We start from the raw sequence: 57,671 nt of genomic DNA on the forward strand, positions 1-57,671 counted from the left end.
TCAGACTGCCCTGCCTCGCGCACGGGCAACCCTGGGAAGACCACGCGCTACAGCCGGTATACGCAGCACCATCAGCACAGCACCAATAAGCGCGTAGATCGACCACTCCCTCAGATCCGAGCGCACAATCCACAGAAAATGCAGCAACCCCAACCCAAGCACCGCATACACCAACCTGTGCAGCTTCTTCCACCGCGCCCCCAACCGCCGCTGGCTATAGCGGTTCGAGGTAATCGCCAGCACCAGTAACCCAAGGAAGCCCAACGCGCCCACAATGATGTAGGGCCGCTTGCGCAGCTCCACCGCCAACTGCCCCCAATCCAGCCCCAGGATAAAGAACAGGTAGGCCAGGATGTGCAGCACTATATAAGCAAACACCCATAACCCCAGCTGCCGACGCACTACGATCCACCCCGACCACCCCGTCAGCTTCTGCAACGGGGTCATGCACAAGGTCACCAGCAGGAAGGTGAGCGCCCCAAGCCCAAGGCGGTCCATCATGATCTTCCCGGGATCAGGCCCCAGCAGGCTCATCGCTGCCTCATATAACCACCATGCCGGGAACAGGCACCCCACAACGAAGATGGCCAGGCGGAACCAGGGATAGCGCATCAATAGTTCTTCCGCAGATCGAGCCCGGTATACAGCGACGCAACCTCATCAGCGTAGCCATTGAACATTTGCGTCTCCCGCACATTGGGGCTGAACAACCCGCTGGGCAACCGTCGTTCGCGCGCCTGGCTCCAGCGCGGGTGATCGACAGTCGGATTCACATTGGCATAGAAACCATATTCATCCGGCGCCAACCCTTCCCAGGTAGTGCCAGGCTGCTCGGCCACCAGGCTGATACGCACGATCGACTTGATGCTCTTGAAACCATATTTCCATGGCACCACCAACCGCAGCGGCGCGCCGTTCTGGTTGGGCAACTCCCGTCCATACATGCCCACCGCCAGGATAGCCAATGGGTGCATTGCTTCATCCAGACGCAAACCTTCTCTATAGGGCCAGTCGATCAGGGCAAACCCTGAACGCTGCCCCGGCATGTGTTCGGGATCCTTCAAGGTCTCAAAGCGCACATAACGCGCCTTGGAAGTCGGCTCGACCTGCTTGAGCACCTGCGCGAGCGGAAACCCCAGCCAGGGAATGACCATCGACCACGCCTCTACGCAACGCAGACGGTAAATCCGCTCTTCAAGCTGGTAAGGTTTGACGAAGTCTTCCAGTGCATAGCGCCCGGGCTTGCCCACCTCACCATCCACCACAATCGACCACGGCTCGGTCTTAAGGCTGTCGCCATTGGCAGCCGGGTCACCCTTGTCGGGACCGAACTCGTAAAAGTTGTTGTAGTGGGTGGCGTCTTTGAATGGCGTGATCACCTCATTGTTCACCGTCACCGCCTGCCAGCGCGTGGCGGCAAGCTTGTCAGTGAACCAGGCCGGCCCGGTGCCGGCCTGCACATCGGCATAACGCGAAACTTCCGCAGCCCCCACCCCGCCCGGCAGCGCGCCCAGCGCCAAGCCGGCCAATGAGCCACCCAGCAGGGTACGACGGGAAAGATAGAGGCCTTCGGGGGTAATCTCCGACGCCTTGCACTCGGAAGACCTGGGAAGCTTGATGAGCATGGGCGGCTCCATAGCACTGAGTAACGGATGTACCCGTAAGACTATGGAGCCGGAAGGTTATTCCAGCGTTAAGCGATTTTCACGCTTTGCGCCGGCGCGCCTTCAGCAGGAACTGGATCGGCCCCGATGCCGCGTAGGCGAGGAAGATCAGCAGCAGGATGCGTGGCGGGTCGCTGAATACCACGGCAAATACCAGCACCACGGCCAGAATCGCCACGAACGGCACACGCCCTTTGAGGTCCAGCTCCTTGAAGCTGTTGTACTTGATATTACTGACCATCAGCATACCGGCAGCAGCCACCAGCAGCGCCACCAGGAAAGACAGCTTGGACCCCTGGATTCCGTAGTCGCTGAACGCCCATACGGTACCCGCCACCACACCCGCGGCAGCCGGGCTGGCCAAACCGATGAAGTAGCGTTTGTCGGCAGTACCGACCTGGGTGTTGAAGCGCGCCAGGCGCAACGCGGCACCGGCTACATAGATGAAGGCGACCATCCAGCCAACCTTGCCCATGTCACCGAGCGCCCAACCAAAGGCCAGCAAGGCCGGGGCCACACCGAAGGCGACCATGTCAGACAGCGAGTCATACTCGGCACCGAAGGCACTCTGAGTATTGGTCATGCGCGCAACACGGCCGTCCAGGCCATCGAGCACCATGGCCACGAAAATGGCGATGGCGGCAAAGGCGAAGTACTTGCTCGCCTCGCGCGGGTCACCGGCACTCAGGGCACTCTGTGCGCTCATCGAGCTGATGATGGAATAGAAGCCGGCAAACAGGTTGGCGGTGGTGAACAGGTTGGGCAACAGGTAGATGCCGCGGTGGCGCACCTTGCGGCCTTCGGCGTCATGCCCTTCTTCAACGTGCTCATCGACAGGTAGCAGGCTTTCGGCGTCGGAGGGCTTGTTCGGCTCTTCGGGACGTTCGCTCATGGAGGGTACCTTGCAACAGGATGGAAAATGTTCGACACGGGCCCGCGAAACAGGTTCTGACAGCAGGCCACTGGTCTGCTTTATACCAGAAGCGGGCTGCCAGAACGAAAAAACGCGGCCGAAGCCGCGTTTTTCATCTTTCGATAAGACTTAGTTCTTGGTCTTGTCGACGATTTTGTTAGCCGAGATCCAAGGCATCATCGAGCGCAGCTGCTCGCCGATGATTTCGATGCCGTGAGCGGCGTTGTTGCGACGCTTGGCGGTCATCGATGGGTAGTTGGTAGCACCTTCGGAGATGAACATCTTCGCGTACTCGCCGTCCTGGATGCGCTTCAGAGCGTTGCGCATGGCCTTGCGGGATTCTTCGTTGATGACTTCCGGGCCAGTGACGTACTCACCGTATTCGGCGTTGTTGGAGATCGAGTAGTTCATGTTGGCGATGCCGCCTTCGTACATGAGGTCTACGATCAGTTTCAGCTCGTGCAGGCACTCGAAGTAGGCCATTTCTGGCGCGTAGCCAGCTTCGACCAGGGTTTCGAAACCGGCTTTGACCAGTTCGACGGTACCGCCGCACAGAACAGCCTGCTCACCGAACAGGTCGGTTTCGGTCTCGTCCTTGAAGGTGGTTTCGATGATGCCGGTGCGGCCGCCGCCCACGCCCGAAGCGTAGGAGAGTGCGACGTTCTTGGCGTTGCCCGAAGCGTCCTGGTAGATAGCGATCAGGTCAGGGATGCCGCCGCCTTTGACGAACTCGGAGCGAACGGTGTGGCCCGGGGCTTTCGGCGCGATCATGATCACGTCGAGGTCGGCACGCGGAACAACCTGGTTGTAGTGGATCGAGAAGCCGTGGGAGAAGGCCAGGGTAGCGCCCTTCTTGATGTTCGGCTCGATCTCGTTCTTGTACAGAGCGCCCTGGAACTCGTCTGGGGTCAGGATCATGACCAGGTCAGCCGCAGCGACAGCGGTAGCAACGTCAGCAACTTTCAGGCCGTGGGCTTCAGCCTTGGCAACGGTAGCCGAACCTTTACGCAGACCGACGGTAACGTCTACACCGGAGTCCTTCAGGTTGCACGCCTGAGCGTGGCCCTGGGAGCCATAACCGATGATGGCGACTTTCTTGCCCTGGATGATGGAAAGGTCGCAGTCTTTATCGTAGAAAACTTTCATGAAAATACCCCTGGTTATATCTCGGCCCCTGCGGAGCCATCGCTAATTTTTGAATTTAGATGCTGAGCACTTTGTCGCCACGGGCAATGCCGGTAACGCCGCTGCGCACGGTTTCGAGAATCGATGCAGTGCCGATCGCCTGGATGAAGCTGTCCAGTTTGTCGCTGGTACCGCTCAGTTGTACGGTGTACACGCTGGCGGTCACGTCGACGATCTGGCCACGGAAGATATCCGTGGTGCGCTTGATCTCGGCACGCTGGGCACCGGTGGCCTTGACCTTGACCAGCATCAGTTCGCGCTCGATGTGGGCGCTTTCCGACAGGTCGACAAGCTTGACCACTTCGACCAGCTTGTTCAGGTTCTTGGTGATCTGTTCGATCACTTCGTCATGGCCAACGGTGGTCAGCGTCAGACGCGACAGGGTCGGGTCTTCGGTCGGCGCCACGGTCAGGCTTTCAATGTTGTAGTTGCGCTGGGAGAACAGGCCGACCACACGGGACAACGCACCTGGTTCGTTTTCCAGCAGCAGGGAAATGATGTGCCGCATATCAGGTACGCTCCGTCTTGCTCAGCCACATGTCACGCATCGAGCCGTCCTTGATCTGCATCGGATAGACGTGCTCACTGCGGTCAACCGCGATGTCGATGAACACCAGGCGGTCCTTCATCGCAAACGCTTCTTCCAGCTTCGGCTTGAGGTCCTTCAGGCTGGTGATGCGGATGCCCACATGGCCATAGGCCTCGGCCAGCTTGATGAAGTCAGGCAACGACTCGACGTACGAGTGCGAGTGACGACCGTTGTAAGCCATGTCCTGCCACTGGCGGACCATGCCCAACACACCGTTGTTCAGGTTGACGATCTTCACCGGCAGGCCGTACTGCATGCAGGTGGACAGCTCCTGGATGTTCATCTGGATGCTGCCTTCGCCAGTCACGCAGGCCACGTCCTGGTCCGGGAAGTTGAGCTTGACGCCCATCGCCGCCGGGAAGCCGAAGCCCATGGTGCCCAGGCCGCCGGAGTTGATCCAACGGTTTGGCTTGTTGAAGCGGTAGTACTGCGCCGCGAACATCTGGTGCTGGCCCACGTCGGAGGTGACGAAGGCGTCGCCATGGGTCACTTCGCACAGGGTCTCGATGACTTTCTGCGGCTTGATGACATTACCGTCGCCCTTGTCATAGGGGAACATCTCACCATTGCCACGCCATTCGTCGATCTGCTTCCACCAGGCATCCAGCGCCGCCTTGTCGGGCTGCTCGCCGATTTCCTTGAGGATGCCGAGCATTTCGCTGAGCACGCTGTCGACCGGGCCGACGATTGGCACGTCGGCCTTGATCATCTTCGAAATCGACGCTGGGTCGATATCGACATGGATGATCTTGGCATTCGGGCAGAACTTGGCCGGGCCGTTTACCACGCGGTCGTCGAAACGAGCACCCACCGCGAAGATCACGTCGGCATTGTGCATGGCCATGTTGGCGGTGTAGCTACCGTGCATGCCGAGCATGCCGAGGAACTGGCGGTCAGTACCCGGGAAGCCACCCAACCCCATGAGGGTGTTGGTGACCGGCAGGTTCAGCGACTTGGCGATTTCGGTCAGGGCTTCAGAGCCACCACCGAGGATCACGCCGCCGCCGGAGTAGACGATCGGGCGCTTGGCAGCCAGGAGCATCTCGGCAGCCTTGCGGATCTGGCCGGAGTGGCCGCGGACCGCTGGGCTGTAGGAGCGCAGTTTGACCTTTTTCGGGTAGACGTATTCAAACTTCTCAGCCGGGTTGGTCATATCTTTTGGAATGTCGACCACGACTGGACCTGGGCGACCGGATTGCGCCAGGTAGAAAGCCTTTTTCAGAACTTCCGGGATCTCGGTCGGGTTCTTGATCATGAAGCTGTGCTTCACGATCGGCCGCGAGATACCGATCATGTCGGTTTCCTGGAAGGCATCGGTGCCCACCATGGTGCTAGGCACCTGGCCGGACAGGATGACCATCGGAATCGAGTCCATGTAGGCGGTGGCAATGCCGGTGATGGCATTGGTCGCGCCTGGGCCGGAGGTTACCAGCACCACACCGGCCTTGCCGGTGGCGCGGGCGTAGCCGTCCGCCATATGGGTTGCCGCCTGCTCGTGACGAACCAGGATGTGTTCCACTTCCGGTTCTTTGAACAGTGCGTCGTAAACATGCAGGAGAGCACCACCAGGGTACCCGTAGATGTGCTTAACGCCTTCGTCACGCAAGAAGCGGACGACCATCTCAGCGCCAGATAAAAGCTCCACGTTGTTCACCTCTAAAACGCCAGAATACCGTCCCTAGTGGACGGGTCTTAATAGGTTTACTGCCAAGCAGAGCATGAGCGAAAACGTCAGCACTGACTGAGCAAGTATTGGGAGCCCCCCAGAGTGTTGCGGGGATTTCCCACCCAGCGCGAGGTAACGCGTTGCGGGGTGTAACAGGTCGGCGCGGGTGTGCACCTCATGATCTGCTTAGCGGGTCTGCTTCTGGCAGTCCCTCTACAGCGGAAGTTGGATTCTTGTGATTCGGCGCCAACAAGTCAAGAAAAATTATTGCCAATTTTTCCCCAAGATGAATTCCTGCCACCACTAAAAATCGCTTCAGCAGCAGATTTAATAAGATTTCCAAAAAAAAGGGCCACAATCTGCGGCCCTTGACGAAAAAACTGAAGAAATCAGGCGGAAGGAGCGATCAATTGGTCAAAAGCTGCCAACAGACGGCGTAGCTCGCGACTTTGCTCCGGCCGGTCGGTAAACACGGTTTCGGCCATGACCAGGATGCTCGAGGCATTGGGCAGCGGGTGGCCCAACTCGATAATGATCTTCATGCGTGGCAGGAAGATCCATTGCAGCCACTGCTCGAAACTGAGGGTATCGACGGCGAACGGTACTGTGCTGGCCAGTGCCTCGTCGCTTGGTGGCTCGTCGTCCCACCAGCCTTGCACCTGCAGTTCACGCTCGATCAGCAGCAGGTGGTCGGCAATATCCAGAATGCGCTGCTCGATCATCACGAATTGACCCGCGCCTTTTGCCGGGCCAGCGCAGCGCCAGCGCTGTCACCCTGCTTTTCACGGGCCTGGGCGATGGTGTTCCATAGCTCCGCCTGCAGGCTTGGGCGGCCGTTGGCGTAAGTCAGGGCGCGGCGCGCCAGTTGCTCGGCCTGCGCGGCATCACCTTGCGAAAGGCGCACCTGGGCCAGGCGGTACAGCACTTGCGGCTCACGCGGCGCAATGCGCTGGGCACGCTCCAGGCTCGAGGCGGCACCGTTGAAGTCTCCACTGCGCTGCTGGGTCTTGGCGGTGGTCAGCAGTGCCAGCACCGGCCCGTCCAACTGCTCGTCGGCCGACAGGCCACCGGCAGCAGCGGTGCTACGCGGAATACCGGTTGGCGCGCTGGTGCTTTGCGGGGCGTTGTTCATCGCCGCGATGTCGAACGGCTCGTCGGCAATCGGGTTGGGGTTGGTGGTCATCGGCGCCGAACTGACAGGGCCAGTGCTGATCGGCCCCGGGGTGATCGGCGAGGTGCTGATCGGCGCTGCGCCATTGGCCGCCGGGAACGTCTGGATACCCGAAGCGCCTGCGCCCTGCGGAATCATCACGGTAACGCCGGAATCCTCCGCAAGCGTCTGCGCCTGGGCGGTGCCGGTGCTATAGCCGCCCGCCGAGCGGTTGGCCGTCACGCGTTCGCTGTTGGACACGCGGGTGCTCGAATCGACCACCGGAATATTGCCGCGCGGGACGCTGGAGCACCCCTGGAGCACAGCCAACGCCGTCACGGCAGGAAACAGCCACTTGTTCACGTCACACCTCATCAATGCAGCCTGTGCTTAATTCATCCAGCCCTTGACCCAGTCCATGACCGACTCGGCAGGATTCTCCTCGCCGCCACAGGTCGCGCCGGCGGGCGGTTCACTGCCGCGAATATACGGCATCTGCACTGCTCCCGGACAGCTGCCATCAGACCCACGGCCCGTGTAGGGGTCGATCCAGGCCTGCACCACGTTGTCCGGTTGCGGCATGTCCAGCGGCAGCGGGTCGGCTTTCTTCATGAAGCTGGTCCACACCTGCAGGGCACCGGTGGCGCCGGTAAATGGCGTTTTGCCGTTATCGTCACGCCCCATCCACACCACGGCCAGCAGGTCTTGGCTGAAGCCGGAGAACCAGCTGTCACGCGAATCGTTACTGGTGCCGGTCTTGCCCGCCAGGGTCAGCGAACGTGGCAAGGTGTTGTACACCGAGCGCCCGGTACCTTCGCGCATTACCCGTTGCATGGCGTTCTGCACCAGGTAGATGGCACCCGGGTCGAAGGTTTGCTGGATCTGGAACGGGTAGCGCTTGAGCGGCTCGCCCTCAGCGGTAAGCACACTGCGGATGCCGCGCATCGGGGTGTTGAAGCCGCCGTTGGCGATGGTCTGGTACATGGTCGCGACCTGCATCGGCGACATGCCGCCGGCCCCCAGCAGCATGGCCGGGAACGCTGGCCAGTCGACATTCACCCCCAACCGGCCAATGGTCTTGATCACATTGGGCACACCCACTTCCAGCCCGAGCTTGGCGGTAGACAGGTTGTACGAGTTGGCCAGCCCCTGGTACAGGTAGATGGTGCCATGCGGGCGACGGTCGTAGTTTTGTGGGCGCCAGACCTGGCCGTCGGCGCCCTTGACCGAGAATGGCTCGTCCTGCACCCAGCTGGTGAGGGTGTATTTGCTTGGCTGCTCCAGCGCTGTCAGGTACACGGACGGCTTGACCAGCGAGCCGATCGGCCGCACGGCGTCGATCGCCCGGTTGAAGCCGGCAAAACCTGCCTGACGGCTGCCGATGAGTGCCTGCACTTCACCCGTCTCAGGGTTGGTCACCACCATTGCCGACTCCACTTCGTCGGCACCCTTGCGGCCCGCCAGGCGCTTGAAGGTCTCGCTCATCGAGGTTTCGGCCTTCATCTGCAGGATCGGGTCGAAACTGGTGAAAATGCGCAGGCCTTCTTCGGTCAAGTCTTCGTCGCGGTAGTCCTGGCGCAATTGACGCTTGACCAGGTCGAGGAAGGCCGGGAACGAGCTGTCGGCCAGGCTGCCGCGCTTGGTCACACCCAGCGGCATCTTCTTCGCTGCATCGACTTCCGCCTGGCTGGCCACGCCCTGCTCGGCCACCAGGTCGAGCACCAGGTTGCGCCGAGCCAGGGCGCGATCAGGGTAACGCCGCGGGTTGTAGTAGGACGGGCCTTTGACCATGCCCACCAGCAGGGCGATCTGGTGCAGTTTCAGCTCCGACAGTGGTTGGCTGAAGAAGAACTGACTGGCCAGGCCAAAGCCGTGCACGGCACGCTGACCGTCCTGGCCAACGAACACCTCGTTGAGGTACGCCTCGAGGATTTCACGCTTGTCGTAGTGCAGTTCGAGCAGCATCGCCATCATCGCCTCGGTCAGCTTGCGGCTGAGGCTGCGCTCGCTGCTGAGGTAGAAGTTCTTCACCAACTGCTGGGTCAGGGTACTGCCGCCCTGGCGCATCGAGCCGGACGACGTGTTGACCCACATGGCCCGGGCGATGGACTTGGGCGACACACCGTAGTGGCTGTAGAAGTCGCGGTCCTCCGTCGCCACCAGGGTTTCGAGCAGGTATTTGGGGACCTGGTCGATCTTGATCAGGATGCGGTCTTCAAGGTTCTTCGGGTAGATGCCGCCGATCATCAGCGGCTCCAGGCGCACAACGTCAAGCGCCTTGCCATTGGCAGCAGAAAGGCCCGCCACGTAATCCCCTGAGAAACGCACGCGAACGAACTGCGCCGGCTCCATGCCCTCGTAGAACTGGAAGCCACGGGTATTGAGATCGACGGTATTGCCGTTGACCGCCGCCGCCCCTGGGCCGTTGGCCGCGCTTTCGCGTCGGTAGCCGAGTGCATCGAGCTCGGTGAGGAAGTCGTTCTTGCTCAGTTTCTGGCCGGTGAACAACTCCAGCGGCCGGGCATACACCTTGGCCGGGATGGTCCAGCGCTTGCCGGAGAACTTCTCCTGGACGACGGCATCGAGGTAAACCGCGAAGCCGGCAACGATCACCAGGCCTACCAGGCTGAGCTTCAAAGCCCAGCCCAGCCAGGCGCGGGAGCGGCCGGTCGGGCGTTTCTGAGGGGTGCGGGGATTTCGAGTTCGGGTCATGGCGGCGGATTATACGCACTTTATAAAGGCTGGGCAGACGGCCCAGCGGTAGGCAGGGACGGCACCATTGACCATAATGGCGCATTCGAATTCCCTTGCCCCGGAAGGATTTGCCGTGAGCCAAGCTCTTATCACTGCGTTGCAGAACCCAGCCCTGTACCCTCACCCCGTGGATGGGTTCCAGCTCATCGAGACGCATATCTCCTGGGTACTGCTCACCGGCGAGTACGCCTACAAGATCAAGAAACCGATGAACTTTGGCTTCCTTGACTTTACCGGCTTGGACCAGCGCCAGCATTTTTGCAACGAAGAGTTGCGCCTGAACCAGCGCCTGACCGAAGGCTTGTACCTGGAAGTGCTGCCGATCACCGGCAGTGTTGATGCACCGCAGATCGGTGGTAACGGCGAAGCTATCGAATACGCACTGAAGATGCGCCAGTTCCCCCAGGGGCAAATGCTCAGCACCCTGCAGGCCAATGGCGAGCTGAACGCCATGCACATTGACCAAATGGCCCGGCAGATCGCTGAATTCCACCTGCAGACGCCCAAGGTAGCTGCCGAACAGCCCTACGGCTCGCCTGAAAGCGTCATGGCCCCGGTCGAGCAGAACTTCGAGCAGATCCGTCCATTCCTGAGCGACAAGGCCGACCTGCTGCAACTGGACAACCTGCAAGCTTGGGCGCGGAGCAGTTTCGAGCGGCTGCAAGGCCTGTTCGCCTCGCGCAAGGCCAATGGCTTCACCCGCGAGTGCCATGGCGACATCCACCTGGGCAACGCCACCCTGATCAACGGCCAGGTGGTGATCTTCGACTGCATCGAGTTCAACGAACCGTTCCGCATGACCGATGTGTGGGCCGACACCGGCTTCCTCGCCATGGACTTGGAAGATCGCGGCCTCAAGTGCCTGGCACGACGCTTCATCAGCCAATACCTGGAGTTGACCGGCGATTATGAAGGCCTGGAAGTGCTGAACTTCTATAAAGCCTATCGCGCCCTGGTGCGGGCCAAGGTCGCACTGTTCAGCATGCCGGCCAATGCCGATGGCGTGCAACGGGCCACGACTTTGCGCACCTACCGCAACTACGCCAACCTGGCGGAAAGCTACAGCGCCATCCCTTCGCGGCTGCTGGCTATCACCCATGGCGTCTCGGCAGTGGGCAAGAGCCACGTGGCAATGCGCCTGGTCGAAGCCTTGGGCGCCATTCGCGTGCGCTCCGATGTCGAGCGCAAGCGCCTGTTCGGCGAACAGCCACAAGAGAACGCCGGTCAGCTGGCCTCCGGCATTTATGACCAGGGTGCCAGTGCCGCCACTTACCAACGCCTGCATCAAGTCGCAGCAACCATTCTGCGAGCCGGCTTCCCGGTGGTGTTGGATGCCACCTACCTCAAGCATGAACAGCGCCAGGCTGCGGCAGACGTCGCCAGCCAGACCGGCGTACCGTTCCTGATCCTCGACTGCCATGCACCAGAGGCGGTCATCGCCAGCTGGCTGGAGCAGCGTCAGGCCGAAAACAGCGACCCGTCGGATGCCACCCTGGACGTGGTCAAGGCCCAACAGGCCAGCCGTGAAGCACTGGATGCGCAGGAGCTGGTGCAGAGCACCCGGGTCGACACCCAGGACGCTGGCAGCATGGACCAGGTGATCGAACAGGTTCGTCAGCGCTTGCCTGGCCTGTAAGTTCGCCGTTTTCCTTTACCGGCCACTTCGCGGGCAAGCCCGTGTAGCGGCCGGTACAGGTCCTCTCATCGCCCCCGATGGCAAAAGGCCGCGTAATTCTTAACCCCCGCTACACTCCTTTCTGACCTGCTCGCGATTTATCCCCATTCCCCGTTCAGCCATCGCAAGGAGGCTCGATGAACGATGAATTGCAGCACCTGAAGAACCTTGGCAAGACCTCTGCGCAGTGGCTGCATGCCGCCGGCATCCACAGCGCATCGGATCTGCGCCGCCTGGGTGCGGTGGGTGCATACCAGGCCGTGAAGACACGAGGGTTCCGCGCCTCCAAGGTGCTGTTGTACGCCATCGAAGGCGCCCTGCTGGACATGCACTGGAACGATTTGCCGCTCGAACGTAAGGAAGCGCTAAACCAACAACTGGACGCGAAAAGCCCTACGCAAAAAAATCCAAAATAATCCTGGTAAGGGGATTGACTGTTAAATGAGAATCGTTATGATTATCACAACTGGTCGCGAGACTGGTTGGATAAGCTAAGAGCCCCTGGTTCGGACTCTCAGATTATCTCCTCATCAGGCTAATCACGGTTATTGACCCGGCAATTTGCCGGGTCTTTTTTTGCCTGTGATTTCTTAAGGGCTACCGCCGCAGCTGCGCGCAGTAATCCTGCTCCGGCATCGCTGCCGTGTACCACACATAATCGGCCTCGCCTGGTGCGACCTGCTCGCCCACCTCGGCCAGCAGCAAAACCTTGCTCTCCCCCGACGCCCCCAGGTCTGCCAGGTGCAAAGGTATGCCCAGGTCCTTGCGCACGTGATAGGCCCCGGCGAACAGCAGCGACGGCTGCGGCGCCGCCAGCAGGCGCTCGGCCATCCGGCGGTCGCGCTGCTGCTGCACGGCCAGCATCGCCGGCAGCTGGCTTTCCGGCAGCATGCCGCAATGCCCGGCGCGCACCTGCTCCAACAGGGCGGCCCTTACCGCCGGTGCATTGGACTTTTCGCCCTGCAGCGGAGCCGGCTGTCGATAGGCCTGGCGCATTTCGCCGGGTGAAATGTTGGCTGCCAGCAAAGGCACCCGCTGCTGCAAGGCTTCGCTGACAATCGGCCCGTACATCTGCCAATCCCAGCCCTCCTGCCAGGCCAGCGCCTTGGGCAGGTTTGCCGGCAAAGGCTGCCCCTGCACCTTGTCGACCAGCGGTTGCTGCTCGGGCTGCAGCATCTCCAGCAACAGGCTGCCTTGCGCACGCTGGCCCTGCAATGCACGCAGCAGCCAAAGCTGCAGCGCGTGATGATCAGGGTTGTCATGTTTTTCGCCAACCAGCACACGGGGTGCGACAGCAAGGCGCTGCACCAACTGCCGAGCGCTGATCATCTGGCCATCGGCAAGGTCGATGATGTGCCCCAACTCGGCATGCGTGCGCCCTTCACTGCTCTGCCAAGCGGGCAATGGCGGCAAGCTGGCCTGGCAGCCGCCCAATGACAACATCAGGCAAAACGAAAAACCGGACAGCAGCAGGTGACGCATCGGCAATGCCTCCTAGCGGGCAATGATCAGCGGATGCCCACGCTCCGGGTGCGCCTGCACCAGCACATCGAGACCGTAGACTGCTCTCAACGCCGTTGGCGTCAGCACTTCTTCAGGGGAGGCAAACGCATGGCAGCGCCCCTGCTCCAGCAACAGGATACGGTCACAGTAACGCGCCGCCAGGTTCAGGTCATGCAGGATCACCAGCACTGCGGCACCACTGTCGGCGAAGCGGCGCACGGCTTCCAGGGTTGTGTGCTGATGCAGCGGGTCGAGCATCGAGGTCGGCTCGTCGAGCAGCAATATGCTGCCCTCTTCCCCTGGCCACAGCTGCGCCAGTACGCGGGCCAGGTGCACCCGCTGCCGCTCGCCGCCAGACAACGCCAGGTAACTGCGCGCCACCAGGTGCCAGGCATCTGCCGCCTGCAAGGCTGCCTGGACAATTTCTGCATCACGCCGCTGCCCGGTGCCATGTGGCATACGCCCCATAGCCACCACTTCCTCGACCCGGAACGAGAAACCCAAGCTGGACACTTGCGGCAATACCGCCAGGCGCCTGGCTCGTTCCTGCCCAGCCCAATCGGCCAAAGGTCGCCCTTGCAGCGTCACCCGCCCATGGTCGGGCGCCAGCTCACCGCACAGCACACCCAGCAGGCTGCTCTTGCCGGCACCGTTGGGGCCAAGCACGCCCACTACTTGCCCTGGCTGCAGTTGCAGGTGAATGTCGTGCAGTACCTCATTGCTGCCCCTGCGCAGATACAGGCCCTCTACTTGCAACATCAGCTGCGCCCTCGTATCAGCAGGAACAGAAAGAAAGGCGCACCGATAAACGCCGTGACGATGCCAATCGGCAGCTCGGCAGGCGCCAGCAGCAGGCGCGCTGCCAGGTCGGCGAACAACATCAACACACCGCCGGCCAGCAGCGAGGCCGGCAACACCACGCGGTGATCGGGCCCGGCCAGCAGGCGTACCAGGTGTGGCACGACCAGGCCGATAAAACCGATCAGCCCCGCAGCAGCCACTGCCGCGCCCACGCCCAGCGCGGTGCAGAACACCAGCTCACGCTTGAGCCGCTCCACGTCAACGCCCAGGTGACGCGCCTCTGACTCACCCAACAGCAGGGCATTAAGCGCCTTGGCCCGCCGTGGCAACCACATCGCCACACCGGCCGCCACCAGCAACAATGGCCACAAGCGTTCGTAACTGGCGCCATTGAGGCTGCCCAGGTTCCAGAAGGTCAGTGTGCGCAGGGTGGCGTCGTCGGCCAGGTAAGAAAACAGCCCCACGGCCGCGCCCCCCAGCGCGGTCATGGCCACACCGGCCAATAACATCGTGGCGACGTTGGTCTGGCCATCGCGGCGGCCCAGACGGTAGACCAGCGCAGTTACTCCAAGCCCCCCGACAAAAGCGCAGAACGACAGCAGATAAGGCGCGAAAGCATCCGGCATGCCACCAAACCAGGCGCCGCCGACAATGGCGACCGCTGCCCCCATCGCTGCCCCGGCTGCAACCCCTACCAGCCCAGGGTCGGCCAACGGGTTGCGGAACAGCCCCTGCATGGCCACCCCGGACAGCGCCAGCACCGCACCCACCGCCAACCCCAGCAGGGTACGCGGCAGGCGGATCTGGCCAAGAATCATCTCGGCCTGCTGCAGGCCATCAGCAGCAATCGGCAGCCCCAACAGGCGCAGGCCGGCGCGCAGGGTGTCGAGCAGCGGCAGGCTGACAGGGCCCAGCGCAAGTGACAGCCAGACGGCCAACAGGCACAGCAGGCTCAGGCTAATGAACAATGTACGTGGCTGGACCCGCTGTTTCATTGCGCAAAGCTAGCCTGGGCTGCCGGGTAGAAAGTGGCTGCCAGCGACTGCAAGGTCGCTGGCAGGCGAGGCCCGAGCCCGCCGACCAGCAGCGTCGGGTCCAGTGACACCAGGCGTTTCTCCCGCACCGCCCGCGAAGCGGCCAGTGCGGGGTTTTCTTTCAACAGCGCCTGCAAGGCCTGCTCATCGGCCAGCGCCCGGTCGGAAAACACGATCACATCCGGGTCCAGCGCCGCCAGTGCTTCGTTGGAGAAGTTCTTGTAGCCCTGGTGCTCTGCAAGGTTGCGCCCGCCAGCCTGGCCCAACAGCCAGTCACCCGCCGTGCCCTGCCCGGCAATCAGCGGCTTGGCGCCGGCATGGCCGACCAGCAACACCACCCCAGGCGCCTGTTGCCCGGCCTGGGCCTGCTTGACCTTGGCGTGCAACGCATCAAGCTGCTGGCGGTAGTCCGTCGCCAGCGTCGCAGCCTGCTGCTCTGCGCCGAGCAACTGCCCCAGATGCTTGAGGTTTTCGTCCACCGCCGCCAGCTCGGCCTTGCTGGAGAACAACTCGACCCGCACGCCCGCCTTGCGGATTTGCGCCAGTACCGGTGGCGGCCCCATTTCCTCGGTGCCCACCAGCACATCCGGGCGCAGGCTGAGAATGCCTTCGGCCGACAACTGACGCTGGTAACCCACGCTAGGCAGCGATTTCAACGAAGCCGGGTGCTGGCTGGTCGTGTCCACTCCGACCAGGCGGGCTTCACCGCCCAGCGCGGCTATCCACTCGCTCAGGGCGCCACCCGCGCTGACCCAGCGTTGCGGCAGTTCGGCCGCCAAGGCCTGGGTAGAAAGCACAAGGCTTGCGCATAAGGCGAGCAAAGCGGCGGGACGGCGCATCATCGGGTTCCTTCTGAAGGCGGGCCGCGCGCCTTGTGGCGAGCGACGGAACTGCGCACCATAGACAGTCGGGCGCAGCGAATGCGGGCAATTTGATAATTATTCGCATTGAAGCGTCAAGCCATCACGTGTTTCACGAGTCATCCTTGCCATGCATTTCCTTTGTAACTCCCACGGCCTGGCCGAAGGCCAAAGCCGCGCCTTCAGCGTAGACGGGCTCGAACTGTTCGGCGTGCGCCGCCAGGGCCAGGTTTACCTGTACCGCAACCGCTGTCCACACCGGGGCATCCCGCTGAACTGGGCAGAAGACGCGTTTCTGGACGACGGCGCCAGCCTCATCCACTGCGCCCATCATGGCGCGCTGTTCCTGATAGAAAGCGGAGAATGCGTGGCCGGCCCCTGTGAGGGTGATCAACTGCAGGCCCTGGGCTGCCTCGAAGACAGCCAGGGCATCTGGTTCAAGGGTTAAGCAGCACTGGCAAGCGGCGGTCGATGACGATGCCTTCGGCATCCAACCGGGTGCCGTAGGCCAGCACCTCCACCCCATCCGCCACTGCGGCACGCAGCGCCTGGGCATACGCCGCATCGATTTCCTCGGCCGGGCGCACCGCTTCTACATCGGTCAGGTTCACACAATACAGCTGCACCGCCCGCACCCCCTGCCGCGCCAACTTCGCCAGCTCGCGCAAATGCTTGGCACCGCGCTGCGTCACCGCATCGGGAAAGGCTGCGACTGCGGTGTCGGGGTAGCCCAGGGTCACGCTCTTGACCTCGACATAAACCGGGGCCCCGTCGAACTCCAAACGAAAGTCGATGCGGCTGCCTTCCTCGCCATAGGCCACTTCACGCTTGAGCGCGGTAAAGCCGGCCAACTCGGCGATGGTGCCGGCCCGCAGCGCCTCTTCGACCAGCGCATTGGCCCGCCCAGTATTCACACAAGCCAGCCGCCCTTGTGGGGTTTCGCTGATCTCCCAGGTGCCCGGAAGCTTGCGCTTGGGGTCGTTGGAGCGGCTGAACCACACCAGCCCGCCTTCACGCATGCAGTTGAGCATGGAACCGGTGTTCGGGCAGTGGATGGTCATCTGCTCGCCGCTGGTCAGTTCGATATCGGCCAGAAAGCGCTTGTAGCGGCGCAGCAGGCGGCCCTGTTCAAGAGGGGGAAAGAAACGCATCAGCCTTGCCAGCTCCGCAGGCCACGGGCAATACGCTGCACCGCCTCTTCCAGGCGCGGCAGGCTCTGGGTGTAGGCAAAGCGCACATGGTGCCCGGCCAGGTGGCGGCCGAAGTCCAGGCCCGGCGTGAAGGCCAGGTGCTCGGTCTCCAGGAAGTGTCGGCAAAAGGCGAACGCGTCACCGCCAAATGCGCTGATGTCGGCATACAGGTAGAACGCGCCCTGCGGCTCGACGGCAATGCGGAAGCCCAGTTCGCGCAGGGCGGGCAGCAAATAGTCGCGACGGCGGGCGAACTCGGCGCGGCGCTCTTCGAAAATGGCCAGGGTTTCGGGCTGGAAGCACGCCAACGCGGCATGCTGGGCCATGCTCGGTGCACTGATGTACAGGTTTTGTGCCAGCTTCTCCAGGTCAGCCACCGCGCCGGGTGGGGCCACCAGCCAGCCAAGGCGCCAACCGGTCATGCCGAAATACTTGGAAAAACTATTCAGGACGAACGCCGAGTCGTCCACTTCCAACACGCTAGGTGCGTCCATGCCATAGGTGAGGCCATGGTAGATCTCGTCCACCACCAGGTGACCATGCCGCTCGTGGGTGGCTTTGGCAAGGCTGGCCAGCGCCTCGCGCCCCAGCACCGTACCGGTCGGGTTAGCCGGTGAAGCGACCAGCGCACCGACCGAGTCCTTGTCCCAGTAACGCTCGACCAGGTCAGCGGTCAGCTGGTAATTCACCTCCGGGCCCACCGGCACCAGCTGCGCCCCACCCTCTACCAGGCGCAGGAAGTGGCGATTGCACGGGTAACCCGGGTCGGCCAGCAGCCAGTGCTTGCCCGGGTCGACCAACAGGCTGCTGGCCAGAAGCAGCGCGCCAGAGCCACCTGGGGTAATGAGAATGCGCTCCGGATCGATACTCAGGCCATAGCGCTGGCCATAAAAGCCGGCAATCGCTTCGCGCAGTGCCGGCAGGCCGCGTGCGGCGGTGTAACGGGTGTGCCCGGCGGCCAGTGCGGCCTGGCCGGCGGCGACGATGGGCGCGGCGGTGGTGAAGTCCGGCTCGCCAATTTCCAGGTGGATCACGTCGTGCCCGGCCGCCTGCAGCTCGTTGGCCCGGGCCAGCAGCGCCATGACGTGGAAGGGTTCGATGGCGCGGCTGCGCGCACTGTAGGGGTGGGCCATGACCTTCTCTCAATTGGGTCTAAACTGGAGATTCTACCTCTGCACACCACCGAACGTGTGGCTTGCGCCGCTGTCAATTGCCAGTAACAGGCGGGGTAGCGCACCCCCGATCTATCTGGTAAGTTCGGCGGCTCGCAGTCGCAGGGCCGGCGGGTGCCGGAGATGGAGCAGCCTGCGCATTGGATCAGATGAGTGAGAGGCGGTCTATTCATGTCCACCGTAGAAAAGCAAAAAGCCCAGACCATGTACGGTGTCGAGCCCTACGTAGAAACCAAGGGTGAAGAGTACATGGGCGAGCCCATGAAAAAGCACTTCACCAAGCTTCTTGGCGCGTGGAAGCAAGAGCTGATGACCAGTGTGGACCGCACTGTGGACCACATGAAGGACGAAGCAGCCAACTTCCCCGACCCGGCCGACCGCGCCAGCCAGGAAGAAGAATTCGCCCTGGAGCTGCGTAATCGCGATCGCGAACGCAAGCTGATCAAGAAAATCGACAAGACCCTCGACAAGATCAAGGCCGATGAATACGGCTGGTGCGAATCGTGCGGTATCGAAATCGGCCTGCGCCGTCTGGAAGCCCGTCCTACCGCAGACCTGTGCTTCGACTGCAAGGAAATCGCCGAGAAAAAGGAAAAAACGGTCGGCAAAGGCTGATCTTTCTTCCACCTGAACGGGGCGCTTGATGCGCCCCGTTTCATTTATGTGCCCAGCCTGACCATGACCAACTCCAGCTACATCGGGCGCTTCGCCCCCACCCCCAGCGGCTTCCTGCATTTTGGCTCGCTGGTCGCCGCCCTCGCCTCCTGGCTCGATGCCCGCGCCGTCAATGGCCGCTGGCTGCTGCGCATGGAAGACACCGACCCACCCCGGGAAATGCCTGGCGCCCGTGATGCCATCCTGCAGACCCTGGAGCGTTATGGCCTGGAGTGGGATGGCGAAGTGGTGTTCCAGAGCCAGCGACACGATGCCTATGCCGCCGTGGTAGACCGCCTGTTCAACATGGGCCTGGCCTATGCCTGCACCTGCTCGCGCAAGCAGCTTGAAGGCTACAACGGCATCTACCCCGGCTTGTGCCGCAATGCCGGGCATGCCCGTGAAGGCGCGGCAATCCGCTTACGGGTGCCAGAACTGATCTACCGCTTCACCGATCGGGTGCAGGGTGAGTACCAGCAGCACCTGGGCCGTGAGGTGGGCGATTTCGTCATCCAGCGCCGTGACGGGCTGTATGCGTACCAACTGGCGGTGGTGCTGGACGATGCCTGGCAGGGTGTTACCGACATCGTGCGCGGCGCCGACCTGCTCGACAACACCCCGCGCCAGCTGTACCTGCAAGAGCTGCTGGGCTTCTCGCAGCCGCGTTACCTGCACATTCCGCTGATCGTGCAGCCTGACGGGCACAAGCTGGGCAAGTCCTACCGTTCGCCTCCGCTGCAGGTGGAGCATGCAACGCCGTTGTTGCTGCGAGCCTTGCGGGCGCTGGGGCAGGACACCGACCCGGAGCTGCTGGTGGCAACGCCGGCTGAGGTACTGGCGGTAGCCCGTAAACAGTGGCGGCCAGAGGCGATTGCGCAGAAAACTACAGTGCCAGAGGCTGATTTGCGCTGAGGTTCTACCAGCCCCTTCGCGGGCACGGGCAAACCATCTCTCGAAAACAAAAGCCCAATGAATTCAAAATCTTGGCGAACACTGTGGATTCCCGCTAGCATCCCCCCCGCCATTTGCGCCAATAATAAGTCCAAGCCCGCAGCGCCCAACCATCGAGGCCAGCATGTACATCTATCGTTTGGTCCTGCTTCTGGTCGTGGGGATCTACCTGTTCTCCCCGGCCATCATGGACTGGTGGATCGAGCCGACCGGAGCCTGGTACCGCCCCTACCTGCTCTGGCTGATCCTGATCGTCGTCACCTTCATCCTGCAGAGCCAACGAGATGCCGATGAGCTTTAGCCTGACCCAGATGATCCTGATCAGCGCCGGGTACCTCATGGTGCTGTTCGGCGTGGCCTGGATCAGCGAGCGCGGGTTGATCCCGCGTTCGATCATTCGCCACCCGCTTACCTACACCCTGTCGCTGGGCGTGTACGCCAGTGCCTGGGCCTTTTATGGCTCGGTGGGCCTGGCCTACCAGTATGGCTACGGCTTCCTCGCCTGTTACCTGGGGGTGTCCGGCGCCTTCCTGCTGGCACCGGTGCTGCTCTACCCGATCCTCAAGATCACCCGCACCTACCAGCTGTCATCGCTGGCCGACCTGCTGGCGTTCCGCTTCCGCAGCACCTGGGCCGGGGCATTGACCACCATCATCATGCTCATCGGTGTGCTGCCGTTGCTGGCTCTGCAGATCCAGGCGGTGGCCGATTCGATCAGCATCCTTACCGGTGAGCCGGTCAAGGCCCGGGTAGCGTTTGCCTTCTGTACGCTGATCATCCTGTTCACCATTTTCTTCGGCTCGCGGCACATTGCCACGCGTGAGAAACATGAAGGGCTGGTTTTCGCCATCGCCTTCGAGTCGGTGATCAAGCTGCTGGCCCTGGGCGGTATCGGCCTGTACGCCTTGTATGGCGTATTCGGCGGCCCGCATGAGCTGGAAGTCTGGCTGCTACAGAACCAGACCGCCCTTGCCGCCCTGCACACCCCGCTGCAGGAAGGCCCATGGCGCACCCTGCTGCTGGTGTTCTTCGCCTCGGCCATCGTCATGCCGCACATGTACCACATGGCCTTCACCGAAAACCTCAACCCGCGCTCGCTGGTCAGCGCCAGCTGGGGACTGCCGCTGTTCCTGCTGCTGATGAGCCTGGCCGTACCGCTGGTGCTGTGGGCCGGCCTGCGCCTGGGCGCAAGCACCAACCCCGAGTACTTCACCCTGGGCCTGGGGATTGCCGCCAACAACCAGGCATTGGCACTGCTGGCCTACATTGGCGGCCTGTCGGCGGCCAGCGGCCTGATCATCGTCACCACCCTGGCGCTGTCGGGCATGGCCCTGAACCACCTGGTGCTGCCGCTGTACCAACCCCCGGCCGAGGGCAACATCTACCGCTGGCTGAAGTGGACCCGACGGGCACTGATCGTCGCCATCATCACCGCCGGCTTCATGTTCTACCTGACCCAGAACAACCACCAGAGCCTGGCCAACCTGGGCATCGTCGCCTTCGTCGCCACCTTGCAGTTTTTGCCTGGCGTGCTGTCGGTACTGTACTGGCCGACCGCCAACCGCCGCGGCTTCATCGCCGGGCTGCTGGCCGGCACCTTGGTGTGGATGGTGACCATGCTGCTGCCGCTGCTGGGCAACCTGCAGGGTTTCTACATTCCGTTGCTGGACATGATCTATGTGCTGGACGACACCAGCTGGCACATGGCGGCAATCGCCTCGCTGGCGGCAAACGTGCTGTTGTTCACCCTGATCTCGCTATTCACCAACGCCAGCAACGAAGAGGTCAGTGCGGCCGAAGCCTGCGCGGTGGACAACGTGCGCCGCCCGCAACGCCGCGAGCTGCACGCCGCCTCGCCCCAGGAGTTCGCCACTCAGCTGGCCAAACCGCTGGGGGCCAAGGCCGCACAAAAGGAAGTGGAGCAAGCCCTGCGCGACCTCTACCTGCCGTTCGACGAGCGCCGCCCCTATGCCCTGCGCCGCCTGCGCGACCGCATCGAGGCCAACCTGTCCGGCCTGATGGGGCCGAGCGTGGCCCAGGACATGGTCGAGACGTTCCTGCCGTACAAGTCCGGTAACGAAAACTACGTGACCGAAGACATCCACTTCATCGAAAGCCGCCTGGAAGACTACCACTCGCGTCTGACCGGCCTGGCCGCCGAGCTCGATGCCCTGCGCCGCTACCACCGCCAAACCCTGCAGGAGCTGCCCATGGGCGTCTGCTCGCTGGCCAAGGACCAGGAAATCCTGATGTGGAACAAGGCCATGGAAGAGCTTACCGGCATTGCCGCCAAGCATGTGGTCGGTTCGCGCCTGCTCACCATAGACGAGCCTTGGCGCGGCCTGCTGCAAGGGTTCATCGACGTGCCCGACGAGCACCTGCACAAGCAGCGCCTGGCGCTGGACGGCCAGCCGCGCTGGCTGAACCTGCACAAGGCGGCCATCGACGAGCCGTTGGCCCCCGGTAACAGTGGCCTGGTGCTGCTGGTGGAAGACCTGACCGAGACCCAGGCACTGGAGGACAAGCTGGTGCACTCCGAGCGCCTGGCCAGTATCGGCCGCCTGGCCGCCGGCGTGGCCCACGAAATCGGCAACCCGATCACTGGCATCGCTTGCCTGGCGCAGAACCTGCGTGAAGAACGCGAAGGCGATGGCGAAATCATCGAGCTGTCCAGCCAGATCCTCGACCAGACCAAGCGCGTGTCGCGCATCGTCCAGTCGTTGATGAGCTTCGCCCATGCCGGTGGCAGCCACCAGAACAGCGAGGAACCCGTGTGCCTGGCCGAAGTGGCACAGGATGCCATCGGTCTGCTGGCGTTGAACCGGCGCAATTTCGAAGTACAGTTCTTCAACCTCTGCGACCCAGACCACTGGGCCGAAGGGGACCCGCAGCGCCTGGCCCAGGTGCTGATCAACCTGCTCTCCAACGCCCGCGACGCCTCGCCCGCCGGCAGTGCCGTGCGCGTGCGTAGCGAGACCAGTGAGCACACCGTCGACCTGATCGTCGAAGACGAGGGCAGCGGGATTCCGAAGAACATCCAGGACCGCCTGTTCGAACCCTTCTTCACCACCAAGGACCCGGGCGAAGGAACCGGACTGGGGCTCGCTCTGGTCTATTCCATCGTGGAAGAGCATTATGGGCAAATCACCATCGACAGCCCGGCCGATATCGAACGGCAACGTGGCACCCGGATCCGCGTGACCCTGCCCCGGCATGTCGTAGCGACGTCCCCTGAAATTCGAGACCGTCGAGAGAATTGAATCAATGCCGCACATTCTGATCGTCGAAGACGAAACCATCATCCGCTCGGCCCTGCGTCGCCTGCTTGAGCGGAACCAGTACCAGGTCAGCGAAGCCGGCTCGGTGCAGGAAGCCCAGGAACGCTTCAGCATTGCCACCTTCGACCTCATCGTCAGTGACCTGCGCTTGCCAGGCGCTCCCGGCACCGAGCTGATCAAGCTCGGCCAGGGCACCCCGGTGCTGATCATGACCAGTTACGCCAGCCTGCGCTCGGCGGTGGACTCGATGAAAATGGGCGCGGTGGACTACATCGCCAAGCCCTTCGACCATGACGAGATGCTGCAAGCGGTGGCGCGCATCCTGCGTGACCGGCAAAACGCCCCGGCCGCCGCACCCGCTGCCGAGCCACGCGCCAGCAATGGCAAGGCTGCCTCAGCCGATAAAAGCAGCGCGGCAGCGGCCAATGGCGAAATCGGCATCATCGGCTCGTGCCCGCCCATGCAGGACATGTACAGCAAGATCCGCAAGGTCGCACCCACCGACTCCAATGTGCTTATCCAGGGTGAGTCGGGCACGGGTAAAGAGCTGGTGGCCCGCGCCCTGCACAACCTGTCGCGCCGGGCCAAGGCGCCGATGATTTCAGTGAACTGCGCGGCCATCCCCGAGACACTGATCGAGTCCGAACTGTTCGGCCACGAAAAAGGCGCGTTCACCGGTGCCAGCGCCGGGCGCGCCGGCCTGGTGGAAGCCGCCGATGGCGGTACGCTGTTCCTCGATGAAATCGGCGAGCTGCCGCTGGAAGCCCAGGCTCGCCTGTTGCGCGTGCTGCAGGAAGGAGAGATTCGCCGGGTGGGTTCGGTACAGTCGCAAAAGGTGGATGTGCGCCTGATCGCCGCGACCCACCGCGACCTGAAGAACCTGGCCAAGGCCGGCCAGTTCCGTGAAGACCTCTATTACCGCCTGCACGTGATCGCCCTGAAGCTGCCGGCCCTGCGCGAGCGCGGCAGCGACGTCAACGAGATCGCCAGCGCCTTCCTCGCTCGCCAGAGTGCGCGCATCGGCCGCGACGACCTGCACTTCTCGGCCGAAGCCGAGCAGGCCATTCGACACTACAGCTGGCCGGGTAACGTGCGCGAGCTGGAAAACGCCGTGGAGCGCGCGGTGATTCTCAGCGAGAGCGCAGAGATTTCCGCCGACCTGCTGGGTATCGACATCGAGCTGAGCGACCTGGAAGAAGACGACATCCTCGACAACGCCCTGGTGGTGGCCAGTGCGGCCAGTGCCAGCCACGAGCCGACCGAGGACCTGTCGCTGGAAGACTACTTCCAGCACTTCGTGCTCGAACACCAGGACCACATGACCGAGACCGAACTGGCACGCAAGCTGGGCGTCAGCCGCAAGTGCCTGTGGGAACGCCGTCAGCGCCTGGGCATCCCGCGGCGCAAAAGCAACGCTACCAGCGAATAACCAGCCTGCGCACGGTACGCCGCAGCAATTGCGGCGCCTATGCGATCGAGCGCCGCGCGGGCGGCGCTCGATCGCATAGGCCCTGAACGGGCCATGGCGAGCACACCTGGCTTCAAAGCCCCCCGGTAACACATCAGTTCCCGCAAAAATCTGTTACCCAACCTTTCCGCCGTAACAGTTCCCGAGGCGTACGGTAACGAAATTTCGACATTTTCGGCGTCACAAAAATCACCAGAACACCTCAACCCCTTGATTTTGCTAGGTTTCAAAAAGTTGGCACGGCACCTGCTATATGCTTAGTACAAAAACAATAACAAGCACTGCAACCTACAATAAGAACAAGACGAAACGGCTCACGCACAATAAAAACAAGACGGCGGAGGCGCAGCTAACTGATTCTTTTGGAGAGGATGCGTGTTTGGGGCTTGCCCCACGACCAGGCAGAGAACAACAAAAACTGCACTAAAAAGCAGCGCCTGAACTGGTTGGATCGACAGATCAACGTGACATCAGCGGCCAAAGCAATCCGTTTGCTCTTAACCCCTGGTTTAGGGGTCGTCCACAAGCTTCGAGATTTGTGGACAGGGCGCTCAACAAAAACAAGAAGCCCAGCAAAAAAAACAATAAGAGCACGCAACGACTTCTTGGGGAGCTTAGGCTCCCCTTGTCGTTTCTACCCTTCTGGCAGGCATCCTGCCACCCGCCTACACCATTCCTCGAGTAAATGCTAGAATCCCCGCCCATCATGCGGCCATTCTCCTATTCTTGGCCGAACATTCCTTCACACAGTGCATCCCATGCTGAAGAAGCTGTTCCAGTCTTTCCGCCCGCCCGTACCGGGCCCGCACCACAGGCGCACCACGCCTGAGGTGATCAACAAGAGCCAGCACTCGCTGCAGCGCCACCAGTTCAGCCGCCATGCGGTGAACATCGTGGAGCGCCTGCAAAGCGCCGGCTACCAGGCTTACCTGGTCGGTGGCTGTGTCCGCGACCTGATGCTGGGCATCACGCCGAAGGACTTCGACGTCGCCACCAGCGCCACCCCCGAACAGGTTCGTGCCGAGTTCCGCAACGCGCGCATCATTGGTCGCCGCTTCAAGCTGGTCCACGTGCATTTTGGCCGTGAGATCATTGAAGTCGCCACCTTCCGCGCCCACCACTCGGAAGACGACCAGGGCGACGCCCACCGTTCGTCGCATAACGCCAGTGGTCGCATCTTGCGAGACAACGTGTACGGCACCCTGGAAGAGGACGCGCAACGCCGCGACTTCACCATCAACGCCCTGTACTACGACCCGGTCAGCGAGCGCATTCTCGATTACGCCAACGGTGTGCACGATGTGCGCAATCGCCTGCTGCGGCTGATTGGCGACCCGACCCACCGTTACCAGGAAGACCCGGTGCGCATGCTGCGTGCGGTGCGCTTTGCCGCCAAGCTCGACTTTGGCATCGAAAAGCACACCTTCCAGCCGATCCGCGGCCTGGCCCCGATGCTGCGCGAGATTCCGCCCGCGCGCCTGTTCGAAGAGTGCCTCAAGCTGTTCCTCAGCGGCCAAGGTGCTATCGCCTTCGAAATGCTGGTCGACCTGGAGTTGTTCGAGCCGCTGTTCCCTGCCAGCGCCCATGCCCTGGACGAGCGCCCAACCTACACCCACACGCTGATCAGCCAGGCGCTGAACAACACCGACCTGCGCGTGAAGCAGGGCAAACCGGTGACGCCGGCCTTCCTGTTCGCTGCACTGCTGTGGCCAGCCCTGCCAGCCCGCGTGCTGCACCTGCAGAACCAGGGTGTGCCGCCGATCCCGGCCATGAACGGTGCGGCTCACGACCTGATCGCCGAGCAATGCGCGCGCATCGCCATTCCCAAGCGTTTTACCCTGCCGATCCGCGAGATCTGGGACATGCAGGAGCGCCTGCCACGCCGCAGCGGCAAGCGCGCCGACATGCTGCTGGACAACCCGCGCTTCCGCGCCGGTTACGACTTCCTGCTGTTGCGCGAAAGCGCTGGGGAAGAAACCGACGACCTCGGCCAGTGGTGGACCGATTACCAGGATGCCAACGACAGCGAGCGCCGCGAGATGATCCGCGAGCTGGGCAACCGTGACGAAGGCACCGGCGCCGGCCCACGCAAACGCAAGCGCAGCGGCAGCAAACGCAAACGCGGTGGCGACGAGGCGTTCGAGTGACCATTCGCGCCTATGTAGGCCTGGGCAGCAACCTGGACGCACCTGCCGAGCAGTTGCGTAGCGCCTTGCAGGCGCTCGACCAGGTCGAGGCCACACGCCTGGTAGCGGCCTCGGCACTCTACACCAGCGACTCGCTGCTGCCTGGCCAGCCGCGCTATACCAACGCCGTGGCCGCGCTGGACACAACCTTGGCGCCATTGGCCCTGCTCGATGCCCTGCAGGCCATCGAGAACGACCAGGGTCGCGTGCGCAAGGAACGCTGGGGCCCGCGCACGCTGGACCTGGACATTCTGCTGTTCGGCGACCAGGTACTCGACGAGCCACGCCTGAAAGTGCCGCATTACCACATGCATGCCCGCCCCTTCGTGCTGTACCCGCTGGCCGAACTGGTACCGGGCGACTTCCGCCTGGCCGATGGCCGCGCGCTCGCACAACTGCTCGACGGCTGCCCGTTCGTCGGCCTGGAACGCCTGTAAACCGGGCGTTCCAGCCTGCCGCCCAGCAGCGGTAACGCCAGTAACACCCTGATCGTAACAATGCGGTAACAGGGTGATTGACTTCCCTTACCTCGCTCACGACTATAGGCGTCCCGTGTGGCACCAAAGTGCCGCATACCCGTATTTAGGCCCGGACGGACCTGTACCCGAACATCACACGCGATGATGTGCCGCTCCGGAAGATGACTACACGCGTTGAATGCAGTCGTTTTTTACAGCGCCTGAACGAGGAATTTCCTACATGCCTGAAGTAACCCTTACCACCCTCAATGGCCTCAAGGCCAAGGGTGAAAAAATCACCATGCTGACTTGCTACGACGCGACCTTCGCCAAGGCCGCCAGCCAGGCCGGCGTTGAAGTGTTGCTGGTGGGCGACTCACTGGGGATGGTCCTGCAGGGCCACGACAGCACCTTGCCGGTAACCACGGCAGACATGGCCTACCACACCGCCTGCGTCAAACGCGGCAACGACGGTGCGCTGATCCTCGCCGACCTGCCTTTCATGGCGCACGCTACCCCGGAGCAGGCTTTTGCCAACAGCGCCACGCTGATGCAAGCCGGCGCCCACATGATCAAGATCGAAGGCGCAGCCTGGCTTGCCGAAACCATCCGCCTGCTGGCCGAGCGTGGCGTGCCGGTGTGCGCACACATGGGCCTGACCCCGCAAACCGTCAATGTGCTGGGCGGCTACAAAGTGCAAGGCCGCCAGGAAGCCCAGGCCCGGCAGATGCGCGCCGACGCGATTGCCCTGGAGCAGGCCGGTGCGGCCATGCTGCTGCTCGAATGCGTACCCAGCGAACTGGCGGCGGAAATCACCAACGCCGTGGGTATTCCCGTAATCGGTATTGGCGCGGGCAGCGCCACCGATGGCCAGGTACTGGTGCTGCACGACATGCTCGGCTTGTCGCTGAGTGGCCGGGTACCGAAGTTCGTGAAAAACTTCATGCAAGGCCAGCCAGATATCCACAGCGCCCTCGTCGCTTATGTCGAGGCCGTCAAGCAAGTCAGCTTCCCAGGCAGCGAACACGGGTTCAGTGCATGAATACAGTCAAGACCGTCCGCGAACTGCGCGCGGCAGTAGCCCGCGCCCGCGGTGAAGGCAAACGTATCGGCTTCGTGCCGACCATGGGCAACCTGCACAGCGGCCACGCGGCGCTGGTGACCAAGGCCGCGCAGCGCGCCGATTTTGTGGTCGCCAGCATCTTCGTCAACCCGCTGCAGTTCGGCGCCAACGAAGACCTCGACAAGTACCCGCGCACTTTGGCCGCCGACCAGGAGCGCCTGCTGCAGGCCGGCTGCAACCTGCTGTTCGCGCCCGCCGTGGAAGAGATGTACCCCGACGGCATGAGCGTGCAAACCCGCGTCAGCGTGCCCCAACTTTCCGAAGGCCTGTGCGGCGCCAGCCGACCAGGGCATTTCGAAGGCGTGGCCACGGTAGTCAGCAAACTGTTCAACATGGTTCAGCCAGACCTTGCCGTGTTCGGCGAGAAGGACTTCCAGCAGCTGGCGGTGATCCGCGCCATGGTGCGCGACCTGAACATGCCGATCCAGATCATCGGCGAACCCACCGTGCGTGCCGACGATGGCCTGGCGCTGTCGTCGCGCAATGGCTACCTCACGCCTGAGCAGCGTACTGCCGCGCCAGCGCTTTACCGCACGTTGCAGCACATTGCAGCGGGCATCGGCCGTGGCCAGCGCGACTTTGCCGCGCTGGTCGCAGAAGGCCAGGCGCAACTGAGCGCTGCGGGTTTCCGGCCGGATTACCTGGAAGTGCGCCATGCCGTGAGCCTGCGCCCGGCACTGATCGACGATCGAGACCTGGTGGTGATCGCGGCGGCGTACCTGGGTAACACGCGGTTGATCGACAACCTGTACCTGCATCTGGAAGAAAAGACTGCGTAACGGCATTGGGCTGCTTTGCAGCCCATTCGCGGGCAAGCCCGCTCCCACGGGCGCCCGCCAAATTCCCCCGCCATACCCATTCCCTGCAAGTGGCCTTTGCCTATAATGATGCCAGCCTGAACCCGGCAATAACTGCCGTGTCCAAGGCCTCACCACGCACCAAGGGAACCCCGCGCAATGGCGTATTACCGTACACCCCACGATGTGACGGCCCTGCCCGCCTGGCAGGCGCTTCAGCAACACCGCGACGCCATGCAAGGCTTCAGCATGCGCGAAGCCTTCGCCGCCGATGCCCAACGCTTCGACCAGTTCTCCCTGAGCTGCTGCGGCCTGTTCCTCGACTACTCGAAAAACCTGATCACCGAACAAAGCCGCGACCTGCTGGTGAACCTGGCCAACGAAGTGGGCCTGCAGGACGCCATCAAATCGATGTTCGCCGGCGAAATCATCAATGCCTCCGAAGGCCGTCCGGTGCTGCACACCGCCCTGCGACGGCCCGTAGGCGACAAGCTCAGCGTCAACGGCGTGAATGTCATGCCGGAAGTGCACAAGGTACTCAACCAGATCACCGAACTGGTCGGGCGCATCCACGACGGCCTGTGGCGCGGCTACAGCGAAAAACCGATTACCGACGTGGTCAATATCGGTATCGGCGGCTCGTTCCTCGGCCCCGAGCTGGTCTCCGAAGCGCTGCTGCCCTACGCCCAGCGCGGCGTGCGCTGCCATTACCTGGCCAATATCGACGGCAGTGAATTCCACGAGCTCTCGGCCAACCTGCGCGCCGAAACCACCCTGTTCATCGTCTCGTCAAAGTCGTTCAATACCCTCGAGACCCTGAAAAACGCCATGGCCGCGCGTACCTGGTACCTGGCCCAGGGCGGCTCGGAAGCCGAGCTGTACCGCCACTTCATCGCGGTTTCCAGCAACAAGGCCGCTGCGGTGGCGTTCGGTATCCGCGAAGAGAACATCTTCCCGATGTGGGACTGGGTAGGCGGGCGCTACTCGCTGTGGTCGGCCATCGGCCTGCCGATCGCCCTGGCCATCGGCACGGCCAACTTCAAGGAACTGCTGTCCGGTGCCTACACCATGGACCAGCACTTCCAGACCGCCCCCTTCGACAAGAACATGCCGGTGCTACTGGCCTTGCTAGGTGTGTGGTACGGCAACTTCTGGGGCGCGAACAGCCACGCGATCCTGCCGTACGACCACTACCTGCGCAACATCACCAAGCACTTGCAGCAGTTGGACATGGAGTCCAACGGCAAGAGCGTGCTGCAGGACGGCACCCCGGTGAAGACCGACACCGGCCCGGTTATCTGGGGTGGCGTGGGCTGTAACGGCCAGCACGCCTACCACCAGTTGCTGCACCAGGGCACCCAGCTGATTCCGGCCGACTTCATCGTGCCGGTCGTGAGCTTCAACCCGGTGGCCGACCATCACCAGTGGCTGTATGCCAACTGCCTGTCGCAAAGCCAGGCGCTGATGCTGGGTAAAACCCGTGAGGAGGCTGAAGCCGAGCTGCGCGGCAAAGGCCTGAACGAAGCGGATATCGAGAAGCTCGCACCGCACAAGGTGATCCCGGGTAATCGCCCGAGCAACACCCTGGTGGTCGAACGTATCAGCCCTCGCCGCCTGGGCGCTCTGGTGGCGATGTACGAGCACAAGGTGTTCGTGCAGAGCGTGATCTGGGGTATCAATGCCTTCGACCAGTGGGGCGTTGAGCTGGGCAAGGAGCTGGGCAAGGGCGTTTACCAGCGCTTGGTCGGCAGCCTGGAAGAAAGCGCCGAAGATGGCTCCACCCAAGGGCTGATCAACTACTTCCGCGGCCGCCACCGCGGGTGATCTAAAGCCTGTACGCACCTCTTCGCGGGCAATCCCGCGAAGAGGCCTGCAAGGTTGAACACCTCTCCCAGCTACACTGTCCTATCGAATAGCCGTTGCAGTCCATCGCCCCTTACAAGAGCAGGACCACCCGCCATGTTCGATATCCGCAACTATCCCCAGGCCCTGGCCGTCAGCCAGTCCGCCACCCTCACCCCCGACGAATACCATCGCCTGTACCGCCAGTCGGTCGACGATCCTGACACCTTCTGGGCCGAGCAGGCCAAACGCCTGGACTGGATCAAGCCCTGGTCGAGCGTGCAGCAATGCGACCTGAATACCGGCAAGGCCCGCTGGTTCGACGGTGCACAGCTCAACGTCAGCTATAACTGCATCGACCGCCATCTAGCCCAGCGCGGCGAGCAGACGGCCCTGCTGTGGGAAGGTGACGACCCAAAAGACTCCAAGGCCATCACTTACCGCGAGCTGCACCGCCAGGTCTGCCGCCTGGCCAATGCAATGAAGGCGCGCGGGGTCAAGAAAGGCGACCGAGTGTGCATCTACATGCCGATGATCCCCGAAGCCGCCTTCGCCATGCTCGCCTGCACCCGCATCGGGGCCATACATTCGGTAGTGTTCGGCGGTTTTTCCCCCGACGCCCTGCGCGACCGCATTCTCGACGCCGACTGCCGCACCGTGATCACCGCCGATGAGGGCGTGCGTGGCGGCAAGCGTGTCCCGCTGAAACAGAACGTCGACAAGGCCCTGGCCAGCTGCCCAGCGGTCAGCAGCGTGTTGGTGGTGCGCCGCACCGGCGGCGATGTCGCCTGGGCCGAAGGCCGCGACCTCTGGTACCACGAAGTAACGGAAAAGGCCGGCGACGACTGCCCCCCCGAGCCGATGGCGGCCGAAGACCCGCTGTTCATCCTCTATACCTCCGGCAGCACCGGCAAACCAAAAGGCGTGCTGCACACCACCGGCGGCTACCTGCTGCAAGCGACAATGACCTTCAAGGTAGTGTTCGACTACCGTGACGGCGAGGTTTTCTGGTGCACCGCCGATGTCGGCTGGGTTACCGGCCACAGCTACATCGTCTATGGCCCGCTGGCCAATGGCGCCATCTCGCTGATGTTCGAAGGCGTACCCAACTACCCGGACACTTCACGCTTCTGGCAGGTGGTGGACAAGCACCAGGTAAACATTTTCTACACCGCCCCGACCGCCCTGCGCGCATTGATGCGCGAGGGCTCCGCGCCGCTGCAGGGCACCTCGCGCAAGAGCCTGCGCTTGTTGGGCAGCGTCGGCGAGCCAATCAACCCTGAAGCCTGGGAGTGGTATTTCGAGGCGGTCGGGCAGAAGCGCTGCCCCATTGTCGATACCTGGTGGCAGACCGAAACCGGCGGCATCATGCTCACCCCGCTGCCCGGCTCGCAGGCACTCAAACCCGGTTGCGCCACACAGCCCATGTTTGGCGTGCAACCGGCGCTACTGGACGAAAAAGGCAAACTGATCGAAGGCCCCGGCGCTGGCCTTCTGGTCATCAAGGCCAGCTGGCCCGGGCAGATCCGTAGCGTCTATGGCGACCATCAGCGCATGGTCGACACCTACTTCAAACCCATGCCCGGCTACTACTTCACCGGCGACGGTGCCCGCCGCGACGCCGATGGCGACTACTGGATCACCGGGCGCATCGACGATGTGATCAACGTGTCCGGGCACCGCATAGGCACCGCCGAAGTAGAAAGCGCACTGGTGCTGCATGACAGCGTCGCCGAGGCAGCCGTGGTCGGTTACCCCCACGACCTCAAGGGCCAGGGCGTCTACGCCTTCGTCACGACCATGAATGGCGTGACGCCAGACGACACGCTAAAGGCCGAGCTGCTGGCACTGGTCAGCAAGGAAATCGGCAGTTTCGCCAAACCCGAGCTGATTCAGTGGGCGCCGGCGCTACCCAAGACGCGCTCAGGCAAGATCATGCGGCGTATACTGCGCAAAATCGCCTGCAACGAGCTGGACAACCTGGGCGATACCTCGACCCTTGCCGACCCCAGCGTGGTACAGGGCCTGATCGACAAACGCCTTAACCCGTAACCGGCGGCCGCTGTTCATGGCCGCCCCGCACCGCAGGTCCCCATGGAAGCCCTTCGTCGCCGTATCGAAACCCAGGTCATGAGCCTCACCGGGCTGGCCCTCGGCCAGCTCGACCTGGAATCGCCCAAGGGCGACCCTGGCCTGTTCGGCCCGCACAGCATCAGCTGGCGGGTGCATGGCGACTTCCCGAGCATGCTGGTCGGCGGCATCAGCGCCCTGATGCTGCAGCTGTTGCATCCGTTGGCCCTGGCCGGCGTGTGGGACCACTCCAATTTCCGCGAAGACCTGCTCGGCCGCCTGCGCCGCACCAGCCAGTTCATTTCCGGCACCACGTTCGGCGCCACGGGCGACGCCGAATGGCTGATCGACAAAGTGCGCACCATTCACCTGCGAGTTACCGGCACCGCGCCGGACGGCCGCCCCTATGCGGCCAGCGACCCGGACCTGCTGACCTGGGTGCATGTGGCGGAGGTCAGCAGTTTCCTCGCCGCTCATCTGCGTTACCGCAACCCGCAGCTGCCGCGCACCGAGCAGGATGCCTATTACAACGAAATCGCCCTGATCGCCGAGCGCCTTGGCGCCCGTGACGTGCCGCGTTCGTGCCAACAGGTGGAAGACTATCTGCAACGCATGCACCCCCAGCTGCACTGCGATGCGCGCAGCCATGAAGTGATACGAATCCTGCTCGATGCCCCTGCCCCCAGCCGCCTGGCACAGCCGGTGGGCAAGCTGATGCTGCACGCCGGTATCGACCTGCTACCGGGCTGGGCACAGGCCATGCTCGGCCTGCAACATGGGCCTTTGCAGCAGCGCCTGATTCGCCTGGGCCTCAGGCGCACAGCGCCAGTACTGCGCTGGGCAATGCGCGACGGCTCGGCGCACCGGGCCAAACGGCGCATGGGCATTGAGTGAGGTCAAATGGTCGCCCCTGCGGAACTGATTTAACGTGCCATACTCCAAGCACTCCTGCTTAGACAGACGAAGCGACACATGTACAAAGGATTGACTCGCGCCGCTGGCGCAATCGTGGCCCTGGTAGCCCTCTATAGCCTGCTCGGCTTCCTTATTCTTCCCGGTGTCGCGCTGCGCATCGCCAACCAGCAGTTGGCCCAGTACGCGACCGTGCCGGCCCACCTCGAGCGGATCGAACTCAACCCCTTCAGCCTCGAGCTGACGCTGTGGGGCCTGCAGATCGGCGAGCCGGGCAAAGAGCAAGTCGCGTTCGAGCGGTTGTACGCCAACCTCTCGCTCGACAGCCTGTGGACCAAAGCCCTGCACCTGGAAGCGATCGAACTCGACAAACCACGCAACGAAGTCCTGTTCGCCAAGGACGGGGCCCTCAACCTGACCGGGTTGTTCAAGCTGCCCGCCAGTGAGGCCAAACCTGACGAGCCGCCCAGCGACCCGTTCCCGTTGCGTATTGGCAGCATCAAGCTGGTCGACGGCTACCTGCACTTCGAGGACCAGCGCCCTAGCGAGCCGATCGAATTCCTCTACGACAACATGAACCTGGAGCTGAAAAACCTCAGCACCCTGCCCAACGACAATGCCGACATGTCCCTGGTGGCCCTCGGCCCCAACGGCGGGCGTATCGACTGGAAAGGCACCCTCAGCCTGGCGCCGATCGCCTCCGAAGGCACGCTGAAGGTCACCGAAGGCAAGATGAAGGCGTTCTGGCCCTATGTCCGTGACGCCGTGCCGCTGGTGCTGGAAGACGGCGTGATCAGCCTCGACACCCACTACAAGCTCAACCTCGCCCAGCAGACCGAGTTGCAACTGGACAACGCCTCCGTGCGCATCGCGCCGTTCGCCATCAAGGCGCCGGATGGCCGCCCGTTGGCACGCCTGGCCAGCCTGGAGGTGAGCGAAACCTCTGTCGATCTGGTCAAGCAACTGGTCACCGTGGGCAAGATCCGCAGCGAAAAACTGGAAACCTGGGCCGCACTGGAAAAGGACGGCCAACTCGACTGGCAGAAGCTGTTCGCCAGCCAACCGGCCAAGGCCACGCCAAAGGAAAAGGCCGAACCTGCCGCCGCCGAGCCTACGCCTGAAGAGAAAGCCGCCAAGGCGCCCAGCAAACCCTGGCAAGTGCTGCTCAAGGATGTGCAACTGCGCAACTACCTGGTGCACCTGGCGGACCGCAGCCAGAAAGAACCGGTAGCCTTGGACATTGGCCCTCTCAACGCCGACCTGCAAGGTTTCGACAGCCTCAACCAGTCGCCCTTCACCCTCAAGCTCGACACCGGCGTGGGCAAGCAAGGCAAGCTGCAAGCGGCTGGCCAGGTCAACCTGGCGCCAATTTGGGCCAAGCTGGATGTGAGCACCCGTGACATCGACCTGCGCGTGGCCCAAGCCTACATCAGCCCGTTCATCCTGCTGGAGCTGCGCAGCGGCATGCTTTCCAGCGACCTCAAGGTAGACCTGAAGAACACCGCGCCGCTGGCGTTCAATGTCACCGGCAAGGCGCAAGTCAGCCAGTTGCACACCCTCGACACCATCAAAAGCCGCGACTTCGTCAAATGGCAGCAAGTGAACGTCGACGGCTTGTCCTACGTGCACGGCGATGCACTGTCGATCGACAAGGTAACCCTGCTGCAGCCCTATGCGCGTTTCATCATCAACGAAGACCGCACCACCAACGTCAATGACCTGCTGATCCCACAACCGGCCGGCGCCCCGGCGAGCAACACGTCAAAGCCGGCCTCGGCCAGCAGCGGCAAGCCACTGGGCATTCACATCGGCCAGATCGACATCAACGACGGCTCGGCCAACTTCGCCGACCTGTCGCTCACCCCCAACTTCGCCACGGCCATCCAGCAGCTCAATGGCCAAATCGGCACCATCGACAACCGCAAGCCGCTGCCGGCCAAGGTGGACGTCAAGGGCAAGGTCGACCGCTACGCACCGGTTACCATCAAGGGCGCTCTCAACCCGTTCAACCCGTTGGCCAGCCTGGACATCGCCACCAGCTTCAAGCGCGTCGAGCTGACCACGTTGACGCCCTACTCCGGTAAATTTGCCGGCTTCCGCATCCGCAAAGGCCGGCTCAGCCTCGACCTGCACTACCTGATCACCAACGGCCAGCTCAAGGCCGAGAACAAGGTCGTGGTGGAGCAGCTGCAACTGGGTGAAAAAGTCGACAGCCCGGACGCGGTCGACCTGCCGATCCGCCTGGCAGTGGCACTGCTTAAGGATACCGAGGGCAAGATCTCGATCGAACTGCCGGTCACCGGCGACCTCAACAACCCGCAGTTCAGCGTGATGCCGATTGTTTGGCAAACCCTGCGTAACCTGGTGCTGCGTGCGGCACAGGCACCGTTCAAGTTCATTGGTGGGCTGATTAGCGGCGGGGGCGCGGAAGACCTCGGCAACGTAGCGTTCGCCCCGGGTTCCAGCGAACTCAGCGGCGATGCCCAGTCGTCCCTGGACAAACTGGCATCAGCACTTAAGGAGCGCCCGGAACTGCGTCTGGAAATCGAAGGCACCAGCGCCCAGGCCAGCGATGGCCCGCTGATCGCCCAGCAACGCCTGGAGCGTGAGTACCAGGCTACCTGGTACAAGATCCTGCAGCGCCGTGGCGACAAAGTACCGGCCAATGCCTCGATGCTGGTAGTCGACGACAGCGACAAGCCGGCAATGCTTGAGGGCATCTATCGCACTCGCCTTAAACAGCAGCCGCCTGCCGAATGGGAGCAACTGGGCCGCGACGAGCGCACCGCCAAGCTGCGCGAGGCTGTGATCAAGTCCTGGGCAGAGAGCACCGCACTGCTGCGTACCTTGGGCCAGGAGCGGGCCAGCAGTATCAAGGATTACCTAGTGGACAAGGGCAAGCTGGAAGATGACCGGGTGTATTTCATCGATACCAGCCTGGGGCAGCCTGAAAGCGATGGCCGGGTGGTGACGCCGATGCATCTGGATGCCGAATAATCGCTTAAGGCAGGCCCGGCCTCTTCGCGGGTAAACCCGCTCCCACAGGTACTGCACAGTCCTTGTGGGAGCGGGTTTACCCGCGAAGGGGCCCGATCAGGTGATATCAATTCAGGCACTCACCAACCGCTGCCCCGACACCGCCGGGTGATACAGCGGCTGCACCTTGTTCCCCGCCGGGTCCAGCAGGTGGAAGCTGCGCGCCCCGTCACCATGGTTGAAAGGCCGGTCCAGCAAGGTCACGCCATGGGCCTTGAAGTACTGGTACCACGCCTCCAGCTCCTCCACGCTGTCCACGCTGTCCACGATGAACCCGTAGTGATCCAGGGTCTGCAACCCATTGGCCGCCCCGGCCCCCCGCCCCAGCGACAGGTTGTCGTTACCGCAGGTGAGGTACACCAGGTCCTCGTTGGCGCGGTTCAGCACTTCCATGCCCAGCACATCGACGTAGAAACGCTCACACTCTTCAAGGTTGGGTACCAGCAAAGCGATGTGGCGCAGGCCATTCAGGCGGCCAGGGCGTGCAGGCAATTCGGACATTGGCGGGGCTCCATTTTTGTATACAATTCAAAGCAGAATTTAAAACAAAAGGAGCGCTTTGTGTATAGCTTGTTCATCAAGACCCGAGTGAAGCCCGGCTGCGCCGAAGCTTTCCTGACCGCGATCAAAGTCAATGCCGCAGCTTCCGTCGCCAGCGAACCAGGCTGCCTGGTGTTCGATGTGTCGCAGGACCGGTTCGACCCAGACGTGATCTACCTCTACGAAATCTATCGCGATGATGCGGCGTATGACGCGCACACCCAGACCGCACATTTCCGCGATAGCCGCCCATTGATCGAGCCCCTGATCGCCAAACAGGAATGCTTCGAAAGCGATGTGATCACGCGCAACCCGATGTACTAGCTGAGATGAAAAAGCCCCGGCTCAGGCCGGGGCTTTGTGCATAAGTGGCCAAATCCGTTTGGCCGACGGGACATTCCTTACTCGGATTTCAGGCCATCAGCCGAAACGGCCTGCACACCTTTGATCTTCTTGGCGATGGCAACAGCCATCTCTTTCTGTGCATCGGTCACCGCCACATCGGACGACAGCGACACGACACCCTTGTTGGTTTCGACTTTGATGTCGCTGCCAGGCACACCTTTCTCGGTCATCAGGTCAGCCTTCACCTTGGTGGTGATCCAGGTGTCGGAGGTAGCTTCCTTGGCTTTGGTCACCTCACCAGCCGCCAGAGTCATCGGCGCCTGGGTAGATTGCTGGGCGAATGCCGCGTTAGCCATGGTCAGGGTCAGAGCGGTGGCAGTAGCGGCAGCAATGGCGAACTTCTTCATGTGGGTCACTCCTGTTTTTCGAAAGGTCTGCGCCGTATGTCCTGGCGTCAGGTATGAGGGTAGTTGCATGTGCTGTGCCAGCTTTACCGCTTCGCTTGAACCTTTATAAATCAATGACTTAGCTAAACGCCATCACTTGAGCGTTCGTGCATTTTGCAATCAGCGTGGGAAACCTGCATGCAAGATGCAAGTCCGCTAAAGGTTCCCGTCGCGCATGAAAAAAGGGCCCCGAAGGGCCCTTTCCGTGTTGCGTGCAACCGTCGCTTAAACGCCCGAGGCCTTGGCCGCAGCTACGTCCTTGATCGACAGCTTGATACGGCCGCGGTTGTCCACGTCCAGTACCAGCACTTCGACTTCCTGGCCTTCTTTGAGGATGTCGGTGACTTTCTCGACGCGAGCATCGCTCAGCATGGAGATGTGCACCAGGCCGTCCTTGCCAGGCAGGATGTTGACGAAGGCGCCGAAGTCGACGATGCGCTCAACCTTGCCGACGTAGATCTTGCCGATCTCGGCCTCTGCGGTGATGCCCAGGATGCGCTGCTTGGCAGCCTCTGCCGCTTCCTTGGTTTCGCCGAAGATCTTGATCGAGCCGTCGTCTTCGATGTCGATCGAGGCCTTGGTCTCTTCGCAGATGGCGCGAATGGTGGCGCCGCCTTTGCCGATAACGTCACGAATCTTGTCGGTATCGATCTTCATCGCGATCATGGTCGGGGCGTTGGCCGACAGTTCGGTACGCGACTGGCCAATGATCTGGTTCATCTGACCGAGGATGTTCAGGCGCGCTTCCAGGGCTTGGCCCAGGGCGATTTCCATGATCTCTTCAGTGATGCCGTTGATCTTGATGTCCATCTGCAGCGCGGTCACGCCCTTGGCGGTACCGGCTACCTTGAAGTCCATGTCGCCCAGGTGGTCTTCGTCACCCAGGATGTCGGTCAGGACCGCGAACTTCTCGCCTTCCTTGACCAGGCCCATGGCGATACCGGCAACCGGTGCCTTCATCGGCACACCAGCGTCCATCAGCGCCAGGGAAGCACCACAGACCGAAGCCATGGAGCTGGAGCCGTTGGATTCGGTGATTTCCGAAACCACGCGAATGGTGTACGGGAACACGTCAGCGGCAGGCAGCATGGCCTGAACCGAACGACGAGCCAGACGGCCGTGGCCGATTTCGCGACGGCCAGCACCGCCCATACGGCCACACTCACCTACCGAGAACGGCGGGAAGTTGTAGTGCAGCATGAAGGGGTCTTTCTTCTCGCCTTCGAGGGTGTCCAGCAGCTGGGCGTCACGGGCAGTACCCAGGGTCGCAACGACCAGGGCCTGGGTTTCGCCACGGGTGAACAGCGCCGAACCGTGAGTCTTCGGCAGCACGCCGACTTCGATGTTCAGCGGGCGAACGGTCTTGGTGTCGCGACCGTCGATACGTGGCTTGCCGTTTACGATGTTTTCGCGAACGGTGCGGTATTCGATTTCGCCGAAGATTTCTTTCACTTCGGAAGCCGAAGGCTGGCCTTCTTCACCGGAGAACTTGGCGATCGCCTGATCGCGCAGCTCGCCCAGACGCGCATAGCGGTCGGCCTTGACGGTGATGGTGTAGCCCTGCGAAACCGCTTCGCCGAACTCGGCGCGGATAGCGTTGAACAGCTCGGTGTTGGCAACTGCAGGTTTCCAGTCCCAGGTCGGCTTGGCAGCTTCGGCGGCCAGCTCTTTGACAGCCTGGATCACAGCCTGGAATTCGTCGTGGGCGAACAGTACAGCGCCCAGCATCTGGTCTTCGGTCAGCTCTTGAGCTTCCGATTCAACCATCAGTACGGCGTCGGCGGTACCGGCAACGACCATGTCCAGGCTCGAGGCAGCCAGTTGCTCGTAGGTCGGGTTCAGCAGGTAGCCGGTGCTTTCGTGGAAAGCAACGCGAGCGGCGCCGATCGGGCCTTCGAACGGGATGCCGGAAATGGCCAGGGCAGCCGAGGTACCGATCATCGCAGCGATGTCCGGGTCGGTCTTCTTGCTGGTGGAAACCACGGTGCAGACAACCTGCACTTCGTTCATGAAGCCTTCCGGGAACAGCGGACGGATCGGACGGTCGATCAGGCGCGAGGTCAGCGTCTCTTTCTCGGAAGGACGGCCTTCACGCTTGAAGAAGCCACCCGGGATCTTGCCGGCGGCGTAGGTCTTTTCCTGGTAGTGAACCGACAGGGGGAAGAAGCCCTTGCCTGGATCAGCCTGTTTGGCGCCTACCACAGTCACCAGCACGGTGACGTCGTTGTCGACGGTAACCAGCACGGCGCCGGTTGCCTGACGGGCGATACGGCCCGTTTCGAGAGTAACGGTCGATTGACCGAACTGGAAAGTCTTGATTACCGGGTTCACGGTTTCCTACCTTTTTCAGTGGCTCTTGGGGGAACTGGTTTCTTGCGAATTCTTGGGCAGAACGGGGAATCGGCCCCATTGACCGTCCAGATACAACACGAGGTTGGGAGCCTGGCTGAAGAGCGGAAAACCGCTCAACTTCACCAGGCTGCCAACCTCGGAGATACGCATGACATGCTCATAGACAACGCTGCCAGGCAGCGTTGCCAATGCATGAGACACGCCATGCACACCACTGACCAGGCCGCTATTAGCGACGCAGGCCCAGGCGACCGATCAGGGCGCTGTAACGAGTGGTGTCTTTGCCCTTCAGGTAGTCCAGCAGCTTACGACGCTGGTTTACCATACGGATCAGGCCACGACGCGAGTGGTGGTCTTTACCGTTGGCCTTGAAGTGGCCTTGCAGCTTGTTGATGTTCGCGGTCAGCAGAGCAACCTGAACTTCTGGGCTACCAGTGTCGCCAGCGGCTTGCTGGAAGTCGGTAACGATTTGAGCTTTTTCTTCAACGCTGAGGGCCATTTGGCTTCTCCTGATAACGGATCCCGCATGCGGGGTCCAATAGGCCAGGGACAAATCCCTGTATTAATAAAAAAGGTGTGACCGTGCCTACTGACAGCCACCCTTGATTCCGTGAGACCCGGCAACAGCCTGGCCCCGCGGTTTCGGTCATTCCGACCGAATCAGCCGACGCGGCGCAATGCGCCCGTCTTCGCTCACTTCACCGATACCGATGAAGCGCGCATTATGATCCTGTACCCGGACCATGCCAAATTGTGGCGCGTCCGGCGCGCGTACCGCCTGCCCATGCAGCCAGTAGAACGCACTGTGTTCCGACAGGCTGACCATCGGCCAGTCCTGCAGCCCGCTGTCAGATGGCATCAGGAAGCGGTCGAGCGCTTCGTTGCCACCGTCGGCATGGGCCTGTTCGAGTTCCTCGAGGGTAACCGTCTGTGCCAGCGCGAAGGGCCCGGCCTGGGTCCTGCGCAGCTCGGCGACATAAGCGCCGCAGCCTAGGGCTTCACCGATATCCTCCACCAGGGTGCGGATATAGGTGCCTTTGCTGCATCCTACGCTCAACCGTGCACGGGTGCCTTCGCACTCGAGCAACTCCAAGCGGTTAATAGTAACAGAACGCGCCTCGCGCTCCACTACCTCTCCTGCACGCGCCAGTTTGTACAGCGGCTGGCCATCACGCTTGAGCGCCGAGTACATGGGCGGTATCTGGCTGATGGGGCCACGAAAACGTGGCAGCAGCGCCTCGATATCGGCGCGACCAACGGTCACGTCGCGGGTCTGCAGTACCTCGCCCTCGGCATCGCCGGTGTTGGTAGTCTGCCCCATCTGCATGACGGTTTCGTAGCCCTTGTCGGAATCGAGCAAGTACTGCGAAAACTTGGTCGCCTCGCCGAAGCACAGCGGCAGCACGCCGGTTGCCAACGGATCGAGGCTACCGGTGTGGCCGGCCTTTTCCGCATTGAGCAGCCAGCGCACCTTTTGCAGGGCGGCGTTGGACGTGAAGCCCAGCGGCTTGTCGAGCAGGATGATGCCGCTGACATTGCGGCGGATACGTTTGACCTGGGCCACCACTTACTCCTTGGTGCCCGACTCGTCGGCATCCTTGTGCAGGCGGTCTTCGGCCACTGCACGCTCGATCAGCGCCGACAGGTGCACACCACGGCTGACACTTTCATCGAAGTGGAAGTGCAGCTGCGGCACGCTGCGCAGTTGCATCGAACGCCCCAGGTGCAGACGCAGGAAGCTGGCAGCGCTGTTCAATGCCTTGAGCGACTGCTGCACGGCGTCCGGGGTTTCCTCGCCCATGACGGTGATGAACACCTTGGCATGGCCCAGGTCACGGCTGACGTCCACGGCGGTGATGGTCACCAGACCGACGCGTGGGTCCTTGACTTCGCGACGGATCAGTTCGGCCAGCTCGCGCTGCATCTGATCGCCAATACGTTGGGTACGGCTATATTCTTTGGCCATTCTTGCTACCTGTAACTTAAAGCGGCAAACGCCCGGACAGACGAATGCCTGACCGGGCGCTACCTGAAGAGGTACCGCAAGCCGCCCTGTAGCGGGCGCTTGCGGCTCGCTCGCCCTTAAAGGGTACGAGCCACCTGGACTTTCTCGAAGACTTCGATCTTGTCGCCGACCTTGACGTCGTTGTAGCTCTTGACGCCAATACCGCACTCCATGCCCGAACGCACTTCGGAGGCGTCGTCCTTGAAGCGACGCAGCGATTCCAGCTCGCCTTCGAAGATCACAACGTCGTCGCGCAGTACGCGGATCGGACGGTTGCGGTAAACGGTACCCTCGATGACCATACAGCCAGCGATGGCGCCGAACTTCGGCGAACGGAACACGTCACGCACTTCGGCGACACCCAGGATGTTCTCGCGAACATCGCTGCCGAGCATGCCGGTCAGGGCCTTCTTGACGTCTTCGATGATGTCGTAGATCACGTTGTAGTAACGCATATCCAGACCTTCTTGCTCGACGATCTTGCGCGCACCGGCATCGGCACGCACGTTGAAGCCGAACAGTACTGCGTTCGAAGCCAGTGCCAGGTTGGCGTCGCTTTCGGTGATACCACCGACGCCACCACCAATCACACGCACCTGCACTTCGTCGTTGCCCAGGCCGCCAAGCGAGCCCTGCAGTGCTTCCAGAGAACCACGCACATCGGTCTTGAGAACGATGTTGAGGGTTTTCTTCTCTTCCTGACCCATGGTCTCGAAGATGTTTTCCAGCTTGCCGGCGTGAGCACGGGCCAGCTTGACCTCGCGGTACTTGCCTTGACGGAACAGGGCAACTTCACGGGCTTTCTTCTCGTCGGCAACCACGGACAGCTCGTCACCGGCTTCCGGGGTACCGTCCAGGCCGAGGATTTCGACCGGGATCGACGGGCCGGCTTCCTTCACAGGCTTGCCGTTCTCGTCGAGCATGGCACGCACGCGGCCATAGTTGGAACCGCACAGAACCATGTCGCCCTGACGCAGGGTACCGTCCTGAACCAGGATGGTCGCCACTGGGCCACGGCCCTTGTCCAGGCGCGATTCGACGACCACGCCACGACCTGGAGCGGTCGGGGTTGCAGTCAGTTCGAGGATCTCGGCCTGCAGCAGGACAGCTTCGAGCAGTTCGTCGACGCCGGTACCCATCTTCGCCGAAACCTTAACGAACGGAGTGTCACCACCCCAGTCCTCGGAGGTTACGCCTTCGACGGACAGTTCGTTGCGGATGCGATCGAGGTCAGCACCTGGCTTGTCGATCTTGTTCACCGCAACCACCAGCGGAACGCCAGCTGCCTTGGCATGCTGAACGGCTTCGCGGGTTTGAGGCATCACGCCGTCGTCCGCTGCCACCACCAGGATGACGATGTCGGTCGCCTTGGCACCGCGTGCACGCATCTGGGTGAAAGCTGCGTGGCCCGGGGTGTCGAGGAAGGTGACCATACCGCGGTCGGTTTCCACGTGGTAGGCACCGATGTGCTGGGTGATACCACCGGCTTCGCCAGCGGCAACCTTGGCACGACGGATGTAGTCGAGCAGCGAGGTCTTACCATGGTCAACGTGACCCATGACAGTAACCACCGGTGCACGCGACTCGGTCTGGCCTTCGAATTTCAGCGATTCGGCCAGGGAGTCTTCCAGCGCGGTGTCGCTGACCAGGGTGACCTTGTGGCCCAGCTCTTCTGCGATCAGCTGAGCGGTTTCCTGGTCGAGCACCTGGTTGATGGTGACCGGAGTACCCATCTTGAACATGAACTTGACCACTTCAGCGCCCTTGACGGACATCTGGTTGGCCAGCTCGGAGACCGTGATGGTCTCGCCGATGGTCACGTCACGGATGACGGGGCCAGTCGGGTTCTGGAAGCCGTGCTGATTACGCTTTTTCAGCTTGCCCTTGCCGCCACGACCACGACGAGCGCCATCGCTCTCTTCGTCGGTAGTGCGCGGAGCAGCACGCGGAGTCGGCGCCTTTTCCTTCTCCTTGACCTTGACCTTGATCGACACACGAGGCGCCTCGCCACGACGACGGTCGTCATCGCGAGTACGGCTTTCGTTGCGACGGGTCTCGTCCTTCTTGCGCTCGGCAGCACGGGCTGCAGCGTCTTCGGAGGCCGGAGCGTCGGCGACTACCGGGGCCGGGGCAGCGGCAGGAGCCGGCTCTGGCTTGGCGGCAGGCGCAGGGGCGGCTACAGCGGAGTCGGCCGCCTGACGACGGGCTTGCTCTTCGTTGCGCTGGCGAACTTCGGCCTCGACCTTGTCGCGAGCGGCATTTTCAGCCGCGCGGCGCTCATCCAGCTCACGCTTCTGCTCAGCCTGGATTTCTTCCGGGCTGCGCTGCACGAAAACTTTCTTCTTGCGTACTTCTACGCTGATGCTCTTGCTACCGGCGACACGCAGGGTGCTGGTGGTTTTGCGCTGCAAGGTAATCTTGCGCGGCTCTTCCGCCTTGCTCTTGTGGCTGCTTTTCAAATGAGTCAGCAGGGTCTGCTTCTCATTGTCGGTCACTACCTGACCGGCGTCGGTGTGCGGCAGACCTGCCTCACGCATCTGCTGCAGCAGGCGCTCTACCGGTGCCTCGACCTCTTGGGCCAGTTCTTTCACCGTGACTTGCGTCATGCACTTCTCTCCTCAGGCCGCGCCTAATTACTCGAACCAGTGGGCTCGGGCGGCCATGATCAACTTGCCGGCACGCTCTTCGTCGATGCCGTCGATGTCGAGCAGATCGTCGATCGACTGCTCGGCCAGGTCTTCGCGGTTAACCACGCCGCGCACCGCCAGTTCAGCCGCCAGGTCCTTGTCCATGCCCTCGAGGGAGAGCAGGTCTTCGGCCGGGTGGGCGTCTGCCAGTTTTTCTTCGGTAGCGATGGCCTTGGTCAACAAACGGTCCTTGGCTCGAGCGCGGAGCTCATTGACGATATCTTCGTCAAAGCCATCGATGTTGAGCATTTCTTCCAACGGTACGTAGGCAATTTCTTCGAGGCTGGTGAAGCCTTCGTCGACCAGCACTTGGGCCAGCTCCTCGTCGACTTCCAGTTCATCGATGAAATTGCGCAGGATGTCACCGGTTTCGGCCTGTTGCTTGGCCTGGATGTCCTTCTCGGTCATCACGTTCAGGGTCCAGCCGGTCAACTGACTGGCCAGGCGAACGTTCTGACCGCCACGGCCAATGGCCTGGGCCAGGTTGTCCTCGGCGACGGCGATGTCCATGGCATGGGCATCTTCATCAACGATGATCGCCGCGACTTCGGCCGGCGACATGGCGTTGATGACGAACTGCGCCGGGTTATCGTCCCACAGGACGATATCCACACGCTCACCACCCAGCTCCCCGGATACGGCCTGGACGCGCGAACCACGCATGCCGATGCAGGCACCTTGCGGGTCGATACGCTTGTCCTTGGAGCGGACGGCGATCTTGGCTCGCGAACCCGGATCACGGGAAGCAGCCATGACTTCGATGAGGCCCTCGGCGATTTCCGGCACTTCAATGCGGAAAAGCTCGATCAGCATCTGCGGCGCGGTGCGCGACAGAATCAGCTGTGGGCCACGGTTTTCAGTGCGAATTTCCTTGAGCAGCGCACGCAGGCGCACGCCAACACGGAAGGTTTCGCGCGGAATGATGTCTTCGCGAGCCAGCAAGGCCTCGGCATTGTTGCCCAGGTCAACGATGACGTTGTCGCGGGTAACCTTTTTAACGGTACCGGAGATGATCTCGCCCACGCGTTCGCGGTAGGCATCGACCACCTGGGCGCGCTCGGCCTCACGGACCTTCTGCACGATGACCTGCTTGGCGGTCTGGGCGGCGATACGACCGAACTCGATGGACTCGATCTTCTCCTCGATCACGTCACCGACCTTGGCTTCAGGGTGGGTGTCCTTGATCTTGTCCAGCCAGGTCTCGATTGCCGGATCATCAAGATCGGCTTCGTCGACCACGGTCCAACGACGGAAAGTCTCGTAGCTACCGGTGTGGCGATTGATTTCCACACGCAGGTCGACTTCGTCTTCAAAACGTTTTTTGGTTGCAGTGGCCAGGGCCACTTCCAGCGCTTCGAAAATGACGCCGGGCGGTACACCTTTTTCGTTGGATACCGATTCAACAACCAGCAGTACTTCTTTGCTCATCGTACGCCTCGCCTTGCGCAAGCCATTGGGCCCGGATAGTCCGCCGGGCCCGGCACGTCTCAGTCAAAACTGGGAATAATATTGGCCTTGTCGATCGAGTCGATCGGTAACAGGAACTCTTGGTTGTCCACCTGGACCACCACATCCTGCTCCTCCACACCACGGAGAAGGCCCTGGAAGTTACGACGACCCTCGAAGGGTGAGCGCAGCTTGATCTTCACTTGTTCGCCGGCATGCGAGGCAAACTGTTCCAGAGTGAACAGTGGGCGATCCATGCCTGGAGAAGACACCTCGAGGGTGTACTCACTGCTGATTGGATCTTCCACATCGAGGATTGCGCTGGCCTGACGACTGACCGCTTCGCAGTCCTCCACCAGAATGCCGCCTTCCTTGTCGATGTAGATGCGCAGTACCGAATGCTTACCCTGGGAAACGTATTCGATCCCCCAGCACTGATAGCCCAGACCCTCGACAACCGGGGCCAACAAGGCCTGCAACTGTTCTAGCTTGCTCGACACCTGAACCCCCTCGTGCATGCTGTGCAAATAAAAAATGGGCGAAGCGCCCATCCCTGAAAGCGCCGTTGGACAACGACGCCGAAAACTGTTCGGTTAGCAAAAAGCCCCTGAAAAGGGGCTCCGCTGAAGCTGGTTGCGGGGGCTGGATTTGAACCAACGACCTTCGGGTTATGAGCCCGACGAGCTACCAAGCTGCTCCACCCCGCGACAAAGCTGGGGCAAAAGTATAAGACCGAACCCTACTGAGGGTCAAATCCAAACATTCACCTACAAGAAAGCCCGCTAAAGCGGGCTCTCAAGCTTTAATTGGTACCGAGAAGGGGACTCGAACCCCTACACCCTATGGGCACAACCACCTCAAGGTTGCGTGTCTACCAATTCCACCACCTCGGCAATACTACTACTTGAAACCCGTTACTTCTGCTCTTCTGCCGGAGGAGGTACATCACCCGTGTTATTGGTGGTTTCGCTCTCCTGCTGTTGGAGCACCGGTACATCATCATTAACTGCCGGTTTTTGCTGCTCTTTCACTTCTAGCACTGCTGGATCTGGAAGACCTGCTTGGCTAAGCTGGTGAGCTTGTTGCTTCGCGAAGTATCCTAACCCAAGTGCTGTCAAAAAGAAAGTGGCAGCGAGTATAGCAGTTAATTTACTTAGGAACGTTGCAGAGCCTTGGCTCCCGAACACGGTGTTTGAGGCACCCGCGCCGAAAGATGCACCTGCTTCAGCACCTTTACCCTGTTGCAACAGAACCAGCACTACAAGCGACAGCGCTGCCAACAGATGAAAAACAACGATGACTGTTTCCAGCATTTGTTCAGTTTCCTGCGGCGCGACAAATTGCACCGAATTCGTCTGCGTTCAGGGAAGCCCCACCAATGAGACCCCCATCGATATCCGGCATGCCGAACAGTTCGGCCGCATTGGCCGCCTTCACGCTGCCGCCGTAGAGCAACTGCACCTTCGCAGCTACTTCAGCATCTTCTGCCGCCAGCTGGCCGCGGATGGCGGCGTGCACATCCTGGGCCTGCTGTGGCGTGGCCGTAAGGCCAGTGCCGATGGCCCATACAGGCTCATAGGCGATTACTGCATTGGCAAAAGCCTTAACACCGAATGCTTCGATGATACTGCTTAGTTGACGCCCGACAACTTCAAGCGTTTTGCCAGCCTCGCGCTCTTCAAGGGTTTCCCCGATGCAAAGCACTGGCTTCAAACCTTTGGCCTGGGCCGCTGCAAACTTGCGATTGAGCACTTCGTCGGTTTCACCAATGACTTGGCGACGCTCCGAGTGACCAATCAACACCAACTTGCAACCTGCTTCAACCAGCTGCTCCGGAGCAACTTCCCCGGTCAGCGCACCCTGTTCGGGTTGTACAGCAGAATTCTGTGCGCCGACAGTAATTTCTTTACCCGCCAAGCCATCGATCACTTGATTGATGAACAGGGCTGGTGGAAATACCGCGACTTCCACTCCGCTCGGCAAGGCGAGATTGCTCAAGCCTTCGGTCAGCTCAGCGACGCTAGCGCGGGTACCGTGCATCTTCCAGTTACCAGCTACCATAGGGCGACGCATGCTTTACCTCGTCGGTCAAAGTGGGCGCAGATCTTACCCAACCAGATCTGCGCTGGCAAGCGCCATCAGACACAAACTTCGCCAACCAGTTTGGCCAGTGCTTCAGCATGGCCACGCACCTGGGTTTCGTCTTCGCCTTCGACCATGACCCGCACCAGCGGCTCGGTACCAGACTTGCGCAACAGCACACGACCGCGACCGGCCAACGCTTCAGTGACCTTGGCACTGGCATCCTTGACGGCCGGGTGCTCCAGCGGGTCGACCTTGCTGGCGCCGAAGCGCACGTTGATCAACACCTGCGGGCACTTGCGCAGCGCCTGACGGGCCTGCGCCAAGGTTTCGCCACGGCGCTTGAGCGCCATCAGCACCTGCAAAGCGGCAATGATCGCGTCACCGGTGGTGGTGTGGTTGCAGCACACGACATGGCCGGAGTTTTCGCCACCAACCAGCCACTCGCGCTCCAGCAGCTCAGCCATGACATAACGGTCGCCGACCTTGGCCCGCACGAACGGGATATCCAGGTCTTTCAGTGCAAGCTCCAGGCCCAGGTTGCTCATCAGCGTGCCGACTACCCCACCTTGCAGCTTGCCACGATCGTGCAAGTCGCGAGCAATGATGAACAGCAGTTCGTCACCGTCGACGATGGCGCCGGTGTGGTCGACCATCAGCACCCGATCACCGTCGCCATCGAAGGCAATGCCAAGGTCGGCATGGCCCACCAGCACGGCAGCCTGCAGCGATTCGATGTGGGTCGAGCCGCAGCCTTCGTTGATGTTCAGGCCGTCTGGTTGCGCATGCAGCACGGTCACATCGGCACCCAACTCGCGGAACACGCTTGGCGCGACCTTGTAGGTGGCGCCGTGGGCGCAATCGACCACCAGTTTGAGGCCATCGAAGCTGGTGCTGCTCGGCACGCTGCTCTTGCAGAATTCGATGTAGCGGCCCGCCGCGTCGTTGATGCGCGACACCTTGCCCAGCTTGCTCGAATCGACAACCGTCATCGGCTGGTCGAGCAGTTCCTCGATCATCAGCTCGACTTCGTCAGGCAGCTTGGTGCCCTGACCGGAGAAGAACTTGATGCCGTTGTCTTCGTGCGGGTTGTGCGAGGCACTGATGACAATGCCCGCCTGGGCATGGAATGTGCGCGTCAGGTAGGCGATGGCTGGTGTAGGCATTGGCCCCAGCAGCATGACATCGGCACCCGCGGCGGCCAGGCCGGCTTCGAGCGCGGACTCGAACATGTAACCAGAGATACGCGTGTCCTTGCCCACCAGCACCCGGCAATGGCCCTGCTTGCGGAACGCCATGCCAGCCGCCCAGCCAAGCTTCAGCATGAAGTCAGGCGTGATCGGGTATTCGCCGACGCGGCCACGAATGCCGTCGGTACCAAAGTATTTTCTGCTCATAGGGACTCCAATGTTCTTATTCGGCGTTTTGCACCGCAGCGATCATGCGCACTACATCGACAGTTTCGGCCACATCATGGACACGAAGTATGCTCGCCCCCTTGGTCATGGCCAACGCCGCCAGCGCAAGGCTGCCGTACAAGCGCTCGCCGACCGGACGTTCCAGCGTCAGGCCGATCATGCTCTTTCGTGAAACACCCACCAGCAGTGGGCGCCCAAGGCGATAGAGCGCTTCCATGTGCTTGAACAGGCTCAGGTTGTGCGCCAGTGTCTTGGCGAAACCAAAGCCCGGATCAAGAATGATTCTGTTTGAATCGATGCCCGCCGCCGAACAGGCGGCCATCCGCTGCTCAAGATAACGCGCAACGTCGGCGGTCACATCTTCGTAATGCGGGTCATCCTGCATGTTACCCGGCTCGCCACGCATGTGCATGAGGCACACCGGCAGGCCAGTATCGGCCGCGGCGTCCAGAGCGCCATCGCGCTCCAGGGCGCGCACGTCATTGATCAGCCCGGCGCCTAGACGCGCGGACTCGCGGATGACGGCAGGCGTCGAGGTATCGACCGAGATGACCACGTCAAGGCGACTATTGATCGCCTCAACCATTGGCGCCACCCGCTCCAGCTCTTCGGTCACCGATACTGCGCGTGCGCCCGGCCGCGTGGACTCGCCGCCGATGTCGATCAGCGTAGCGCCGGCGGCAACCATTGCCTCGGCATGGCGCAGGGCCTCGTCACGCTGACTGAAGCGCCCGCCATCGGAGAAGGAATCGGGGGTGATATTGAGAATACCCATGACATGGGTACGTGACAAATCAAGAACCCGGTTGCCGCAAGGCAACCGGGTCGGGTACTGCACTGAGCTCATAGATGCCCTTAGTGTTGAGCTGCTGGGCCGCCGATTGGCGATTCCGGACGATCATTCTGGGCCGCAGGCGTACCCGAGTCCTTGTCATCGTCCCAGTCACGCGGCTCGCGTGGCGTACGCCCAGCCATGATGTCGTCGATCTGATCGGCATCGATGGTTTCGTACTTCATCAACGCTTCGGTCATCGCTTCAAGCTTGTCTCGATTCTCGATCAGCAGCTGCTTGGCAGTGGCGTAGCACTGATCGATGATGCTGCGCACTTCGGAGTCGATCAGCTTGGCAGTCTCGCCGGACACACTGGCGTGCTGGCTGCCGGCGCTACGACCGAGGAATACCTCACCCTCTTCTTCTGCGTACATCAGCGGGCCGAGTTTTTCCGACAAGCCCCACTTGGTCACCATGTTTCGGGCGATCTGGCTGGCACGCATGATGTCGTTGGACGCACCGGTAGTCACGCCATCGAAGCCCAGGGTCATTTCTTCGGCGATACGACCACCGTACAGCGAACAGATCTGGCTGATGAGCGCGCGCTTGGACAGGCTGTAACGGTCTTCTTCCGGCAGGAACATGGTCACGCCCAAGGCACGACCGCGCGGAATGATCGAAACCTTGTAGACCGGGTCGTGCTCTGGCACCAGGCGACCAACGATGGCATGGCCAGCCTCGTGGTAGGCAGTGTTACGTTTTTCTTTCTCGGACATGACCATGGTCTTGCGCTCGGCGCCCATCATGATCTTGTCCTTGGCCAGTTCGAACTCTTTCATTTCGACCAGGCGCTTGTTGGAGCGTGCGGCAAACAGCGAAGCCTCGTTGACCAGGTTGGCCAGGTCGGCACCGGAGAAGCCTGGGGTACCACGGGCAATGACCGCCGGGTTGACGTTCTCGCCAACCGGTACTTTGCGCATGTGCACCTTGAGGATCTGTTCGCGACCACGGATATCCGGCAGGCCGACCACCACCTGGCGGTCGAAGCGACCCGGACGCAGCAGCGCAGGGTCGAGTACGTCCGGACGGTTGGTAGCAGCGATAACGATGATGCCATCGTTCATCTCGAAGCCGTCCATCTCCACCAGCAACTGGTTGAGGGTTTGCTCACGCTCGTCGTGACCGCCGCCCATGCCGGCGCCACGGTGGCGACCAACGGCGTCGATCTCGTCGATGAAGATGATGCACGGGGCGTGCTTCTTGGCCTGCTCGAACATGTCGCGCACACGGCTGGCACCGACACCGACGAACATCTCCACGAAGTCCGAACCGGAAATGGTGAAGAACGGCACTTTCGCTTCGCCAGCAATGGCCTTGGCCAGCAAGGTCTTACCGGTACCGGGCGGGCCAACCATCAGCACACCACGTGGAATGCGGCCACCCAGGCGCTGGAACTTGCCTGGATCGCGCAGGAACTCGACCAGCTCGCCAACCTCTTCCTTGGCTTCGTCGCAGCCGGCAACGTCGGCCAGCGTGGTCTTGACCTGGTCTTCGGACAGCAGGCGCGCCTTGCTCTTGCCAAAGCTCATCGGCCCGCCCTTTCCGCCTGCGCCGCCTTGCATCTGGCGCATGAAGAACATGAACACGGCAATGATCACCAGGATCGGGAAGCTCGCCACCAACAGCTGCGTCCAGATGCTCTGCTGCTCAGGCTGCTTGCCTTCGACAACCACATGGTTGTCGACCAGGTCGCCGATCAGGCCATTGTCGGTAATGGCCGGACGCACGGTCTTGAAGCTGTCGCCGTCGGCGCGCTTGCCGGTAATGATGTAGCCGTCTACGGTCACACGCTCGACCTTGCCATCCTTGACCTGCTGGATGAAGTCGGAGTAGTTGAGGGTCTGCGGCTCGTTAGGGCTGGAGAAGTTGTTCATCACTGTCACCAGGACAGCTGCGATGATCAACCACAGGATCAGATTCTTTGCCATGTCGTTCAATTCGCTACCCTCTGAGGCCGGCGCACGACGCAGCCGTGCCTCGCATGATATTCATCGCCCTAACTTACTACATTACCTACGCAGCCGCAGGCACCGTCTGTAACCCTTTGTGAAAGCTAGACTACACGAAGTTCGGACGATCCTGACGCAGTGGCCGATTGGAATTAACTATCGGCCACCCCGCTTCACACCTTTCATGCCCCTTTGAAGCCTCTGCCCAACAGGTATTGCTCACGGGAGCGATCCCGCGACGAAGATGGCTTGCGCATTTGCACTTTGTCGAACTTGCTGCGCACGTCCTTCAGGTACACGTCAAAACCTTCGCCCTGGAAAATCTTGATCAGGAAGTCGCCGCCGGGCTTGAGTACGCGGGTCGCCAGATCGAGGGCCAGCTCACAGAGGAACATGGCACGCGGTATGTCCACCGCGGGCGTACCACTCATATTGGGGGCCATGTCGGAAATCACAAGGTCTACGTGCGAATCGCCGACAGCCTCGAGAATGCGCTGCAGCACTTCATCGTGGGTGAAGTCACCCTGAATGAAGGTCACATCAGCGATCGAGTCCATTTCCAGAATGTCGGAAGCGATCAGGCGACCCTGGCCACCAATCAGACGACTGGTCACCTGGGACCAGCCACCAGGCGCGGCGCCGAGGTCGATCACACTCATGCCAGGGCGGATCAGACGGTCCTTCTCCTGGATCTCCAGCAGTTTGTAGCTCGCACGCGAGCGGTAGCCATCCTTCTGCGCCTGCTTCACAAAAGGGTCGTTAAAATGCTCTCGCAGCCAGTTGGCGCTGCTTTTGGAACGTTGTACCACGGGGCACCTCGATGATATGCGTCGTGATTGACTGGGCGGAGCCGGTGGCCCTCGGGTAAAATGCCGGTCAATTTTACAGAATCAGACGGAAAGGGTCAGATTATGCCGCTCAATAACGAGCAGAAGAAGCAATACAAGTCCATTGGTCATGACCTGAAGCCGGTCCTGATCGTTGCTGGCAACGGTTTGAATGAAGGCGTCATCGCCGAATTGGAGCGCGCGCTGGTCGACCATGAGCTGATCAAGGTCGAAATTCGCTCGGAAGACCGCGAAGAACGTGCCGAAACCATTGCAGAACTGTGCAAGGCCGGCCGTGCCGAGCTGGTGCAGACCATCGGCAAGAAAGCCCTGATCTACCGCAAGAACCCACAGCCGAACAAGCAGCTGTCCAACATCCACCGTTACAAGTAACGGTAGCTCCGATCAGTGGCGCGGTGAACGCGCCCTGACCGGGACCGGTTGGGCCACCAGCACGATGCCGGAAAAACCCAGCACCAGGAAACAGAACATCTGCCAGCGCTCGCCTACGGAAATACCGTAGCGCAAGGTGTAATACCCCACGCACGCACCGAAACCGAGCAACAACATCTGGCCACGAAACTGCCGCCACCAGGCCGCCAGGCCGTCCACCCTCGCCAGCACCGCAAGCTGGGTCAACAAACCAAGCAACGCCACGCCGATCAACCAGCGGTCGATCTGCCCGGCGATATCCTGCACCAGCAGCGGCGCCAGGCCACTGACCTTGAGCGCAGGCACCAGCCCCACATGGAACACCCACAGGCCACCGACCCAGAACACCTGGGCCAATTGCCAGAGGATCCCCTCGAGGGATGGCGCCCGCAGGCGCCGGTCAGATGTGCTTGACTTCGACAATCTCGTACTCGACCGTGCCGCTAGGCGTCTTGACGACGACAGTATCACCTTCTTCCTTGCCGATGATGGCACGGGCAATCGGCGCACCGCTTGAGAGCTTGCCCTGTTTCACGTCGGCTTCATCCTCGCCGACGATCTGATAGGTCACCTCTTCATCGGTTTCGGTGTTGGCCAGTACCACGGTGGTACCGAAAATCACCTTGCCGGTGTGAGGGATCGTGGTCACGTCGATCACGACCGAATTCTGCAGACGGCCTTCGATATCGCGGATACGCGCCTCGACCATGCCCTGCTCTTCACGGGCAGCATGGTATTCGGCGTTTTCCTTGAGGTCACCCAGCTCACGTGCTTCACCGATCGCCTGGCTCAGGCGTGGGCGCTCGGTCTTGCTCAGGAACAGGTGCTCCTCTTCCAGGGCGCGAGCGCCCTGGACGGTCATCGGGTACTTGGTAATGCTCATGCTTTCAGTCCTGCATGCAGATCTTGCAAGCGACGAACGGTCTTTTCCGGACCAAACTTCAGCGCTTCGCAGATGGCTTCACCGGCCGCAATGGTCGTGGTGCAGTAAATCTTGTGCTGCAGCGCATTGCGACGAATCGAGTAGGAATCGGCGATCGACTGGCGGCCTTCGGTGGTGTTGATGATCAGCGACACTTCGTCGTTCTTGATCATGTCGACCACGTGCGGGCGACCTTCGGTCACCTTGTTCACACGGCGTACTTTCAGGCCAGCCGCCTCGATAACCTTGGCGGTGCCAGCAGTTGCAACCACTTCGAAGCCCAGGGCGATCAGGTCGCGAGCAACGCCTGCCACTTGTGGCTTGTCGTCGTCACGCACGCTGATGAACGCGGTACCGCCGGTCGGCAGCACTTCGCTCGCACCCATCTGAGCCTTGGCGAAGGCTTCACCGAAGCTGTCACCGACACCCATGACTTCACCGGTCGATTTCATCTCAGGGCCGAGGATCGGGTCAACCCCTGGGAACTTGGCGAACGGGAAGACGGCTTCCTTGACGCTGTAGAAGTTCGGGATGATTTCCTGGGTGAAGCCCAGCTCTTTCAGGGTTTTGCCAGCCATGACGCGGGCGGCGATCATGGCCAGGGAAGTGCCGATGCACTTGGACACGAACGGCACGGTACGCGAGGCACGCGGGTTGACTTCGATCACGTAGATCTTGTCGCCCTGCAGGGCCAGCTGCACGTTCATCAGGCCGACCACGCCCAGCTCCAGGGCCATTTTCTTGACCTGTACGCGGACTTCGTCCTGCACTTCCTTGCTCAGCGAGTAAGGAGGCAGCGAGCACGCCGAGTCACCGGAGTGAACGCCGGCCTGTTCGATGTGCTGCATGATCGCGCCGATGACCACGTCGGTGCCGTCGCACACCGCATCCACGTCCATCTCGATGGCGCAGTTGAGGAAGTGGTCGAGCAGTACCGGGCTGTCGTTCGACACCTGAACCGCTTCACGCAGGTAGCGCTTCAGCTCGTCCAGCTCGTAGACGATTTCCATGGCGCGGCCGCCCAGTACGTAGGATGGGCGCACAACCAGCGGGTAACCGATGCCGCCCGCAGCGCGGATGGCTTCTTCTTCACTGCGCACGGTGGCGTTTGGCGGCTGCAGCAAGCTCAGGCGCTGAACCATCTGCTGGAAGCGCTCACGGTCTTCGGCGCGGTCGATGGCGTCAGGACTGGTACCGATGATCGGTACGCCAGCTTCTTCCAGAGCGCGGGCCAGTTTCAGCGGGGTCTGGCCGCCGTAGTGAACGATCACGCCTTTCGGCTTCTCGACGCGGCAGACTTCCAGCACGTCTTCCAGGGTCAGCGGCTCGAAGTACAGACGGTCGGAAGTGTCGTAGTCGGTAGAGACGGTTTCCGGGTTGCAGTTGACCATGATGGTCTCGTAACCGTCTTCACGCAGCGCCAGGGCAGCGTGTACGCAGCAGTAGTCGAACTCGATACCCTGGCCGATACGGTTAGGGCCGCCACCCAGGATCATGATCTTGTCGCGGGTCGACGGGTTGGCCTCGCACTCTTCCTCATAGGTGGAGTACAGGTAGGCGGTGTCGGTGGCGAACTCGGCGGCGCAGGTGTCGACGCGCTTGTACACCGGGAACACTTCCAGCTTGTGGCGGTGACGGCGCAGGTTCTTGTCGGTGATGCCCAGCAACACAGCCAGACGCTGATCCGAGAAGCCCTTGCGCTTGAGGCGCAGCATGTAGTCCTTGTCGATCGCCGACAGGGCCAGGGTCTTGACCTTCTCTTCTTCCTTGATCAGATCTTCCATCTGCACCAGGAACCACATGTCGATGCCGGTCAGGGCGAAGATTTCTTCACAGGTCATGCCCGAACGCATGGCGTCAGCCACGTACCAGATACGCTCGGCACCCGGCACGGTCAGCTCGCGCTTGAGGATGCTGGCAGCTTCCGGGCTGGCCAGGTCGACTTTAGGGTCGAGGCCGCAAGCACCGACTTCCAGGCCGCGCAGGGCTTTCTGCAGGGATTCCTGGAAGGTACGGCCGATGGCCATGACTTCACCCACGGATTTCATCTGGGTGGTCAGGCGGGCGTCGGCTTTCGGGAATTTCTCGAAGGCGAAGCGTGGCAGCTTGGTGACGACGTAGTCGATCGACGGCTCGAAGGAAGCCGGGGTGCGGCCGCCAGTGATGTCGTTCTGCAGCTCGTCGAGGGTGTAGCCAATGGCCAGCTTGGCGGCGATCTTGGCGATCGGGAAGCCGGTAGCCTTGGAAGCCAGGGCGGACGAACGCGAAACGCGCGGGTTCATCTCGATCACGACCATACGGCCAGTGTTCGGGCAAATACCGAACTGCACGTTGGAACCGCCGGTTTCCACACCAATTTCACGCAGCACCGCCAGCGAGGCGTTGCGCATGATCTGGTATTCCTTGTCGGTCAGGGTCTGTGCCGGAGCGACAGTGATCGAGTCACCGGTGTGCACA

52 protein-coding genes and 2 tRNA genes (1 of these 54 cut by a window edge) are annotated in these 57,671 nt (G+C 61.7%); 18 read left to right on the forward strand and 36 right to left on the reverse strand.

Features of this window, described 5'->3' with window-relative positions; all coding sequences use genetic code 11:
- The 9 genes from msrQ to mrcB all read right to left on the reverse strand — a co-directional run bounded on the left by msrQ (position 1) and on the right by mrcB (position 9,879).
- A complete protein-coding gene (gene msrQ / locus ACNQP3_RS25170) occupies positions 1–612 on the reverse strand; it encodes a protein-methionine-sulfoxide reductase heme-binding subunit MsrQ (RefSeq protein WP_012274209.1) in 612 nt (203 codons plus the stop codon).
- Positions 612–1,625, reverse strand: a complete 1,014-nt coding sequence (gene msrP / locus ACNQP3_RS25175) for a protein-methionine-sulfoxide reductase catalytic subunit MsrP (protein ID WP_012274210.1) — start codon at positions 1,623–1,625, stop codon at positions 612–614. The genes msrQ and msrP overlap by 1 nt, the downstream gene beginning before the upstream one ends.
- A 79-nt stretch (positions 1,626–1,704) precedes the next feature.
- Complete coding sequence (gene pssA, locus ACNQP3_RS25180) at positions 1,705–2,556, reverse strand: CDP-diacylglycerol--serine O-phosphatidyltransferase (protein WP_003250045.1); 852 nt, start codon at positions 2,554–2,556, stop codon at positions 1,705–1,707.
- Positions 2,557–2,706: 150 nt separating this feature from the next.
- The gene (ilvC, locus tag ACNQP3_RS25185; protein ID WP_003250043.1) at positions 2,707–3,723 is read right to left on the reverse strand and encodes a ketol-acid reductoisomerase; all 1,017 of its coding nucleotides are present in this window, start codon (positions 3,721–3,723) and stop codon (positions 2,707–2,709) included.
- Positions 3,724–3,778: 55 nt separating this feature from the next.
- Positions 3,779–4,270, reverse strand: coding sequence for an acetolactate synthase small subunit (gene ilvN, locus ACNQP3_RS25190; protein WP_003250040.1), 492 nt, complete (start codon positions 4,268–4,270; stop codon positions 3,779–3,781).
- A 1-nt stretch (position 4,271) separates the two neighbouring features.
- A complete protein-coding gene (locus ACNQP3_RS25195) occupies positions 4,272–5,996 on the reverse strand; it encodes an acetolactate synthase 3 large subunit (protein ID WP_012274211.1) in 1,725 nt (574 codons plus the stop codon).
- A gap of 410 nt (positions 5,997–6,406) precedes the next feature.
- Positions 6,407–6,739, reverse strand: a complete 333-nt coding sequence (locus ACNQP3_RS25200; RefSeq protein WP_019099850.1) for a YqcC family protein — start codon at positions 6,737–6,739, stop codon at positions 6,407–6,409.
- Positions 6,739–7,542: a tetratricopeptide repeat protein gene (locus ACNQP3_RS25205; protein WP_319026128.1), complete on the reverse strand. Its 804-nt coding sequence runs from the start codon at positions 7,540–7,542 to the stop codon at positions 6,739–6,741. The genes ACNQP3_RS25200 and ACNQP3_RS25205 overlap by 1 nt, the downstream gene beginning before the upstream one ends.
- A gap of 15 nt (positions 7,543–7,557) precedes the next feature.
- Positions 7,558–9,879, reverse strand: a complete 2,322-nt coding sequence (gene mrcB / locus ACNQP3_RS25210) for a penicillin-binding protein 1B (RefSeq protein ID WP_012274214.1) — start codon at positions 9,877–9,879, stop codon at positions 7,558–7,560.
- Between the two features lie 115 nt (positions 9,880–9,994).
- Here mrcB and ACNQP3_RS25215 point away from each other — a divergent pair, with 115 nt between their 5' ends.
- Complete coding sequence (locus ACNQP3_RS25215) at positions 9,995–11,557, forward strand: AAA family ATPase (protein WP_012274215.1); 1,563 nt, start codon at positions 9,995–9,997, stop codon at positions 11,555–11,557.
- Between the two features lie 176 nt (positions 11,558–11,733).
- A complete protein-coding gene (locus tag ACNQP3_RS25220) occupies positions 11,734–12,012 on the forward strand; it encodes a TfoX/Sxy family protein (RefSeq protein WP_012274216.1) in 279 nt (92 codons plus the stop codon).
- A 181-nt stretch (positions 12,013–12,193) separates the two neighbouring features.
- On the opposite strand, the gene ACNQP3_RS25225 is transcribed toward ACNQP3_RS25220, so the two are convergent.
- The 4 genes from ACNQP3_RS25225 to ACNQP3_RS25240 are packed head-to-tail and all read right to left on the reverse strand — an operon-like array spanning position 12,194 to position 15,776.
- Positions 12,194–13,078: a ChaN family lipoprotein gene (locus tag ACNQP3_RS25225; protein ID WP_060515070.1), complete on the reverse strand. Its 885-nt coding sequence runs from the start codon at positions 13,076–13,078 to the stop codon at positions 12,194–12,196.
- 12 nt (positions 13,079–13,090) lie between these two features.
- A complete protein-coding gene (locus ACNQP3_RS25230) occupies positions 13,091–13,858 on the reverse strand; it encodes a heme ABC transporter ATP-binding protein (RefSeq protein ID WP_012274218.1) in 768 nt (255 codons plus the stop codon).
- Positions 13,858–14,841, reverse strand: coding sequence for a FecCD family ABC transporter permease (locus ACNQP3_RS25235; protein ID WP_171577278.1), 984 nt, complete (start codon positions 14,839–14,841; stop codon positions 13,858–13,860). The genes ACNQP3_RS25230 and ACNQP3_RS25235 overlap by 1 nt, the downstream gene beginning before the upstream one ends.
- 50 nt (positions 14,842–14,891) lie before the next feature.
- The gene (locus ACNQP3_RS25240) at positions 14,892–15,776 is read right to left on the reverse strand and encodes a heme/hemin ABC transporter substrate-binding protein (protein WP_060493843.1); all 885 of its coding nucleotides are present in this window, start codon (positions 15,774–15,776) and stop codon (positions 14,892–14,894) included.
- Between the two features lie 148 nt (positions 15,777–15,924).
- On the opposite strand from ACNQP3_RS25240, the gene ACNQP3_RS25245 reads away from it, so the two are divergent.
- A complete protein-coding gene (locus ACNQP3_RS25245; RefSeq protein WP_012274221.1) occupies positions 15,925–16,242 on the forward strand; it encodes a Rieske (2Fe-2S) protein in 318 nt (105 codons plus the stop codon).
- Here the strand turns inward: ACNQP3_RS25245 and sfsA are convergent.
- Complete coding sequence (gene sfsA / locus ACNQP3_RS25250; protein ID WP_012274222.1) at positions 16,232–16,945, reverse strand: DNA/RNA nuclease SfsA; 714 nt, start codon at positions 16,943–16,945, stop codon at positions 16,232–16,234. The genes ACNQP3_RS25245 and sfsA overlap by 11 nt on opposite strands.
- Complete coding sequence (locus tag ACNQP3_RS25255) at positions 16,945–18,117, reverse strand: pyridoxal phosphate-dependent aminotransferase (protein ID WP_012274223.1); 1,173 nt, start codon at positions 18,115–18,117, stop codon at positions 16,945–16,947. Before ACNQP3_RS25255 ends, sfsA begins: the two co-directional genes overlap by 1 nt.
- A 210-nt stretch (positions 18,118–18,327) precedes the next feature.
- Here ACNQP3_RS25255 and dksA point away from each other — a divergent pair, with 210 nt between their 5' ends.
- From dksA to ACNQP3_RS25320, 13 genes are all read left to right on the forward strand, one after another.
- A complete protein-coding gene (gene dksA / locus ACNQP3_RS25260) occupies positions 18,328–18,771 on the forward strand; it encodes an RNA polymerase-binding protein DksA (protein ID WP_012274224.1) in 444 nt (147 codons plus the stop codon).
- A 63-nt stretch (positions 18,772–18,834) separates the two neighbouring features.
- Complete coding sequence (gene gluQRS, locus ACNQP3_RS25265; RefSeq protein WP_060493845.1) at positions 18,835–19,722, forward strand: tRNA glutamyl-Q(34) synthetase GluQRS; 888 nt, start codon at positions 18,835–18,837, stop codon at positions 19,720–19,722.
- Between the two features lie 163 nt (positions 19,723–19,885).
- A complete protein-coding gene (locus tag ACNQP3_RS25270) occupies positions 19,886–20,062 on the forward strand; it encodes a hypothetical protein (RefSeq protein ID WP_003250005.1) in 177 nt (58 codons plus the stop codon).
- A complete protein-coding gene (locus tag ACNQP3_RS25275) occupies positions 20,046–23,021 on the forward strand; it encodes a sensor histidine kinase (RefSeq protein WP_012274226.1) in 2,976 nt (991 codons plus the stop codon). The genes ACNQP3_RS25270 and ACNQP3_RS25275 overlap by 17 nt, the downstream gene beginning before the upstream one ends.
- A gap of 4 nt (positions 23,022–23,025) precedes the next feature.
- The gene (locus ACNQP3_RS25280) at positions 23,026–24,468 is read left to right on the forward strand and encodes a sigma-54-dependent transcriptional regulator (RefSeq protein ID WP_264316557.1); all 1,443 of its coding nucleotides are present in this window, start codon (positions 23,026–23,028) and stop codon (positions 24,466–24,468) included.
- A gap of 797 nt (positions 24,469–25,265) precedes the next feature.
- Positions 25,266–26,654 carry a polynucleotide adenylyltransferase PcnB gene (locus tag ACNQP3_RS25285; protein ID WP_012274228.1) on the forward strand — a complete coding sequence of 463 codons (1,389 nt, stop codon included), beginning with the start codon at positions 25,266–25,268 and terminating at the stop codon, positions 26,652–26,654.
- Positions 26,651–27,130: a 2-amino-4-hydroxy-6-hydroxymethyldihydropteridine diphosphokinase gene (gene folK / locus ACNQP3_RS25290; protein ID WP_012274229.1), complete on the forward strand. Its 480-nt coding sequence runs from the start codon at positions 26,651–26,653 to the stop codon at positions 27,128–27,130. Before ACNQP3_RS25285 ends, folK begins: the two co-directional genes overlap by 4 nt.
- 262 nt (positions 27,131–27,392) lie before the next feature.
- Positions 27,393–28,193: a 3-methyl-2-oxobutanoate hydroxymethyltransferase gene (gene panB / locus ACNQP3_RS25295; protein WP_012274230.1), complete on the forward strand. Its 801-nt coding sequence runs from the start codon at positions 27,393–27,395 to the stop codon at positions 28,191–28,193.
- The gene (gene panC / locus ACNQP3_RS25300; protein ID WP_012274231.1) at positions 28,190–29,053 is read left to right on the forward strand and encodes a pantoate--beta-alanine ligase; all 864 of its coding nucleotides are present in this window, start codon (positions 28,190–28,192) and stop codon (positions 29,051–29,053) included. The genes panB and panC overlap by 4 nt, the downstream gene beginning before the upstream one ends.
- A gap of 177 nt (positions 29,054–29,230) precedes the next feature.
- Positions 29,231–30,895: a glucose-6-phosphate isomerase gene (pgi, locus tag ACNQP3_RS25305; RefSeq protein ID WP_012274232.1), complete on the forward strand. Its 1,665-nt coding sequence runs from the start codon at positions 29,231–29,233 to the stop codon at positions 30,893–30,895.
- Positions 30,896–31,030: 135 nt separating this feature from the next.
- The gene (gene acs / locus ACNQP3_RS25310) at positions 31,031–32,965 is read left to right on the forward strand and encodes an acetate--CoA ligase (RefSeq protein WP_264316558.1); all 1,935 of its coding nucleotides are present in this window, start codon (positions 31,031–31,033) and stop codon (positions 32,963–32,965) included.
- 42 nt (positions 32,966–33,007) lie between these two features.
- Complete coding sequence (locus tag ACNQP3_RS25315; protein WP_264316559.1) at positions 33,008–33,877, forward strand: oxygenase MpaB family protein; 870 nt, start codon at positions 33,008–33,010, stop codon at positions 33,875–33,877.
- Between the two features lie 78 nt (positions 33,878–33,955).
- On the forward strand, positions 33,956–36,892 hold the full coding sequence (locus ACNQP3_RS25320; protein WP_264316560.1) for a DUF748 domain-containing protein: 2,937 nt from the start codon (positions 33,956–33,958) through the stop codon (positions 36,890–36,892).
- Positions 36,893–37,003: 111 nt separating this feature from the next.
- Here ACNQP3_RS25320 and ACNQP3_RS25325 read toward each other — a convergent pair whose 3' ends face one another.
- Positions 37,004–37,432 carry a VOC family protein gene (locus tag ACNQP3_RS25325; RefSeq protein WP_264316561.1) on the reverse strand — a complete coding sequence of 143 codons (429 nt, stop codon included), beginning with the start codon at positions 37,430–37,432 and terminating at the stop codon, positions 37,004–37,006.
- Positions 37,433–37,492: 60 nt separating this feature from the next.
- Between ACNQP3_RS25325 and ACNQP3_RS25330 the strand changes: the two genes are divergently transcribed.
- Positions 37,493–37,795, forward strand: a complete 303-nt coding sequence (locus ACNQP3_RS25330; protein WP_264316562.1) for a putative quinol monooxygenase — start codon at positions 37,493–37,495, stop codon at positions 37,793–37,795.
- A gap of 77 nt (positions 37,796–37,872) precedes the next feature.
- On the opposite strand, the gene ACNQP3_RS25335 is transcribed toward ACNQP3_RS25330, so the two are convergent.
- The 17 genes from ACNQP3_RS25335 to rlmE form a co-directional block, all read right to left on the reverse strand.
- A complete protein-coding gene (locus tag ACNQP3_RS25335) occupies positions 37,873–38,223 on the reverse strand; it encodes a BON domain-containing protein (RefSeq protein ID WP_012274238.1) in 351 nt (116 codons plus the stop codon).
- A gap of 264 nt (positions 38,224–38,487) precedes the next feature.
- Positions 38,488–40,593, reverse strand: a complete 2,106-nt coding sequence (pnp, locus tag ACNQP3_RS25340) for a polyribonucleotide nucleotidyltransferase (protein ID WP_012274239.1) — start codon at positions 40,591–40,593, stop codon at positions 38,488–38,490.
- Positions 40,594–40,608: 15 nt separating this feature from the next.
- A complete protein-coding gene (locus ACNQP3_RS25345; protein ID WP_012274240.1) occupies positions 40,609–40,764 on the reverse strand; it encodes a hypothetical protein in 156 nt (51 codons plus the stop codon).
- 79 nt (positions 40,765–40,843) lie between these two features.
- A complete protein-coding gene (gene rpsO / locus ACNQP3_RS25350) occupies positions 40,844–41,113 on the reverse strand; it encodes a 30S ribosomal protein S15 (protein WP_012274241.1) in 270 nt (89 codons plus the stop codon).
- 147 nt (positions 41,114–41,260) lie between these two features.
- Positions 41,261–42,178, reverse strand: a complete 918-nt coding sequence (gene truB / locus ACNQP3_RS25355; protein ID WP_012274242.1) for a tRNA pseudouridine(55) synthase TruB — start codon at positions 42,176–42,178, stop codon at positions 41,261–41,263.
- A gap of 3 nt (positions 42,179–42,181) precedes the next feature.
- A complete protein-coding gene (rbfA, locus tag ACNQP3_RS25360) occupies positions 42,182–42,580 on the reverse strand; it encodes a 30S ribosome-binding factor RbfA (protein WP_012274243.1) in 399 nt (132 codons plus the stop codon).
- A gap of 116 nt (positions 42,581–42,696) precedes the next feature.
- Positions 42,697–45,225, reverse strand: a complete 2,529-nt coding sequence (gene infB / locus ACNQP3_RS25365; RefSeq protein WP_012274244.1) for a translation initiation factor IF-2 — start codon at positions 45,223–45,225, stop codon at positions 42,697–42,699.
- A gap of 27 nt (positions 45,226–45,252) precedes the next feature.
- A complete protein-coding gene (nusA, locus tag ACNQP3_RS25370) occupies positions 45,253–46,734 on the reverse strand; it encodes a transcription termination factor NusA (RefSeq protein ID WP_009685349.1) in 1,482 nt (493 codons plus the stop codon).
- A gap of 59 nt (positions 46,735–46,793) precedes the next feature.
- Positions 46,794–47,252 (reverse strand): ribosome maturation factor RimP, encoded by a 459-nt coding sequence (gene rimP / locus ACNQP3_RS25375; protein ID WP_012274245.1) that lies wholly within the window; start codon positions 47,250–47,252, stop codon positions 46,794–46,796.
- 130 nt (positions 47,253–47,382) lie between these two features.
- A tRNA-Met gene (locus ACNQP3_RS25380) sits at positions 47,383–47,459 on the reverse strand.
- Positions 47,460–47,559: 100 nt separating this feature from the next.
- Positions 47,560–47,645, reverse strand: a tRNA-Leu gene (locus ACNQP3_RS25385).
- 21 nt (positions 47,646–47,666) lie between these two features.
- On the reverse strand, positions 47,667–48,065 hold the full coding sequence (gene secG, locus ACNQP3_RS25390; RefSeq protein ID WP_264316563.1) for a preprotein translocase subunit SecG: 399 nt from the start codon (positions 48,063–48,065) through the stop codon (positions 47,667–47,669).
- A 4-nt stretch (positions 48,066–48,069) separates the two neighbouring features.
- The gene (tpiA, locus tag ACNQP3_RS25395; protein WP_012274247.1) at positions 48,070–48,825 is read right to left on the reverse strand and encodes a triose-phosphate isomerase; all 756 of its coding nucleotides are present in this window, start codon (positions 48,823–48,825) and stop codon (positions 48,070–48,072) included.
- 65 nt (positions 48,826–48,890) lie between these two features.
- The gene (gene glmM / locus ACNQP3_RS25400; RefSeq protein WP_012274248.1) at positions 48,891–50,231 is read right to left on the reverse strand and encodes a phosphoglucosamine mutase; all 1,341 of its coding nucleotides are present in this window, start codon (positions 50,229–50,231) and stop codon (positions 48,891–48,893) included.
- 16 nt (positions 50,232–50,247) lie between these two features.
- A complete protein-coding gene (gene folP / locus ACNQP3_RS25405) occupies positions 50,248–51,099 on the reverse strand; it encodes a dihydropteroate synthase (RefSeq protein ID WP_012274249.1) in 852 nt (283 codons plus the stop codon).
- 8 nt (positions 51,100–51,107) lie between these two features.
- Positions 51,108–53,012, reverse strand: coding sequence for an ATP-dependent zinc metalloprotease FtsH (gene ftsH / locus ACNQP3_RS25410; RefSeq protein ID WP_012274250.1), 1,905 nt, complete (start codon positions 53,010–53,012; stop codon positions 51,108–51,110).
- Between the two features lie 203 nt (positions 53,013–53,215).
- Positions 53,216–53,842: a 23S rRNA (uridine(2552)-2'-O)-methyltransferase RlmE gene (gene rlmE / locus ACNQP3_RS25415; RefSeq protein WP_012274251.1), complete on the reverse strand. Its 627-nt coding sequence runs from the start codon at positions 53,840–53,842 to the stop codon at positions 53,216–53,218.
- Positions 53,843–53,944: 102 nt separating this feature from the next.
- Between rlmE and yhbY the strand changes: the two genes are divergently transcribed.
- Positions 53,945–54,253: a ribosome assembly RNA-binding protein YhbY gene (gene yhbY, locus ACNQP3_RS25420; RefSeq protein WP_003249945.1), complete on the forward strand. Its 309-nt coding sequence runs from the start codon at positions 53,945–53,947 to the stop codon at positions 54,251–54,253.
- Positions 54,254–54,265: 12 nt separating this feature from the next.
- On the opposite strand, the gene ACNQP3_RS25425 is transcribed toward yhbY, so the two are convergent.
- The 3 genes in view from ACNQP3_RS25425 to carB are tightly spaced (at most 2 nt apart) and all read right to left on the reverse strand, a layout consistent with a single transcriptional unit that may run on beyond the window.
- Positions 54,266–54,715 (reverse strand): hypothetical protein, encoded by a 450-nt coding sequence (locus ACNQP3_RS25425; RefSeq protein ID WP_012053750.1) that lies wholly within the window; start codon positions 54,713–54,715, stop codon positions 54,266–54,268.
- Positions 54,693–55,169: a transcription elongation factor GreA gene (greA, locus tag ACNQP3_RS25430; RefSeq protein WP_024717413.1), complete on the reverse strand. Its 477-nt coding sequence runs from the start codon at positions 55,167–55,169 to the stop codon at positions 54,693–54,695. The genes ACNQP3_RS25425 and greA overlap by 23 nt, the downstream gene beginning before the upstream one ends.
- A gap of 2 nt (positions 55,170–55,171) precedes the next feature.
- Positions 55,172–57,671, reverse strand: partial view of a carbamoyl-phosphate synthase large subunit gene (gene carB / locus ACNQP3_RS25435; RefSeq protein WP_012274252.1) — the 3' portion only. It continues 722 nt past the right edge of the window; 2,500 of the gene's 3,222 nt are visible here — the last part of the coding sequence; the start codon falls outside the window, past its right edge — the gene reads right to left on this strand; it ends in the stop codon at positions 55,172–55,174.

This window comes from Pseudomonas sp. LFS074, assembly GCF_047978165.1.
GTDB lineage: Bacteria > Pseudomonadota > Gammaproteobacteria > Pseudomonadales > Pseudomonadaceae > Aquipseudomonas > Aquipseudomonas putida_P.

What these genes read in the sequence shown, in the direction of transcription:
- infB (WP_012274244.1), bottom strand. Translation starts at nt 45,225, where the DNA reads ATGACGCAAGTCACGGTGAAAGAACTGGCCCAAGAGGTCGAGGCACCG.
- rpsO (WP_012274241.1), bottom strand. Translation starts at nt 41,113, where the DNA reads ATGGCCCTCAGCGTTGAAGAAAAAGCTCAAATCGTTACCGACTTCCAG.
- secG (WP_264316563.1), bottom strand. Translation starts at nt 48,065, where the DNA reads ATGCTGGAAACAGTCATCGTTGTTTTTCATCTGTTGGCAGCGCTGTCG.
- ilvN (WP_003250040.1), bottom strand. Translation starts at nt 4,270, where the DNA reads ATGCGGCACATCATTTCCCTGCTGCTGGAAAACGAACCAGGTGCGTTG.
- folP (WP_012274249.1), bottom strand. Translation starts at nt 51,099, where the DNA reads ATGAGCTCAGTGCAGTACCCGACCCGGTTGCCTTGCGGCAACCGGGTT.
- ftsH (WP_012274250.1), bottom strand. Translation starts at nt 53,012, where the DNA reads ATGGCAAAGAATCTGATCCTGTGGTTGATCATCGCAGCTGTCCTGGTG.
- ACNQP3_RS25255 (WP_012274223.1), bottom strand. Translation starts at nt 18,117, where the DNA reads ATGGCCCACCCCTACAGTGCGCGCAGCCGCGCCATCGAACCCTTCCAC.
- panB (WP_012274230.1), top strand. Translation starts at nt 27,393, where the DNA reads ATGCCTGAAGTAACCCTTACCACCCTCAATGGCCTCAAGGCCAAGGGT.
- ACNQP3_RS25240 (WP_060493843.1), bottom strand. Translation starts at nt 15,776, where the DNA reads ATGATGCGCCGTCCCGCCGCTTTGCTCGCCTTATGCGCAAGCCTTGTG.
- ilvC (WP_003250043.1), bottom strand. Translation starts at nt 3,723, where the DNA reads ATGAAAGTTTTCTACGATAAAGACTGCGACCTTTCCATCATCCAGGGC.
- ACNQP3_RS25245 (WP_012274221.1), top strand. Translation starts at nt 15,925, where the DNA reads ATGCATTTCCTTTGTAACTCCCACGGCCTGGCCGAAGGCCAAAGCCGC.
- panC (WP_012274231.1), top strand. Translation starts at nt 28,190, where the DNA reads ATGAATACAGTCAAGACCGTCCGCGAACTGCGCGCGGCAGTAGCCCGC.
- msrQ (WP_012274209.1), bottom strand. Translation starts at nt 612, where the DNA reads ATGCGCTATCCCTGGTTCCGCCTGGCCATCTTCGTTGTGGGGTGCCTG.
- ACNQP3_RS25230 (WP_012274218.1), bottom strand. Translation starts at nt 13,858, where the DNA reads ATGTTGCAAGTAGAGGGCCTGTATCTGCGCAGGGGCAGCAATGAGGTA.
- dksA (WP_012274224.1), top strand. Translation starts at nt 18,328, where the DNA reads ATGTCCACCGTAGAAAAGCAAAAAGCCCAGACCATGTACGGTGTCGAG.
- gluQRS (WP_060493845.1), top strand. Translation starts at nt 18,835, where the DNA reads ATGACCAACTCCAGCTACATCGGGCGCTTCGCCCCCACCCCCAGCGGC.
- ACNQP3_RS25220 (WP_012274216.1), top strand. Translation starts at nt 11,734, where the DNA reads ATGAACGATGAATTGCAGCACCTGAAGAACCTTGGCAAGACCTCTGCG.
- ACNQP3_RS25315 (WP_264316559.1), top strand. Translation starts at nt 33,008, where the DNA reads ATGGAAGCCCTTCGTCGCCGTATCGAAACCCAGGTCATGAGCCTCACC.
- pgi (WP_012274232.1), top strand. Translation starts at nt 29,231, where the DNA reads ATGGCGTATTACCGTACACCCCACGATGTGACGGCCCTGCCCGCCTGG.
- nusA (WP_009685349.1), bottom strand. Translation starts at nt 46,734, where the DNA reads ATGAGCAAAGAAGTACTGCTGGTTGTTGAATCGGTATCCAACGAAAAA.
- ACNQP3_RS25320 (WP_264316560.1), top strand. Translation starts at nt 33,956, where the DNA reads ATGTACAAAGGATTGACTCGCGCCGCTGGCGCAATCGTGGCCCTGGTA.
- glmM (WP_012274248.1), bottom strand. Translation starts at nt 50,231, where the DNA reads ATGAGCAGAAAATACTTTGGTACCGACGGCATTCGTGGCCGCGTCGGC.
- mrcB (WP_012274214.1), bottom strand. Translation starts at nt 9,879, where the DNA reads ATGACCCGAACTCGAAATCCCCGCACCCCTCAGAAACGCCCGACCGGC.
- acs (WP_264316558.1), top strand. Translation starts at nt 31,031, where the DNA reads ATGTTCGATATCCGCAACTATCCCCAGGCCCTGGCCGTCAGCCAGTCC.
- pssA (WP_003250045.1), bottom strand. Translation starts at nt 2,556, where the DNA reads ATGAGCGAACGTCCCGAAGAGCCGAACAAGCCCTCCGACGCCGAAAGC.
- sfsA (WP_012274222.1), bottom strand. Translation starts at nt 16,945, where the DNA reads ATGCGTTTCTTTCCCCCTCTTGAACAGGGCCGCCTGCTGCGCCGCTAC.
- ACNQP3_RS25270 (WP_003250005.1), top strand. Translation starts at nt 19,886, where the DNA reads ATGTACATCTATCGTTTGGTCCTGCTTCTGGTCGTGGGGATCTACCTG.
- ACNQP3_RS25285 (WP_012274228.1), top strand. Translation starts at nt 25,266, where the DNA reads ATGCTGAAGAAGCTGTTCCAGTCTTTCCGCCCGCCCGTACCGGGCCCG.
- ACNQP3_RS25280 (WP_264316557.1), top strand. Translation starts at nt 23,026, where the DNA reads ATGCCGCACATTCTGATCGTCGAAGACGAAACCATCATCCGCTCGGCC.
- ACNQP3_RS25335 (WP_012274238.1), bottom strand. Translation starts at nt 38,223, where the DNA reads ATGAAGAAGTTCGCCATTGCTGCCGCTACTGCCACCGCTCTGACCCTG.
- ACNQP3_RS25225 (WP_060515070.1), bottom strand. Translation starts at nt 13,078, where the DNA reads ATGCGTCACCTGCTGCTGTCCGGTTTTTCGTTTTGCCTGATGTTGTCA.
- ACNQP3_RS25200 (WP_019099850.1), bottom strand. Translation starts at nt 6,739, where the DNA reads ATGATCGAGCAGCGCATTCTGGATATTGCCGACCACCTGCTGCTGATC.
- ACNQP3_RS25345 (WP_012274240.1), bottom strand. Translation starts at nt 40,764, where the DNA reads ATGCGTATCTCCGAGGTTGGCAGCCTGGTGAAGTTGAGCGGTTTTCCG.
- rbfA (WP_012274243.1), bottom strand. Translation starts at nt 42,580, where the DNA reads ATGGCCAAAGAATATAGCCGTACCCAACGTATTGGCGATCAGATGCAG.
- yhbY (WP_003249945.1), top strand. Translation starts at nt 53,945, where the DNA reads ATGCCGCTCAATAACGAGCAGAAGAAGCAATACAAGTCCATTGGTCAT.
- ACNQP3_RS25325 (WP_264316561.1), bottom strand. Translation starts at nt 37,432, where the DNA reads ATGTCCGAATTGCCTGCACGCCCTGGCCGCCTGAATGGCCTGCGCCAC.
- ACNQP3_RS25205 (WP_319026128.1), bottom strand. Translation starts at nt 7,542, where the DNA reads ATGAGGTGTGACGTGAACAAGTGGCTGTTTCCTGCCGTGACGGCGTTG.
- ACNQP3_RS25275 (WP_012274226.1), top strand. Translation starts at nt 20,046, where the DNA reads ATGCCGATGAGCTTTAGCCTGACCCAGATGATCCTGATCAGCGCCGGG.
- tpiA (WP_012274247.1), bottom strand. Translation starts at nt 48,825, where the DNA reads ATGCGTCGCCCTATGGTAGCTGGTAACTGGAAGATGCACGGTACCCGC.
- msrP (WP_012274210.1), bottom strand. Translation starts at nt 1,625, where the DNA reads ATGCTCATCAAGCTTCCCAGGTCTTCCGAGTGCAAGGCGTCGGAGATT.